At 42.7% G+C, this 57,671-nt stretch carries 54 protein-coding genes and 1 other annotated feature (2 of these 55 cut by a window edge); of the genes, 37 read left to right on the forward strand and 17 right to left on the reverse strand.

Annotated elements, in window-relative coordinates:
* The 3 genes in view from V7D18_RS09665 to V7D18_RS09675 are tightly spaced (at most 23 nt apart) and all read left to right on the forward strand, a layout consistent with a single transcriptional unit that may run on beyond the window.
* Positions 1–637, forward strand: partial view of a carbohydrate ABC transporter permease gene (locus V7D18_RS09665; protein WP_426153793.1) — the 3' portion only. Its footprint begins 260 nt before the window's first position; only the last 637 of its 897 coding nucleotides appear in the window; its start codon lies beyond the left edge, outside the window; its stop codon occupies positions 635–637.
* 9 nt (positions 638–646) lie between these two features.
* The gene (locus tag V7D18_RS09670) at positions 647–1,495 is read left to right on the forward strand and encodes a carbohydrate ABC transporter permease (RefSeq protein WP_426153794.1); all 849 of its coding nucleotides are present in this window, start codon (positions 647–649) and stop codon (positions 1,493–1,495) included.
* Positions 1,496–1,518: 23 nt separating this feature from the next.
* Positions 1,519–3,003 (forward strand): glycoside hydrolase family 32 protein, encoded by a 1,485-nt coding sequence (locus tag V7D18_RS09675; protein ID WP_426153796.1) that lies wholly within the window; start codon positions 1,519–1,521, stop codon positions 3,001–3,003.
* A gap of 223 nt (positions 3,004–3,226) precedes the next feature.
* Here the strand turns inward: V7D18_RS09675 and V7D18_RS09680 are convergent, their stop codons facing one another.
* The gene (locus V7D18_RS09680; protein WP_426153798.1) at positions 3,227–4,567 is read right to left on the reverse strand and encodes an SCP2 sterol-binding domain-containing protein; all 1,341 of its coding nucleotides are present in this window, start codon (positions 4,565–4,567) and stop codon (positions 3,227–3,229) included.
* Positions 4,568–4,653: 86 nt separating this feature from the next.
* Positions 4,654–5,232, reverse strand: coding sequence for a TetR/AcrR family transcriptional regulator (locus V7D18_RS09685; protein ID WP_426153802.1), 579 nt, complete (start codon positions 5,230–5,232; stop codon positions 4,654–4,656).
* 186 nt (positions 5,233–5,418) lie between these two features.
* Between V7D18_RS09685 and V7D18_RS09690 the strand changes: the two genes are divergently transcribed.
* From V7D18_RS09690 to V7D18_RS09710, 5 genes are all read left to right on the forward strand, one after another.
* Positions 5,419–5,619, forward strand: a complete 201-nt coding sequence (locus V7D18_RS09690; RefSeq protein ID WP_426153804.1) for a hypothetical protein — start codon at positions 5,419–5,421, stop codon at positions 5,617–5,619.
* Between the two features lie 140 nt (positions 5,620–5,759).
* Entirely contained in the window at positions 5,760–7,814 is a 2,055-nt protein-coding gene (locus tag V7D18_RS09695) for a glycosyl hydrolase 115 family protein (RefSeq protein WP_426153806.1), read from the forward strand.
* A complete protein-coding gene (locus tag V7D18_RS09700) occupies positions 7,804–8,409 on the forward strand; it encodes a GNAT family N-acetyltransferase (protein WP_426153808.1) in 606 nt (201 codons plus the stop codon). The genes V7D18_RS09695 and V7D18_RS09700 overlap by 11 nt, the downstream gene beginning before the upstream one ends.
* Positions 8,406–9,227: a sugar nucleotide-binding protein gene (locus V7D18_RS09705; RefSeq protein ID WP_426153810.1), complete on the forward strand. Its 822-nt coding sequence runs from the start codon at positions 8,406–8,408 to the stop codon at positions 9,225–9,227. Before V7D18_RS09700 ends, V7D18_RS09705 begins: the two co-directional genes overlap by 4 nt.
* Positions 9,228–9,268: 41 nt before the next feature.
* The gene (locus tag V7D18_RS09710; RefSeq protein WP_426153812.1) at positions 9,269–10,453 is read left to right on the forward strand and encodes a hypothetical protein; all 1,185 of its coding nucleotides are present in this window, start codon (positions 9,269–9,271) and stop codon (positions 10,451–10,453) included.
* 36 nt (positions 10,454–10,489) lie between these two features.
* Here the strand turns inward: V7D18_RS09710 and V7D18_RS09715 are convergent, their stop codons facing one another.
* On the reverse strand, positions 10,490–11,398 hold the full coding sequence (locus tag V7D18_RS09715) for a LysR family transcriptional regulator (protein ID WP_426153814.1): 909 nt from the start codon (positions 11,396–11,398) through the stop codon (positions 10,490–10,492).
* Positions 11,399–11,568: 170 nt separating this feature from the next.
* Here V7D18_RS09715 and V7D18_RS09720 point away from each other — a divergent pair, with 170 nt between their 5' ends.
* The 4 genes from V7D18_RS09720 to V7D18_RS09735 all read left to right on the forward strand — a co-directional run bounded on the left by V7D18_RS09720 (position 11,569) and on the right by V7D18_RS09735 (position 15,897).
* Entirely contained in the window at positions 11,569–12,210 is a 642-nt protein-coding gene (locus tag V7D18_RS09720; protein WP_426153816.1) for a hypothetical protein, read from the forward strand.
* 98 nt (positions 12,211–12,308) lie between these two features.
* Entirely contained in the window at positions 12,309–13,265 is a 957-nt protein-coding gene (locus tag V7D18_RS09725) for a hypothetical protein (RefSeq protein ID WP_426153818.1), read from the forward strand.
* A 254-nt stretch (positions 13,266–13,519) separates the two neighbouring features.
* Positions 13,520–14,143, forward strand: a complete 624-nt coding sequence (locus V7D18_RS09730; RefSeq protein ID WP_426153820.1) for a hypothetical protein — start codon at positions 13,520–13,522, stop codon at positions 14,141–14,143.
* Between the two features lie 26 nt (positions 14,144–14,169).
* Positions 14,170–15,897, forward strand: a complete 1,728-nt coding sequence (locus tag V7D18_RS09735) for a GMC family oxidoreductase N-terminal domain-containing protein (protein ID WP_426153822.1) — start codon at positions 14,170–14,172, stop codon at positions 15,895–15,897.
* Positions 15,898–15,957: 60 nt separating this feature from the next.
* Here V7D18_RS09735 and V7D18_RS09740 read toward each other — a convergent pair whose 3' ends face one another.
* On the reverse strand, positions 15,958–16,851 hold the full coding sequence (locus V7D18_RS09740; RefSeq protein WP_426153824.1) for a DUF2935 domain-containing protein: 894 nt from the start codon (positions 16,849–16,851) through the stop codon (positions 15,958–15,960).
* A gap of 136 nt (positions 16,852–16,987) precedes the next feature.
* Here V7D18_RS09740 and V7D18_RS09745 point away from each other — a divergent pair, with 136 nt between their 5' ends.
* Genes V7D18_RS09745 through V7D18_RS09765 form a run of 5 tightly spaced genes read left to right on the forward strand, consistent with a single transcriptional unit; the run spans position 16,988 to position 21,613 of the window.
* Entirely contained in the window at positions 16,988–17,620 is a 633-nt protein-coding gene (locus V7D18_RS09745) for an NUDIX hydrolase (protein WP_426153826.1), read from the forward strand.
* A 4-nt stretch (positions 17,621–17,624) separates the two neighbouring features.
* Positions 17,625–18,599 (forward strand): peptide-methionine (R)-S-oxide reductase MsrB, encoded by a 975-nt coding sequence (msrB, locus tag V7D18_RS09750; RefSeq protein ID WP_426153828.1) that lies wholly within the window; start codon positions 17,625–17,627, stop codon positions 18,597–18,599.
* 48 nt (positions 18,600–18,647) lie between these two features.
* A complete protein-coding gene (locus tag V7D18_RS09755; RefSeq protein ID WP_426153829.1) occupies positions 18,648–20,018 on the forward strand; it encodes a PQQ-dependent sugar dehydrogenase in 1,371 nt (456 codons plus the stop codon).
* 24 nt (positions 20,019–20,042) lie between these two features.
* The gene (locus V7D18_RS09760; protein WP_426153831.1) at positions 20,043–20,585 is read left to right on the forward strand and encodes a beta-class carbonic anhydrase; all 543 of its coding nucleotides are present in this window, start codon (positions 20,043–20,045) and stop codon (positions 20,583–20,585) included.
* Between the two features lie 32 nt (positions 20,586–20,617).
* Positions 20,618–21,613, forward strand: a complete 996-nt coding sequence (locus V7D18_RS09765; protein ID WP_426153833.1) for a Gfo/Idh/MocA family protein — start codon at positions 20,618–20,620, stop codon at positions 21,611–21,613.
* A gap of 77 nt (positions 21,614–21,690) precedes the next feature.
* Here V7D18_RS09765 and V7D18_RS09770 read toward each other — a convergent pair whose 3' ends face one another.
* On the reverse strand, positions 21,691–23,640 hold the full coding sequence (locus V7D18_RS09770; protein ID WP_426153835.1) for an FAD-dependent oxidoreductase: 1,950 nt from the start codon (positions 23,638–23,640) through the stop codon (positions 21,691–21,693).
* Between the two features lie 21 nt (positions 23,641–23,661).
* Positions 23,662–24,894 carry an L-lactate MFS transporter gene (locus V7D18_RS09775; RefSeq protein WP_426153837.1) on the reverse strand — a complete coding sequence of 411 codons (1,233 nt, stop codon included), beginning with the start codon at positions 24,892–24,894 and terminating at the stop codon, positions 23,662–23,664.
* A 168-nt stretch (positions 24,895–25,062) separates the two neighbouring features.
* Between V7D18_RS09775 and V7D18_RS09780 the strand changes: the two genes are divergently transcribed.
* Complete coding sequence (locus V7D18_RS09780) at positions 25,063–25,620, forward strand: PadR family transcriptional regulator (protein ID WP_426153839.1); 558 nt, start codon at positions 25,063–25,065, stop codon at positions 25,618–25,620.
* A 62-nt stretch (positions 25,621–25,682) separates the two neighbouring features.
* Positions 25,683–25,919, forward strand: a binding site (T-box leader).
* A gap of 54 nt (positions 25,920–25,973) precedes the next feature.
* Positions 25,974–27,191, forward strand: a complete 1,218-nt coding sequence (locus tag V7D18_RS09785) for an aminotransferase class I/II-fold pyridoxal phosphate-dependent enzyme (protein ID WP_426153841.1) — start codon at positions 25,974–25,976, stop codon at positions 27,189–27,191.
* Between the two features lie 48 nt (positions 27,192–27,239).
* On the opposite strand, the gene V7D18_RS09790 is transcribed toward V7D18_RS09785, so the two are convergent.
* From V7D18_RS09790 to V7D18_RS09825, 8 genes are all read right to left on the reverse strand, one after another.
* On the reverse strand, positions 27,240–28,202 hold the full coding sequence (locus V7D18_RS09790) for a hypothetical protein (protein WP_426153843.1): 963 nt from the start codon (positions 28,200–28,202) through the stop codon (positions 27,240–27,242).
* Between the two features lie 11 nt (positions 28,203–28,213).
* Positions 28,214–29,797, reverse strand: a complete 1,584-nt coding sequence (locus V7D18_RS09795) for an MBOAT family O-acyltransferase (RefSeq protein WP_426153845.1) — start codon at positions 29,795–29,797, stop codon at positions 28,214–28,216.
* Positions 29,798–29,800: 3 nt separating this feature from the next.
* Positions 29,801–30,028 (reverse strand): acyl carrier protein, encoded by a 228-nt coding sequence (locus V7D18_RS09800; RefSeq protein ID WP_426153847.1) that lies wholly within the window; start codon positions 30,026–30,028, stop codon positions 29,801–29,803.
* Positions 30,029–31,225 (reverse strand): diaminopimelate decarboxylase family protein, encoded by a 1,197-nt coding sequence (locus V7D18_RS09805; RefSeq protein WP_426153849.1) that lies wholly within the window; start codon positions 31,223–31,225, stop codon positions 30,029–30,031. It abuts the gene before it with no gap.
* Positions 31,222–32,730, reverse strand: coding sequence for an amino acid adenylation domain-containing protein (locus tag V7D18_RS09810; protein ID WP_426153916.1), 1,509 nt, complete (start codon positions 32,728–32,730; stop codon positions 31,222–31,224). Before V7D18_RS09810 ends, V7D18_RS09805 begins: the two co-directional genes overlap by 4 nt.
* Positions 32,730–34,061, reverse strand: coding sequence for a HAMP domain-containing sensor histidine kinase (locus V7D18_RS09815; protein WP_426153851.1), 1,332 nt, complete (start codon positions 34,059–34,061; stop codon positions 32,730–32,732). The genes V7D18_RS09810 and V7D18_RS09815 overlap by 1 nt, the downstream gene beginning before the upstream one ends.
* Positions 34,051–34,764 carry a response regulator transcription factor gene (locus tag V7D18_RS09820; protein WP_426153853.1) on the reverse strand — a complete coding sequence of 238 codons (714 nt, stop codon included), beginning with the start codon at positions 34,762–34,764 and terminating at the stop codon, positions 34,051–34,053. Before V7D18_RS09820 ends, V7D18_RS09815 begins: the two co-directional genes overlap by 11 nt.
* Positions 34,765–34,988: 224 nt before the next feature.
* On the reverse strand, positions 34,989–35,744 hold the full coding sequence (locus V7D18_RS09825) for an AIM24 family protein (RefSeq protein ID WP_426153855.1): 756 nt from the start codon (positions 35,742–35,744) through the stop codon (positions 34,989–34,991).
* A gap of 376 nt (positions 35,745–36,120) precedes the next feature.
* Here V7D18_RS09825 and V7D18_RS09830 point away from each other — a divergent pair, with 376 nt between their 5' ends.
* The 12 genes from V7D18_RS09830 (at position 36,121) to queF (ending at position 47,062) form a co-directional block, all read left to right on the forward strand.
* Positions 36,121–36,975 (forward strand): MBL fold metallo-hydrolase, encoded by an 855-nt coding sequence (locus tag V7D18_RS09830; protein ID WP_426153857.1) that lies wholly within the window; start codon positions 36,121–36,123, stop codon positions 36,973–36,975.
* Between the two features lie 95 nt (positions 36,976–37,070).
* Positions 37,071–37,640 carry an N-acetylmuramoyl-L-alanine amidase family protein gene (locus V7D18_RS09835; RefSeq protein WP_426153859.1) on the forward strand — a complete coding sequence of 190 codons (570 nt, stop codon included), beginning with the start codon at positions 37,071–37,073 and terminating at the stop codon, positions 37,638–37,640.
* 174 nt (positions 37,641–37,814) lie between these two features.
* A complete protein-coding gene (locus V7D18_RS09840; RefSeq protein WP_426153861.1) occupies positions 37,815–39,233 on the forward strand; it encodes an alanine/glycine:cation symporter family protein in 1,419 nt (472 codons plus the stop codon).
* Positions 39,234–40,175 (forward strand): homocysteine S-methyltransferase, encoded by a 942-nt coding sequence (mmuM, locus tag V7D18_RS09845; protein ID WP_426153863.1) that lies wholly within the window; start codon positions 39,234–39,236, stop codon positions 40,173–40,175.
* Positions 40,176–40,196: 21 nt separating this feature from the next.
* On the forward strand, positions 40,197–40,949 hold the full coding sequence (locus V7D18_RS09850; RefSeq protein WP_426153865.1) for a MurR/RpiR family transcriptional regulator: 753 nt from the start codon (positions 40,197–40,199) through the stop codon (positions 40,947–40,949).
* Between the two features lie 126 nt (positions 40,950–41,075).
* Positions 41,076–42,452 (forward strand): 6-phospho-beta-glucosidase, encoded by a 1,377-nt coding sequence (locus V7D18_RS09855; protein WP_426153867.1) that lies wholly within the window; start codon positions 41,076–41,078, stop codon positions 42,450–42,452.
* Positions 42,453–42,536: 84 nt separating this feature from the next.
* Positions 42,537–43,877 carry an FAD-dependent oxidoreductase gene (locus V7D18_RS09860; protein WP_426153868.1) on the forward strand — a complete coding sequence of 447 codons (1,341 nt, stop codon included), beginning with the start codon at positions 42,537–42,539 and terminating at the stop codon, positions 43,875–43,877.
* 283 nt (positions 43,878–44,160) lie between these two features.
* The gene (locus tag V7D18_RS09865; RefSeq protein ID WP_426153918.1) at positions 44,161–44,598 is read left to right on the forward strand and encodes a 6-pyruvoyl trahydropterin synthase family protein; all 438 of its coding nucleotides are present in this window, start codon (positions 44,161–44,163) and stop codon (positions 44,596–44,598) included.
* Positions 44,585–45,253 carry a putative 7-carboxy-7-deazaguanine synthase QueE gene (queE, locus tag V7D18_RS09870; protein ID WP_426153870.1) on the forward strand — a complete coding sequence of 223 codons (669 nt, stop codon included), beginning with the start codon at positions 44,585–44,587 and terminating at the stop codon, positions 45,251–45,253. The genes V7D18_RS09865 and queE overlap by 14 nt, the downstream gene beginning before the upstream one ends.
* 20 nt (positions 45,254–45,273) lie before the next feature.
* A complete protein-coding gene (folE, locus tag V7D18_RS09875) occupies positions 45,274–45,840 on the forward strand; it encodes a GTP cyclohydrolase I (protein ID WP_426153872.1) in 567 nt (188 codons plus the stop codon).
* Positions 45,841–45,872: 32 nt separating this feature from the next.
* Complete coding sequence (queC, locus tag V7D18_RS09880; RefSeq protein WP_426153874.1) at positions 45,873–46,562, forward strand: 7-cyano-7-deazaguanine synthase QueC; 690 nt, start codon at positions 45,873–45,875, stop codon at positions 46,560–46,562.
* 2 nt (positions 46,563–46,564) lie between these two features.
* On the forward strand, positions 46,565–47,062 hold the full coding sequence (gene queF, locus V7D18_RS09885) for a preQ(1) synthase (RefSeq protein WP_426153876.1): 498 nt from the start codon (positions 46,565–46,567) through the stop codon (positions 47,060–47,062).
* A 2-nt stretch (positions 47,063–47,064) separates the two neighbouring features.
* Here queF and V7D18_RS09890 read toward each other — a convergent pair whose 3' ends face one another.
* A complete protein-coding gene (locus V7D18_RS09890) occupies positions 47,065–48,027 on the reverse strand; it encodes an aromatic acid exporter family protein (RefSeq protein ID WP_426153878.1) in 963 nt (320 codons plus the stop codon).
* 25 nt (positions 48,028–48,052) lie between these two features.
* Complete coding sequence (locus V7D18_RS09895; protein ID WP_426153880.1) at positions 48,053–49,444, reverse strand: esterase/lipase family protein; 1,392 nt, start codon at positions 49,442–49,444, stop codon at positions 48,053–48,055.
* Positions 49,445–49,523: 79 nt separating this feature from the next.
* On the opposite strand from V7D18_RS09895, the gene V7D18_RS09900 reads away from it, so the two are divergent.
* The 6 genes from V7D18_RS09900 (at position 49,524) to V7D18_RS09925 (ending at position 57,351) form a co-directional block, all read left to right on the forward strand.
* Positions 49,524–49,661, forward strand: coding sequence for a hypothetical protein (locus V7D18_RS09900; RefSeq protein ID WP_426153882.1), 138 nt, complete (start codon positions 49,524–49,526; stop codon positions 49,659–49,661).
* A 21-nt stretch (positions 49,662–49,682) separates the two neighbouring features.
* Positions 49,683–51,824, forward strand: coding sequence for a glycoside hydrolase family 95 protein (locus V7D18_RS09905; RefSeq protein WP_426153884.1), 2,142 nt, complete (start codon positions 49,683–49,685; stop codon positions 51,822–51,824).
* A 134-nt stretch (positions 51,825–51,958) separates the two neighbouring features.
* On the forward strand, positions 51,959–52,828 hold the full coding sequence (gene aroE / locus V7D18_RS09910) for a shikimate dehydrogenase (protein ID WP_426153886.1): 870 nt from the start codon (positions 51,959–51,961) through the stop codon (positions 52,826–52,828).
* Between the two features lie 272 nt (positions 52,829–53,100).
* Positions 53,101–54,372, forward strand: coding sequence for a prolyl oligopeptidase family serine peptidase (locus tag V7D18_RS09915; RefSeq protein WP_426153888.1), 1,272 nt, complete (start codon positions 53,101–53,103; stop codon positions 54,370–54,372).
* Between the two features lie 42 nt (positions 54,373–54,414).
* Complete coding sequence (locus tag V7D18_RS09920) at positions 54,415–55,845, forward strand: PTS transporter subunit EIIC (protein WP_426153890.1); 1,431 nt, start codon at positions 54,415–54,417, stop codon at positions 55,843–55,845.
* Positions 55,846–55,926: 81 nt separating this feature from the next.
* Positions 55,927–57,351, forward strand: coding sequence for a 6-phospho-beta-glucosidase (locus V7D18_RS09925; RefSeq protein ID WP_426153892.1), 1,425 nt, complete (start codon positions 55,927–55,929; stop codon positions 57,349–57,351).
* Positions 57,352–57,397: 46 nt separating this feature from the next.
* On the opposite strand, the gene V7D18_RS09930 is transcribed toward V7D18_RS09925, so the two are convergent.
* On the reverse strand, positions 57,398–57,671 hold the 3' portion of the coding sequence (locus V7D18_RS09930) for a diguanylate cyclase (protein WP_426153894.1). 1,637 nt of this gene lie beyond the right edge of the window; 274 of the gene's 1,911 nt are visible here — the last part of the coding sequence; the start codon falls outside the window, past its right edge; its stop codon occupies positions 57,398–57,400.

The raw sequence follows: 57,671 nt of genomic DNA on the forward strand, positions 1-57,671 counted from the left end.
CCCGTTACAGGTTTGCTCCGCTTTAGGATTAGCACTTTTAATTAATAGAAAAATGAAAGGTATATCTGTTTTTAGATTAGCATTCTTCGCACCGACCGTATTGTCACTGGTAGTTGTGTCTATCCTTTGGTCGTATATCTATAATCCCAATAATGGTTTGCTGAATGCCATGTTAGGTATGTTAGGAATCAGTGCCCAGCCGTTTTTGACAAGTACGAAGCAGGCCATGGCCTGTATTGTCATAATGTCAGCCTGGCAGGGCTGTGGTTTCCAGATGATGATATTTTTGGCGGGGTTACAGGATATTCCGGATTATTTGTACGAGGCAGCCAAGGTAGATGGAGCCAATAAGTACCAGCAATTTAAAAATATTACGCTGCCGGGTCTTAAGAACATTACTGTATTTATTACATTATCGATTGTTATCAGTGCATTCCAATTAATAGTTCAACCAATGATGCTTACACAAGGCGGACCGCAAAATTCAACATCAACGATTGTTTATCAAATTTATCAAACTGGATATAAATTTAGAAATGTAGGTTATGGTTCCGCAATGGCAGTTGTATTCACTGTGCTGGTATTGCTTATTATTATGATACAACGTAGTTTAACAGCTAAAAGTAATGAAGACTAGGAGGGCATCATGAAGAAAAATAGCATTACTATCAAAAAAGTGATATTTGTTTTATTTATGACAGTACTGGCACTATTCTTTGTGTTCCCTTTAATATGGATGGTTATGTCTTCGTTTAAAAATGATGCACAAATTTTTAAAGATATTAATGGACTAAGTGCATTTACTATTACATCATTTCATGAAAATCCTTTTTTCAATTATCAGGAAGTATTAGGGAAAATACCCCTCATTAGAGCAGCACTTAATTCATTTTTTTATATAACAATTATTATTGTTTTGGGAATGACGATTAATTCTATGGCAGGCTATGCATTTGCAAGAATAAAATTTGCGAAGAGAGATCTTATTTTTAATATTATATTAACACTTATGATTATACCAGTGCAAACGATTATGCTGCCTCAGTTTTCTATTATATACAGATTGGGCTGGACGAATTCCTATATGGGTCTGATTGTACCAGCATTAGCGAATCCATTATATATTTTTTTATTTCGGCAGAATTTTCTTGGGTTACCGGAAACGATTGAAGAGGCGGCCCAAATTGACGGAGCCAGCAGAATACGTATATTCTTCCAATTAGTTGTGCCGCTTGCAAAACCAGTATACGGAACAGTAGCTATTTTAACATTTATACAGTATTGGAATGATTTTATTTGGCCGGTTATGGTTATTACGGACACCAGGAAATATACAGTCCAAATGTCACTTAACAGCTTATTTGCCATTAAGCCTGTTAATTATGGAAATGTTATGGCAGGACTTACATTTATAACTATTCCGGTTTTGATAATATTTCTATGTATGCAGAAATATTATGTACAGGGAATTGCATCTACAGGAGCGAAAAACTAATTTGACAGAAAAAAAGGTAATTTATGAACAGTAAAAAATTAATAGAAGCCAGAGCTTATGAGCAAGAAAAAATTAAGGAAGTTGATGAAACTCTGAGACCGGAATTTCATGCAGCGGTCCCGGTAGGCTGGATGAATGACCCTAATGGGTTTTCAGTTTTTAATAAAGAGTGCCATCTTTTTTATCAATATCATCCTTATACCACAGAATGGGGGCCGATGCATTGGGGGCATTTTAAGACTACAGATTTTGTAAAATGGGAAAGAATGCCAATCGCATTAGCACCGGATGAAATCTTTGATTCAGCAGGGTGTTTTTCGGGAAGTGCATTGGAATATAAAGGTGAACATATTTTGGTGTACACTGGAGTTATAGAAGAAAAAGACGAGACAGGCAAGAAAAGAGTGCAGCAGGTACAGTGTATTGCGTCAGGTGATGGAAAAGAATATAAAAAGTGGAATTGTAACCCTATTATTACAGCAAATTCATTACCGGAGGGCGTTTATGGACAAGACTTCAGAGACCCGAAAATCTGGAAGCATGAGGATATATTTTATCTGGTGGTGGCAAGCAGAAGTGAAGATGAAAGCGGACAGATTGTCTTGTATAAATCAAAGGATTTAAGAGAGTGGAAGTTTATAAAGATTCTTGCAAGGAGTAATAATCAATATGGAAAGATGTGGGAATGTCCTGATTTCTTTGTCCTGCAGGACAAGTACATACTGATAACATCACCTCAGGAAATGATGGCCAGGGGAATGGAATTTCACAATGGAAATAATGTAATTTATATGAGTGGTGTATTTGATTATAAGACTTGTGAATTTACACAGGAATATATAAGAAGTATTGATTATGGGCTGGATTTCTATGCGCCGCAGACAATGGAAAGCCAGGATGGAAGACGTATTATGATTGCATGGATGCAGTCATGGGATGTGAACATCAATCCAGGTCATTTGAAGTGGAATGGTATGATGACCTTTCCAAGAGAATTAGAATTACAAGGAACGGAATTGATACAAAAACCGGTAAAGGAGATTGAAAAATATTACAGTGACAGCGTCGAATTTCACAATCATGTGTTATCTGGTACAACACAATTAGAAGGAATTTCTGGAAGAGCATTGGATATTCAGATTGAAATTATAGAGGGTCAATACCAAAAGTTTGAGATGCAGCTCGCACATAATGATATTTACACAACAAAGTGCAGTTACATACCAAAAGATGGAACATTTACTTTTGACAGAACTTATTCAGGGCTTAATAGAGATGTTTCCTGTATCAGAACCATGAGAATTCCGGAGAGGTCTGAAAGTATTACCATCCGAATTTTATTAGACAAATATTCTGCTGAAATATTTATAAATGGAGGAAGACAGGTGATGAGCAATGTGTTTTATACACCGCTTGAGGCACAGGACATTCTTTTTGATGTGAATGGTGAATTGGTAGCGAACATAGTGAAACATAAAATCAGTGTTTCAGAATGTGTACCTGTTTAATTATATAGGGTGGAATATGTAATATTTTATATTATCTTATAAATGCATTTTTATAGAAGTGGTTGATAAAAAAAACATGCCGATATTTTGGGGATATTCCGTATTTGTGCGGATCCTCAGAAAAATATCGGCATAGTTTTATCATTCCATTGATTTTTTCTGCATAATCCTCCATGCTTATTTCAAAAAAGCAAGGAGACAACAGATATCATTTCTATCATACCTAGGCAAAGCAATCGCCAAATGCCGTAAATAACTTCAATGGTCCTTTGACGCGTATCCTTCTGAAGATTATTTCCTTCACTATGGGGGTTTCTTTGTGAAGTACGCGCAACCAGGTTTCTGAATCTGCACTGATTTGCACGTCAGGGACACCCACATGTCCTTGTTCTACTTGAAGCGTTTTGTCTTTTATAATTACGGTTGCCTTGATCTGCTCATTTCCTGTGAATGTAAAATGATAGGTTGCACACAGTCCTTCGGACTTGTGACGCTGGAAGGCAATCGGCATGGATGAAACAAAGGCGGCTATGGACGGCGGTCTGACGCCATTACCCACGAGCTTAATCTTTTTATTCGGAAACTTGCTCAGGACATGGTTTTCTGCGTCCGATCCCGGGAGGACATAGACAGTCTCTGTCTTTTGTTGCAGCGGTTTGACCACAGTCTCAATAAATTTCTTTTTGTCATCAAGATATTCATGAATCACATCGTCGCCCGCCGGACAGACAGCGATACAATAAACCGATTTGTAGCACGGTCCGAACGCCAGGCTCTGCCATCTTGAAACGGTTTCAGTATCGCCTACCCTGGATCGGTATTCAACGGAATTTTTGCTTTGGGCGATATTATCAACCCAGTCCGAGAATCCACCTAGAAGCTCACGATAGGTATGGGTGAGGCAGTTGATAGAATTGAAGACACCATCCGGACCGATAGCACCTGTTGGACAGGCAGCTGCACAGAGTTTACAATTCAGACAGGGGTTATAATCCAGAGGACTACCGTACTCGTCCACCTCGGTATCAATAAGCACGGTATTTAGCAGAATAAAGCTCCCGAATACTGGATGAATAACATTGCGGTGGAGACCCATCTTTCCGAGACCCGCCGCTTCGGCTATGGGTTTGTGCGATACGACCTGCATCTTGCCGGGCCATTCGTCCGTTTCCATGGGAAAACTAGCTGCTGGGTTTGCTGCACGAACTCCTTTACGTTCGAGCGCTGCTACCAATGCGTGGGCAGCATGGTTGAGCCGTTCTTCCACCTGATGCAGTTCATGACTGGCAACAGAACGTGCGGGACTTCTCAGACTTTCCCTGCCTAGCCGTCCGACAAAACTGATTAATACCTTAGTCCATGGAAATACATTCAGAATGTCCGTTTTTTGATCAGCTAATAATGGATGTGAAATTTCGACAAAACCCACATCATCAACGCCTAATTCAAGGCACATTTCGCGCAACTCCATGGCGCTGAGCCTTGAGATACTCGTATGAGGTACAGCTAATGCCTTTCTTTCATTATAGCGTTTTATTGAGGGGTGGATATTTGTATCCTTCATGTGGTTCTCCTTTTTTGTTTGCCAAGTAATGGTTTTAATAATAAGCACATATTTGAGAACGTTCATTCTAATTTAAACAAAAAAATTCATTTGTTTAATATTGCTAAGGAAAAATCCGTTATATGACGTAACTTTTCTTTGTTAGCTGAGGTTCTTGCAAGTACCCGAATCCCAATTAAAGTATTATGTAAGTTTTCAGCCAAAACTTCAGCATCATATTCACATCGGAATTCGCCTGTTTGCTGTCCTTTGCGAATTAGATCTGCAAGAAGACGCTCTGTTTGCTTAAATGCTTCCAGCACCTTTTCTTCTATTTCTTTATCTCTGGGAGCCATCTCAGTTGCTGAGTTTATAAATAGGCAGCCCAATGGTCTATCCCCGTTTTCGTCAATCATAAAGTCAAAGATGCATTGTATAGCTTGTTTTGCCGTTTCTGTGTATAAAATTTCAGATTCTAATCTGGTTTTTATAAGGTCTCCGAAGCAATCTATCGCTTTTAAAAATAATGTATGTTTATCACCGAAGGTATCATATAAACTTCTGCGATGGATTGCCATATGCTTTACTAAGTCATTCAAAGATGTCTTTTCATAGCCTTGTTCCCAAAACAGTTCCATAGCTTTCTGTAGAACTACACGTTCCTCAAATTCTTTACTTCGTCCCATTATTTGACCTCCTTCTAATAGTAATAGTAACATTTTGAGAACGATAAGTAAAGAATTATTTTATTCTTGCTTCAAGAGATAATTCCGATATTGGAGACTATGAAATAATTTATTACCTCAATGCCCGGCAAGTAATATGTAGCACCTGTTTATTACCGTTCATTTCCAACTCAATAACGCGATAAATTGGTTGAAAATGATCTTGCTAATAATTTGCAAGATACCTTTGAGGCTGATGGTGCATTGATGGGTGGTACGAGTGGTATGCGTCTTGGCATGCTAGAAGAAACCTTGAAAAAGGATATATCTCAGTTGGTACTGGTATATCAAGCAATGGTACACGTGATTACGAAAGACCATATAGTTCTGCCTTTGAAACTGATTTAAAAATGGTGGTGGAAGACATCATAATATCCAAAAAGTCGTTTTTTTTCATCACAAATATAGGATAATTACATTTCCTTATTTTATAATTGCGTATATAATTAAGGTATAACAGGCAAATGCCGGAAAGGAACTGTATTGTGATGGCTGGATTTATATTGAATCAGGGAACAACGATACACTCAAACTATGATAGTGAACCTGTGAAGCGTGGGATAGAACGTTTTTACCGGGATTTGAATATGATTTTTACGCCCCTTCAGAAAGGTGCGGAAATTTTATCAGGAAAAATAGTTTTGGAAAAGAATCCGCTTGAGGCTGAAAAATATTTCATACGGGTGAAAAGCTGCCATGAAATTGTAATTGAGGCTGCCGATGATTTGGGTTTTGTTTATGCTCTATTCTACATCAGCGAGTGTTATCTGGGAATACAGCCGTTCTGGTTTTGGAATGACCAGAAATTTGTAAAAAGACAGGAAGTTGTCATTCCGGTTTCCGAGTATTGTTCTACCTCCAAATGCGTGGATTTCCGAGGCTGGTTTATCAATGATGAAGTTCTGATCAGCCACTGGGCTGGAGGCAAGAATAAAGAATATCCCTGGGAAATGGCATTTGAAGCACTCCTTCGCTGTGGAGGCAATGTTGTAATCCCCGGTACGGATTCGAATTCGAAACGATATGCGTCTTTAGCATCAGATATGGGGCTTTGGATCACCCACCATCATGCAGAACCTCTGGGTGCAGAAATGTTCCTGCGAGCCTATCCAGATAAAAATCCCTCTTTTAAAGAGCATCCGGATCTGTTCCGTCATCTCTGGAAAGAGGGGATTGAAAGGCAGAAAAAGGAACGGATTATCTGGAATCTGGGATTTCGGGGACAGGGAGATACTCCATTCTGGGAACAGGATCCTTTCTACGATACTCCCCAAAAAAGAGGGGATTTAATTAGCAGCATTATACAGGAACAGATCCGGCTTGTGAAGGAATGTGTGGAAGAACCGGTTTTCTGCACCAACCTGTATGGAGAAACCATGGAATTATATCAGCAGGGATTTTTAACCCTGCCGGCTGATGTGATCATGATCTGGGCAGATAATGGATATGGGAAGATGGTATCCAGAAGACAGGGAAATCACAATCCAAGAGTGCCGGCACTTCCCGGTGAGAAGTTAAAGGATCAGAGTCACGGTCTTTATTATCACGTTTCTTTTTATGATCTGCAGGCTGCCAATGTACTTACCATGATTCCAAATTCCATGGAATTTGTCGAAAGGGAATTAAAAGAGGCTTACTGCTGCGGAGTAAAAAACATGTGGCTGATTAACTGCTCCAATATTAAGCCTCATGTATATCCTCTGGACTTTATTTCCTCTCTCTGGAATGGAAACATGGACTCTTCGGACAAACATCTGGACAAATATCTGACCGCTTATTATCTGACTGAAAATAGCTTGAATGACACCGGAAAACCGTTGTTAAAAGAAATGAAGGATTGCTTTCAGGAGTATTTTCATTCCATGCTCCCTTATGGAATATTGGAAGATGAACATGCCGGTGAACAGTTTTACAACTATGTTACCAGAGTCCTGATGCATGGTTTCATGAAAGACGGAGGTACAAAGCCCTGTAAGGAGTTAGACTGGTGTATACCAGCAAAACATTTTTCTGCTCAGATGAAATGGTATCAGGAGAAATGCAAAAAAGCATACCCGGGTTTTAAAGAACTTCTGGAGTCTTGTATCAGAATAGGCGGAAATGCAGGGCAGTTGTGGGCGGATTCTATGTTGCTTCAGGTAAAGATCCACACATGGTGCCTGTCCGGTGTCATCCACTTTACTGATGCTTATGATGCTTTTTCAGAAGAAAATTATCTGAAGGCCTTTTATGAGCTGGGACAGGCAGCCGATTGGTTTGCGTCTGCAGATGAAGCAATGAAGAGCTGTTGCCACGATAAATGGGAGGGATTTTATGATAATGACTGCCAGACCGATATTAAAGAGACGGCTTATCTTTTAAGGCAGCTCATGGGATATGTGAGAAATGTGGGAGACGGACCTTATTTTTATCAGTGGCAGCGGCTGGTTATTTATCCGGAGAAGGACAGAAAAATTCTTCTTTTATTAAATGAAGAAAACCATATGACAGATGAAGAATTGTATGCTGCAATGAAAGAAAGGCAGGAATTGAATGGCTATTGAAATACGCAGGCTGACACCAGCCCTTGCAGAAGATTATATACATTTTTTTGATATTACACCTCACGACGATAATGTGGGTGATAATAAGTGCTATTGTTCGTGTTGGTGTAATGATGACTATGCAGGCAAAGATTTTTCAATCGCAGAAAACAGAAGAAAATATGCTTATCAATATGTGAAGGGTAATAACATTCAGGGTTATCTCGCTTATAGTGATGATAAAATCGTTGGCTGGTGTAACGCCAATACGAAATCAGACTGTCTGAAATGCGTCAGCTGGCAGAGATTCATGTCTTACGTACCACTGGAGGAATCCAATTCCGCCATAAAGGTAAAATCCATATTTTGTTTCGTAATTGCCCCGGAGATGAAAAGACAGGGCATTGCCACCCGCCTGCTGGAACGTGTGTGTAAGGATGCAGCTTACGATGGATTTGACTTTGTGGAGGCATATCCGTACAAAGAATCAAGTTATCAGTCATCAGATTATGGCGGCCATTTTGAAATGTATAAAAAAGCCGGATTCCATGTGCTGCTTGAGGCGGAACAGGGGATTATTATGAGGAAGCAGTTAACCAAAGGAGCTACTCAATGAGAATACTTATTTTAGGAGCAAGCGGTTATGCCGGTCAGACAATTGCCAAAAGGCTTATGGAGGACCATGATGTATATGGAACCTATCACACACAGAAAAGCAGCTGTCTGGCTGCAAATAAAATGTTTCAGATACAGCTTGACAATTTTGATTCCATAAAAAGAGTATTGGATCAGATACAGCCGCAAATTATCATTTCCAGTATAAGAGGAGATTTCCGATTACAGATGGAGGTACATTGCATTATTGCTGATTATTTATTAATAAATAAAACAGGTAAAATAATTTTCATGTCGTCATCCAATGCATTTGATGCAGCAATGGAAGAACCACATTATGAGTCAGATAAAACGAATTCGCAATCGGATTATGGAAAATTTAAAATTGTATGTGAACATATTCTTCAGGATAAATTAAAAGAAAGATGTGTTATTATCCGCATACCCCAGATTTTCGGGAAAAATTGTCCCAGGATATTAAAGTTGGCTGAGGATACAGAAAATAATACGCCAATAATCACCTATCCCAATTTGCATATGAATTATACAACAGATGTTCAAATTGCAGAATGGATTGCGTATATTATCAAAGAAAATCTCAGTGGAATATTTCACATTGGAACAAAGGATACCTGTAATTATATGCGTTTTCAATCAGAGCTTTCCAGAATTCTGGAATTAAAAGAACCTGTTTTCCAGAAAGAAGTGAGTTCCAGGAAGTGTTTTCAGGCAGTGCTGCCGGGCAGAAAGGAAATACCGGAGAAATTGCATATGAATATAACTGACGTGCTGGAATATTTGAGATATGTGCAGATTTAGGTGGTTACTAATTAAAGTCCTTGAAAAGAAAAGAGAGAGATATGGAAAAAAAGGTAAGCAATATAGATTTGACTACATTAATTGCGCATGGCAAAGTTGAAACAAAATTTACCGGAGAAACAGTCAATGTATGGACAACAAATTCAATTACTTCTGTAGCATTTAATCTGGTCGGTGACAGTTATAAAAGACATGTTCTAAGATTACCTGATAAATACCATATACCATTTCGCTTAGATATGACCATCAAGCTTGACTTTCCAGCACTTATATTACTTGTCGGAGACGGACATATAGCCTTTGCAGCCTCCGATAACCATAAAATCGAAGATATCGCTAAACCCACCGGTAAGTCAAATCAGGATAATTGTCTATTTGATAACAGGCTGCCGTTTGGTGAGTTCGTCGATATTTCTGTAATATGGAATTTTAATGAAATGCAAATACTTATTGGTGGTAAAGAACGTTTTTATTCATGTAAATTACCATATATGAAAATAAAGAATTTAAAGAAGTTAAATCTGGAAGGCTTTGGGATTGGATTAACTCTGTCCAAACGATCCACGCTCAGCATAAAAACAATAACTGTAACGGAGTTTGACGACAAAGTTCCTGTTATTCGCGATGTTTTAAAAGAAATACCTCTTCAGGAGGTGATAGCCGAAAGCTCAAAACCTGCTTTTGAGACCATTATATCGGATTTACCGCAGGAATATAAAAATGAATTACTGAAAATGGATGATTTTTTAAAAACTTTAAAACCATTGAAATTCAAACGTACGCTTGATAAAAGAGGTGGGAAAATTACATACGTTGCTTCAGATTTCGGTATTTCATATGCATTACACGTATCTGAAGATCAGCTTTCCCACAATTTCAGTTGGTATATTGTAAGCAGTGGAAAACCGGAAACGTGGCACCGCAAAGCTGATTATATGGAGGAAGTGCTTTCAGAAATAGCAAAAACAGATATACAATTTGCAAATCGTATCTTTTATGCTTTAAACGATTGTGTCGGATGTTACGGTTCGCACTGCCTTGCTAAAACGCGCTATGAGTTTAATGACCAAAAACGCTTAACATGTCACGGACGTGTAATGCTTCGTATGTGTCACGATGATTTTCAGGATGCAAGAGAATTTTTTCGTCATCTAAATGCATTAATGGAACGGAAAAGTGCGGATGGAAGTCTGCAAACTGAGAAAATTTTATTGCTTAAGTCATAAAATATCGAACTGTGGGCATTTGACACTTCACCAAATCTATAAAGTGTCCGGGTTCTTTGATGTTCCCTGTTTTTTTAAATCATAAAGAAGCTCATTATATAACCTTTCAGAGGCCTTTTCCAGCTGCTCCTTTCTGCGAATAATACCAATCATTAAGCCAAATTCTATATTTGACAGTTTTCGTCTTATTGTCAGATCGGGGGCAGGATCTATAGCGGCAACAGGTAAGATAGAACAGCCAAGGCCGGCCTGGACGAACTGAATAATGGTTTTTCCATCGTTAATTTGTATCATGGATTTAAGCGGTATTCCAAAAGCACTGAAATGTTTATCAACTTCATTTCGATAAGAACAGTAAGATTCAGTAAGGAGTAAATTTACATCGCTTAAATCCTTAAGGGTGATCTCTTCCTTTTCGGCAAGTGGATGTCCAACGGGCAGTAACAAATCCATCGGCTCCAGACAGATGGGTTCAAACAAAAGGTTAAGATTAGCTGGAGGAGCAAATCCTATTGCAATATCCAGCTGGTTATCGACTATTTTTTGTGTAATGATTTCCGAACTGTTAAGTTCAAATGTGAGCTTAATGCCGGAATATTTTCTACAAAAAGCTATTACTTTAGGAATTAACAACGATCTTCCAATCGTACTAATTGTTCCTAATCGGATATGCCCCATTTGACCGGTAACAAAGTTATTCATGATCTGTCTAAATGAATCTGCATGTTCAAGAAGTGATTTGGCGTTGGTCCAGAAAAAATCGCCTTCTTTTGATAGAACCATTCTTCGGCCTTCTTTTTCAAATAATTTAATTCCCAGCTCTTCTTCCAGCTGCTGTATATGAAGTGTAACAGTAGAGGGCACATATCCCATCTTTTCAGCTGCTTTTAAGTAACTTCCCTCAGTCAGTATATTTTTAATTGTTTGAAGCTGTTTTAATTCCATGTATTCTCCTAATGTTCATTTTTAATGAACTTAAACCATTATAATTTTATATTTTCAATGGAATAGAAATATTTTATCATAAAAGAATAAAAAAACAAGATACATTGCAGTCAGATGGGAATTTACTGGGACAAAACCAGTCGATTGCAGGTGATATCGAAGGAGACGAAATGATAAAATATTTGAAAAAGAGTTTGGCAGCAATGATATTAGCGGTGATGTTTTTTAATACACTCGCATGCAATAATATGCTTAATAATGCGGAGGTGTCAAATACAGATATGAAAGATAATACAGATGATACCCAAATATTAGTAATCAATAATTTGGAAAAAACAACTGAAAATGAAACAACCAATGTCAAAGAGTCATCTTATGCCAAAACAAAAACATTAGAAGAGAATGTTGATATTTTAAATAAAATGTTAGAAACGAAATATGGAAGAAGACTCAAAGTCACTGGGGAAGAAGACTATGAAACAGCTGGAAGAGCTGACTGGACATTGATTTTGAAAGATAATAAAGTTGGAATTGATACCTCCACATGGAAATTTAATTATGATTCAGAAACAGATGAAAGTAAATATATGGACGCTATATTGACAACTTTTACATTCTTTTGTGGAGATGAGATGGGTAATTCATTATGGCAGCTCACCGGTGATTTATTAGATGGAGGTGCAGATGAAACGCTTTATGGATTTGTACACAGCGGAAGTCAGGTGACTTATAAAAATGGTAAAGTGGCGGCATATGAATCTGGTAATAACCAAAGCACCATCTACATTTGGTTAACCCCCAGTGAATACTGAATGGCTAAATACTAATGTATAATCTGCAACAAAAACACTCCGGATGCATAAAGTAAGGTATGATGCCACTGTGTGCATAAATCCTGAGGGGTGATTAAATGGGATTTCTGAATATGCTGCTTGAAAAAGGCAGATTGAAAAAACCGCTTCACTTTGCATTGGAAAAAATTGTGGAGGAATATGTCCCTGCCGGTGAGATGCCTCCATATGCACAAGAGCTTATAAGTCTGGCAGACAAAGACAATCTTAAGTTGAAGGATATTGCAGAGCTGGCTGTCTCAGTGAGAATAGAAATCGATTATTTAAAGGCTGATGTGGAATCATTTGTCGTTACTTCAGAAAAAGCCAAAAGAGTTCAGTCAAATCTTGCATTATGGAATGAAATTCTAAGTGAGTTGACCAGACAATATCCATATCAGGACGAGGTGACAGACACAGAAACATTTATCCAATCCAAAGCAGTGGAAGAGATCCCCAGAATGCATCATGCCATTTCACAACTACTTGAAGAAAAGAACAGGCTGCAGCTGGAATCGCAGCTTGTCCTTCAGTTAGGGATTCTGCAAAAAAGCATATTTAATTTAGAGCAGACGTTCCTGACCATGATGCCTGAGATAAGGAATATAAAAGATAAGAAACTTAAGCTGGAAGAAGATATTGGACATTTCCAAAGAAATGTGGAAGAGCTGAAAAAAATGGATGAAGCAGCCGATTTTAAGCTTTCTGCTCAACTATCTGAAAAAGGCAAAGCGCTGCTTACAAGAAAAAAAACACTGTCTGCCAGTGAAAAAGAGGTCAATACCTATATGGAGGCTGTTCAAAAAACAGCCATTCAGATCTTCGGTGTATTTAAAGAGGTATCCCTGCTTGCTGCTGACAGGGTAAGATCTGCGATTTACAGGTTAAGTGCAGAAAACAAAAAAACATTAAGGACAGCAGACGATACAAAGGGCTTCTCCGAAGGGAGAAAGAAACTGTCCCAGCTTTATATACTTCTTGAACTGCTCAATGACTGCATTCGGATTCATCAGAAATATGACCGGCAAAATTCATAAGCTGACATTGCCGGTCTTACTGGTTTTCCAGAGAATAAAGAAGTTTTTTCAATAACTGGTCCAACTGGGCCAACAGCGTTCGTCCCGCTTTATGGCTGAAGCTGTAATGCAGAAGAAATAGCTGTAAGCAGACAATGAAAACCGGCATAGGCCGTTTTTTTGTGGTCAAAAGGCTGGAAGTAAATGTGATACTTTTCCATTGATTTTCATAGTATTTTATGAACATGCATTTTTAACAGGAAGCAGGTAGATCATTGGAAGAGAACAAAGATTATCGAAAGGGTGGATTATGGGATGAAAATGCAGTCTACGATTATGTAGTTAATACATTTAAGGCTTATGCCGATGCCATGGTACCCCATTCACCGGATCTGGCAGAGCAGTATGGAAAGATTCAGTTTTATGGAGCATTGGAGTCCTATACGGCAGAGTATTTAATTATGTCTCTTGACAGCTACCCCACACCGTTTGCAATAGCAGCGGCAGAAATATTAAATCTGGCAGCAAAACAGTACCTTATGGAAAAGGGAGGGGATCCGGATTTAGAAAAAGGTTCGGGCGGACTTTATTTTACTAAGTTATCTCAGGAAGACCGGCTGAAAATCATTGACCGGATCACCAGCCCTGAAGGCATCATCTATATTCCTGCAGGCCTCACTATGAAGCAGGGAGATATAGCACCTGTACTGCCGGCACTCAACCGGCTCACTATGATGGGATATTATTCCGAGTGGTCCGGCTACGGTTCCACAAGGTTTATGCCTCCGGATAAGCGTATACTGGAATATGTGCCGATTGGCTGGAAGCAGGTGGGGTATCCGGGACCTTCTATGGGATACCGGGTTGCAGGAGCCTTTGATTTTGCACAGAAACAGTGAGGCTGGGAATTTGATTGGAGGTGCGTATGGATAACGGCTATGATGCAGATGTAATTGTGATTGGTGCAGGCGGAGGAGGCGCGGTTGCAGCGAAAGAGCTGGGAGAAAAGGGATTAAAAGTGCTGGTTTTAGAGGCAGGTCCATGGTACGGGAACCGGAAATGGCCGAATCCGAATACAAATGCAGGTGCAGCGGGAAGCTCAAGCAACGATGATCTGGATATACAGCTGCTTAAAAGTACCTTTACAGATTTAGAGGACGACATGAATGATGCCATAACAGGAAAATTCAGATGGGGTCCGGCAGACAGAAATTTAAGTCCGTGGCAGAGAATCAATGAAAAGGGAGGCTTTGTCTGGCAGAGCGCAGGAGTGGGGGGTACCACGCAATTGTATTTTGCCAACTGTCCCCGTGCTTTTCCCGCAGCATTTGAACGTGACTGGCCCTTTAGATACGAAGAATTAATTCCCTATTATGAAGAAGTGGAGCAGACCCTTCCCGTGCGCGAAGCTACAGCAACATCCAAAGAGAATTTGTTTTTCTACGGAGCCAGAAAGCTGGGGTTTGAGTATACCCGTGAAATAAATATAACCAAACCAGGATACCGTCTTCAGCAAAACGGCATTCTGGGTATCAATCCCATGTTAAATAATCCGGATTTTGATCTGGAAAATAATCAGGCAGTCGGCTGCACTCTTCGGGGGCATTGTGTCAATGGCTGCTGCATCGGTCCAAATGTGGGAAGTGTTTCCAAGCGTTCTACTCTGGTCAGCTATATTCCATATGCCCTGGCAACGGGAAATGTGGATATTATGCCCAACTCATTTGTCACAGCCATACATACCGGCGAAAATCAGGAGGAGGGGCTGTATGCAGCCAGCGTATCCGTCAGGAATACCTGGACCGGCGAAGTCAGTGAATTAAAGGCAAAAGTGATCGTTTTATCTGCAGGCGCCATTGAATCCCCCAGACTTTGGCTGAATTCCCGTCTCCCTGAGAATGAATGGGTGGGAAGAGGGATGACCACTCATATATTTGACTGCGTCTCTGGTATTTTTGAAGAAAAGGATCTGATGAACATCCTCGGAATGTCCGACGTAAAGCCTTACAAAGGACAGAATTCCGCAGCCAGACTGGATTACCCCGGACTGGGAGTGTTTGAACCCTTTGGAACAAGTCCCGGTATCTATGCTTCCTTGATATACGGAACGAGCCAGAAGGGGTACTATTTTCAGAATCAGACAAACGAAGAGGAGCCATGGGACAGAGAGGGCATTATTGCAGGAGATCTTTTAAAAGAGTTTATGCGCGATTATAACAGAACGCTCAGCATTTTGGTATTTCCAGATGACGATGTGAACCAGAAAAACGGAGTGACGCTGGACCCGGAGCGCATGGACGAAAATGGCTATATTCCCATTATCAGTTATGAAATGAGTGAGGCTGACAGAGAGAGAAGAGACCAGCTGGTAGGACTTGCCGCTGAGCTTTTAAAAAAAGCTGGGGCAAAGACAGTCAGCAGGGCCAATTGGCCGCCGGATGTCGGTATCCACATTATGAGTACCATGAGGATTGGATTTGTAACAGATTCCAATTGTGAAGCATATCAGGTAAAACGCCTGTTTATCGCAGATAACAGTGTCTTATGCAACGGACTGGGCGGCCCCAATCCCACCCTTACCACCCAGGCTCTTGCTGTAAGGACTGCAGAAAAGATTGCAGAAAAATATTTCCCATCGACTAAAATGGATTAAAACTGGCAGTGAATATAAAAATGCGCCTTGAAACCAAGACGCATTTTTATATCATTTAAGTCAGTTTCCTGTATACATCAGATAGATAAAATGATTTGCTTCTCTTAAAAGGTGATCGGTATAAAGAGAAAGCATGATCGCCTGAATTTTACAGGTAATCAGCCCGTTTGTGGTGTCGGACTTAAAATCACTGATTGCAATGGCATCGGATAGAATTTCCCGGTCAGAAGGGAAGGTTTCCGGCCGCATTTCGGCCCGCCCCAGTAAATCAAAAGTATCTGATAACTGGTTGGCTGTGTTGAAATATGCTGTTTCCGTTGGGTCCAGCTGTCCGCGCATAACCTTTGCATGATCGGCCATATTCTGGGTCCAGAACGATTTATAATCACACAGGAGAGTTTCGTCTCTGTTCTGAAGCCGTTTCAGGATTTCAAGATATCGTTTGGCTTCCAGGAGAATATGTAAGATATCGGCTGTGTACATCATGGTGAAGAGGCCGCAGGATACACGTCTGTTTAAGAGATCCGCCTGAAACTGGACAAAGGACGTGGTCAGGTTTAAAAGATTCTGGTTCAGCATGAAAACATCCTGTTCATTTTTGTTGGTGGCCGTATAGTCTCCGGTGAAGGGCTTAATGTCATAGGTCATGCGGGTCAGCTGGGAATTGATTGTGATACCGGTGTTAAGCTGTGCCAGCCGTTCCGCCTCTTCCGTATACTGGGTATAAAACTGCCCGGATTCAAGAACACTTAAAGGGATGACACCGTCCGACAGTTTAATGGCTGCTTCCAACAGCTGGTCGTATTGCTGTTTGTAAGTATCTGCCTGATCTGCATATTCTTTTCCGGGCGGGGGCATAGTAGCCTCAATAAATATGGCATGCTCCTTTAAGATCCGGATCCAGAAGAGATGATACTGGAGTGAGCATTGTATATAAGATTCTTTTGAGGTCATAGGGGTTGCTCCATGATTATTGAATTACTGCATTCTATGCCTGCCGGTTAAGAACTATTCGTCCGGATAGCTTCATCATATTGTGAGAAATAGAAAAAGATGCTATAATTCTCATAGCATAAAGGAGGTGGCCGTTTTGGACAGGCAGACATTTTCCCGCAGAAAGCCCGGTATGATTGAGGAAGAAAAATACAGGAAGTATGCGGTTTTCATACCGGTTCTTACGATTAACGGGGCTAAGTATCTGTTGTTTGAAAAACGTTCCAGCAAATTAAAGCATCATTCTGGTGAGATCTGTTTCCCGGGAGGTAAGCTGGAGCCTGGTGAAACACTTAAAAAATGCGCTGTCAGGGAAACCATGGAGGAGTTAAACGTGACTTCCCGGCAGATTGAGGTGCTTGGACCGGGAGATATCTACATTTCTCCCTTTCATCTCATCATCCATTCGTTTATCGGAGAGCTGAAAGACTATAAAGACACATTCAGCACCGACGAAGTAGAGGAAATCATCGAAGTGCCTCTTGATTATTTAAGAAGCATAAAACCGGAAACATTTAAAAGTATGCTGGTTACAGAACCCCCTGAAGATTTTCCCTATGAATGGATTCCGGGAGGCAATCAATATACGTGGACGAAAGGAACCAGGGATATATTGTTTTACCGGTATGAGTCATGGGTCATCTGGGGAATGACGGCACAGATATTAAAGTCCTGTCTGGAACTGATGGAGCAGTATAATCTGTTTGATTCTATGAATAGAGAAAGGTGATAATATGAAAAAAGAGATATATCTGGCAGGCGGCTGCTTTTGGGGAACAGAGAAATATCTGGAAAATATTCCGGGAATTTTAAGTACAGAAGTGGGGTATGCCAATGGAACAACCAAGAATCCTTCCTACGAAGAGGTATGCCATAATAATACCGGACATGCGGAAACCGTCAAAGTGGAATATGAGGATTCCTTGGTGGGACTTCCTTATATTCTGGAGCTTTATTATGATGTCATCAACCCGGTCAGCGTAAACCGACAGGGCGGTGATACCGGTACACAGTACAGAACCGGTATTTATTATACCGATGATGGGGATAAGCCGGTCATTGAAAAGTCAGTGGAAGAGCTTCAAAAGAAATACAAAGAAAAGATTGCAATTGAACGTGTGCCTCTTCTTAATTATTACAAAGCGGAAGAATACCATCAGAAGCATCTGGATAAGAATCCGGAGGGCTACTGCCACATATCCGGGGACAAATTCGAAAAGGCAAAGCTTGCAGTGGATAAAAGTAAAAAATTTCCGCCTAAATCTAAAGATGAGCTGCGCAGAAATCTGACGGAAACCCAGTTTGAGGTAACCCAGAACAGCGCAACAGAGCCTCCTTTTCAGAATGCGTACTATGACGAATTCAGGGAGGGAATCTATGTTGATGTGACAACCGGAGAGCCGCTTTTCTTATCCTGCGATAAATTTGAGTCCGGATGCGGCTGGCCAAGCTTTTCCAGACCGCTGACTGCCGATTTAATCCGGGAGCTGGAAGATAAGAGTTTTGGCAGACTGCGCACGGAAGTGCGAAGCAGCCTGGGAGATGCTCATCTTGGCCATGTTTTTACAGACGGTCCTGAGGAGATGGGTGGACTGCGTTATTGCATTAACAGTGCAGCTTTGAGATTTATTCCCAAAGAGGAGATGAAAACGGAAGGTTACGAAGCCTATCTGGCATTACTGAATGCAGATGCCTCCAAACAGGATTGATATTTTCTGGTATGATGAATATAATAGTAAAAAAACCAGGTGAAGTGAATGTTTGGTGAGAACAACGGCAGTAAGATTCATTCCTGTAATGACGTAGATCCTGCCCCCCAAAGATATTTAAACCCTGCTGATATTTATATTGTTAAAGGGTATGGGATAGAAGTTTTTTTAGAAAATCTAAATTCACCGGCAGGCATCGTTTTTGATGAGGAAGGAAGTCTTTATATCGCTGATTCCGGTCTGTCAACCGGTAATCCACAGGTGCTGAAACTGGTGAACGGCGAGATGGAATTAATAGCCGAGAATTTTGTGATCCCCATTTCGGGAATCAATTATTTAAATGGCGTTCTTTATGTGTCACACAGAGGTTTTGTCACCTGTATATTTAAGGATGGTACAAGACAGAATATAATTATGGGACTGCCAAGCAACGGCGATCATTACAATGGTCCGGTTGCATTTTCACCTGATTATAAGATCTATTTTGGACAGGGGACTGTTACCAACAGCGGCGTTGTGGGCAATGACAACGAATGGGTGCCGGTATCTCCATTGCTATGCGATTATACGGGAGATTATGTTATGCTGAGCGGTCAGAATTTTGCAACGGATAATATTCTCACAGAAGCATTGACAGATGATCTTGCATTTACTGGTGCCTTTTCTCCTTATGGAATTCCTAATATTGAGTTTGAAATTAGAAAAAGACATGTCAAAGCCTCCGGCAGTATCATAAGGGCAAACCTTGACGGCTCCAATTTAGAGCAGGTTGCCTGGGGATTTCGCAATCCCCTTTTTTTAAAGTTTAATAACAGTGGTCAGCTATATGCTATCAATAACGGGTTTAATCCGGTAGGCAGCAGGCCCATTGAAAATGCGACGGATGATTTCTATTACATAACTCCGGATCTATGGTATGGCTGGCCGGATTATTCAGCAGGGGAACCGGTCAATTCTCCAAGATTTACACCAACCGGGGGTTATCAGCCTACGTTGATTTTTAAAAATCCGCCCAGCATCCCCCCGAGACCCTATGTCAGTTTCCCGCCCAATTCCACTCTGATGAGCTTTGATTTTAATTACAATCAGAGGTTTGGCCCTTACGGAGACGTTTACATGGCGGAATACGGCAGCACGATAACGGCTAAGATGGGAGACGGGCTGTCCTATGCCGGTTCGGGACACCGGATATCAAAGATAGATATGAGGGCAAGAACCATCAGCACTTTTGCCATCAACAAAAGCGGATTCCCTGCCTCCATTTCAAAGGGAGGCGGACTTGAGAGACCAAGCCATCTGGTATTTGGACCCAATGAATCCCTGTATATCGTTGACATGGGTTTAAATGTTGATAGAGATCCTAATATTTTTATTCCAGGAACAGGAGTGGTCTGGAGAGTATTTCGCACCAATGATTAATATACAAATAAGGAGATTGAGAATATGCTGGAAGAGATACTGGAATATAACAAAGAATTTGTTAAGAACAAAGGCTATGAAAAATTTATTACAAATAAATATCCGGAAAAGAAAACTGCAATCGTATCCTGTATGGACACAAGACTGACAGAGCTGCTTCCCGCCGCACTTGGATTTAAAAACGGCGATGCAAAAATTATAAAAAATGCAGGAGGGGTCATTTCCCATCCGTTCGGCAGTGTTATGAGAAGTCTTTTAATCGGGATCTATGAACTGGATGTCAGGGAAATTTTAGTGATTGGCCACACGGACTGCGGGGCCAGATATACGGACAGCGGCAAAATGATTGAGATGATGAAGGAACGGGGAATCAGACAGAAGGACATCGATTTAATCAAGTACTATGGAATCGATTTTGATTCCTGGCTGGGTGGTTTTAAGGATTTAGACCAGTCCATTAAAAAATCAGTTGAACTGATCCGAAACCATCCACTGGTTCCGGAAGAAATCCGGGTCTATGGACTGGTGATTGATTCTGTCACAGGTGAGTTAAGTAAAGTAGTTTAAACCGTTTTTATACAGGAAGAGGAGAAGGTTTTATGAAGCTTGGAATCGTTGGTTCGGGAATTATCGCAAAGGAGTTTCTTTCCATTTCCCACCATCTGAAGCATACCATGATTTTGTCTCTCTGCTGCACAAAAAGGAGTGAGGCCGAAGCCAGGGCGCTTGCGAAGGAATATTTAATCGGGCAGATTTTTACAGATTATGAGGAGTTTCTAAGAAGTGAAGCTGATACGGTATATCTCGGCCTGCCCAATCATCTTCATTTTTCCTATGCATACCGGGCACTGATGGCAGGAAAAAATGTGATTGTGGAAAAACCATTTACTCCGTCCATAGAGCAGGCTTTGGTTTTAAGCCGGACAGCCAGGAAGAATCATTTATTTCTGTTTGAGGCAGTGACCACCCTTTACCAGCCCGATTACAGGAGTGTAAAGGAGATGCTTCCGGCTCTCGGCAGCATCAGGCTTGTCCAGTGCAGCTATTCCCAGTATTCCAGACGGTATGACCGGTTTAAGAACGGGGAGGTACTTCCGGCCTTTGATCCTGCGTGCGCCGGAGGTGCACTCATGGATATTAATATCTATAATGTCCATTATACTGCGGGACTTTTTGGAATGCCTGAATCGGTTCATTATTTTGCAAATATAGAAAAAGGAATTGATACATCCGGAGTGCTGTTGCTGGATTACGGAAGCTTTCTTTGCAGTCTGACCGGAGCAAAGGACTGCAGTGCTCCAAATTCCTGTATTATTCAGGGGGACAAGGGATATCTGATACAGAACAGTCCGGCGAATATCTGTAAGGGAGTCCGTATGATTTTAAATGACGGATCGGAAGAGACCGTAGTGGATCATTCGTACAGTCATCGAATGATCAGTGAGTTTCTGGAGTTTGAAAAAATGATTCTTTCCGGAGATCTGGATACCTGCTATAGCTACCTGGATCACAGTCTGTGTGTATGCAGAATTCAGACAGAAGCAAGGAGAATGGCGGGGATTGTGTTTCCCCCAGAGGTGGAAGAAGTGCAATGATCTGGTTCAATAAAATACGCGTCCTGCCGGGGTTCAATTGCCCGGTCAGGACGCGTTCTTGTATTTAAACGTTAGAATTATATATCAAGAGCAGCATGATGTCCCTGATAAACAGCTGTTGTAATAGTGGAAGCTTTTATACAGTCTCCGATGGTCTTAACAATCGGAGCGCAGTCAACCAGCTCGTCAACAACATCTCTGCGAGGTTTCTGACCAAGAGCACATACGACTGTTCTGCCTTTAATCAACACCTCTTTGCCCTCTTCATTCTGACATATAACACCATCGTTTGTCACTTCCATACCCTTATGGTTTTTATATACCTGAATGCCGCATTTTTCTATTTCCTGCAGCATGAGAGGACGATGACGGATATTGGCATCAGGAGCAAGCTCTCCGTTCATTTCGATTAAGGAAACTTCCTTTCCCTCCCGGGCAAAATGAATCGCGATTTCGCAGCCTGCCAGACCGCCGCCTAATACAGCAACAGATTCCTTTACCTGGTCTTTTTTATGGTGGTAATCATTGACAATGATAACATTGCCGCCGTTTAACCCCTTGATTGGAGGAACAATGGGAGATGAACCGGCTGCAACAATAATCACATCAGCCTGCTCCTTCTCGGCATATGCTTTATCTACCGCTGTATTTAAGCGAATGTCAACGCCTTCTTCAACCGCCAGTTTTCCCAGGGTTACACCCAGCTGATACATCTCGTATTTGAATGGAATTGCCTGTTCCCCAATGAGGATACCGCCAACTTCATCATTCTTTTCACACAGGATTACTTCGTGGCCTCTCTTTGCAGCGGTGATGGCCGCTTGAAGACCTCCGGGACCGGCACCTGCAATCAGTACCTTTTTCTTCTTTAAGGCAGGCTGTATTTCCATACCATCCATCTCGCGTCCAATTACAGGATTGACTGTACACCGTCTTGTGGAGGTAACGGCACGTTCTGCCATGCATACAAAACAGCGTAAACAGTGAATGATCTTGTCATCCTGGTTTGTCATTACTTTTTTCGGAAGCTCCGGATCGGCTAAAAGTGCACGGGCCATTTCCACTACATCAGCTTTTCCAGAAGCAATGATTTCTTCCATCATGGCAGGGTCATTTAAAGCGCCTACCGTAGCAACCGGTATGCTGACATGCTTTTTAATCTCTTCTGCCAGATAAACATTGGGACCGTGGGGCAGGAACATGGAAGGATGGGTGATTCCAAAGCCTCTCTGGTATGTACCTGCTGATACATGAAGCAAGTCGATTTTATCCTCTAAAAGCTGTGCAATCTTAACGCCCTCTGCCAGATCGTATCCGCCTTCAAACAGCTCAGAACCGCTCATGCGGAATTCAATTGGGAATCCTGGTCCGACGGACTTTCTGATGCACTCAAGTACTTCCTTTGCGAAACGGACCCTGTTTTCCAAAGAACCTCCGTATTCATCGGTTCTTTGGTTAAAGTAAGGAGATAAGAACTGATTGATGAGCCAGCCGTGTCCGCCATGGACCATAACCATTTCAAATCCTGCTTTTTTCGCAAGAGCAGCTTTTTCGCCGTAGGACTCTACGATTTCCTGAATCAGATCATGGGTCAGTTCCTTTACCTCCCGTCCGTCCGGTCTGGTGCCGGGGCTTGGGCCCCACTGAGAGATGCTTTCTTTCTTGTCCTTATCTACCAGATACGTTCCTGCATACTGACCGGAATGAGATAACTCCACACTTGGTATGGCACCATGTCTTCTTATGGCGTCTGCAGTATAGGTAAAGCTTGCAAGGGAATCCACTGTCTGTAAATCCAGATGAAACATATGGGATGCCTCTGTTTTGGGATGAACAACCAGCTCGCTGACTGTTACAGTAGCAGCGCCGCCTTTTGCCCTGTTTTCGTAGAATGCCTTCGTTTTCGGACCGATGGTACAGTCTTTTGTTATATCAGTACCGCCCATAGGTGCTCCGAACATACGGTTACGAAAATATACATTGCCGATTTGAATTGGTTTGCTTAAATTAGGAAATTTTCTTTCCATGATGTCTCTGCCTCCGATGAATTATTTTTTTTCTGTTTTATTAATTTGTGTATAGATAAATGACAGCATAAGTCCTGCCAGTGAGATAGCTATGGCTGTTAAGAATGCATTTTTATAGTTACCGGCAGCAGCATAGATGTTGTTTAAAATGGTTGGTCCTACGTAGCCCGCAAGAGCAAATCCGATAAACATGATTCCATAATTGACACTGTTGTTTTTCGGTCCGAACTGGTCGGCAGTAAAGCCTGGGAATACACCCATGAAAGCTCCGAAACATATTCCAATAATGGAGATCGCTACATAGAATAAAACAACATCTCCCTTACCGCAGAAATAAAGCATGAGCAGACCGATAACAGACAGCACACAGGCAAGAGCAAGCGTGTTGATCCGTCCGATTTTGTCAGAGACAGATCCGGCAAGTACTCTTCCCAGAACGTTGAATAGTGCCAGAGTGGAAACAGCAGCAGTAGCTGAAACTGTGGACATTCCTACAATGTTCTGAGCCAGAGGAGAAGCCATGGGAATAAACATCAAAGCTGAAAATGCGCCGCAGGTGAGCAGCAGAATCATAACGTAGAACACAGGTGTTTTTAACATTTCTTTCCAGTTTTTATTGATTGCAGCCTGTTTGCCTGCAGCTGGAGGTGTATATCCTTCCGGTACAAAATCAGCAGGGCACTTCTCCATAATCAGAGAACTGATACAGATAATAACTGCAAAGACAATACCGATGATTTTAAATGCGGAAGTGACTCCTGCAGTTGAAATAATCATGGCAGCAACCGGCGGAATAATGACGGAACTGATTCCAAAGGTTGCAGTGGTAAGCCCTCCTACAAGACCTCTTTTGTCAGGGAAGAACTTGATGGATGTGCTGATGGTTGCACCATATACCATTCCAAGACCTAACCCCAGTAAAAGACTGTAGGTTCCGATTAAAAAGCTGACGCTTTTTGCATAGCCAGACAGAAACATACCGCCGCCGAACATAATTCCCCCGATTAAGATGACCAGCTTCGGCCCCAGAGTGTCATTAATCGTACCTCCGGTAATCATGGTAATCGGACCTACTGAGTTGGCGATTACAAATACAATGGATAAATCTCTGGCTGTCAGTGTAACTCCGGTTAACTGGCTTAAATATTCTGCCATTGGTGTGGAAAGAACGCTCCATGCATAAAGAGAACCGATGCATAAGTTAATGAAGCAGCTGGCGATAAGGATCAGCCATCTTTTTTTGTTGTAATTCATATGAACCCTCCTAATTGTTATTATTATAACAATGTTATATCATGATTGATAATACATGTCAATATAAACATGTTTTATTTTTAACATATTCAGTTAACACAGTTATATTGACATATTTTCCATATTTGCTATAGTTATAACAGAAAGAAAAAAATTGAGGAAAATAATATGAAAAGTTTGAAATATGCAATATTGGGGCTGTTATGCCGACATCCCATGACAGGCTATGAAATTGCCAAGGAATTTAATTATGAACTGGCTGAATTCTGGTATGCCAATCATAGCCAGATCTATCCGGAACTGAAAAAACTAAACGAAGAAGGACTGGTTAATTACGACATTGAAATCAGCGGAGAGATTCTGGAAGCAAAACGTTATACCATTACTGAAGACGGGCAAAAAGATTTCATGAAGTGGCTTCATAAGGATGAGAAGATACAGAAGACGCCCAAAGACGTGTTTCGTCTTAGGATGTATTTTTCGGGCAATCTGGATACTGAAACGAGAATCCATCTTTTGGAAAATCAGCGGATGCAGCATTTTAAGCGTTTAAACTCATTAAAAAAGACATTTGAACAGTATTCAAAAGTCCCGCCCCGTGCTTCAGACCGGTTCGGGGATTTTATTGTGCTTCGCGGTGCGATTATGAGGCAGGAGAATATCATAGCCTGGATCGATGAATGCATTGGTTACAGCAAAGAAGATACCGGGAATGAGAAAGGCTGATGCGCCCATTAAGAAAAACTATTGACAATTCTATGCGGCTGTGGTATCATTTCCGAAATAGTGAAAAGGCAATGAAGAGGAATAGTACGTATACGGAGAATTTCAGAGAGAAGGTGGCTGGTGTGAACCTTTATTGAAGTATATGGAAGCAGTCTCGGAGCTTTGAACCCAACGGGAAGATTCCCAAGTAGGCTTCAACGGATTCCCACGTTACAGGGACGCGGTATGTCAGTACCGTATGGAGTGCAGAGAATTCTCTGAATTTAGGTGGTAACACGGATTGTATATTCGCCCTAAGCGTTTTAACGCTTGGGGCCTTTTTTTATGCAAAATTAAGAAAGAGGGAATGTATTATGAGAAAATTTGAAAAATCAAAAAAACTGGATTATGTATGCTACGACATCAGAGGACCGGTTATGGACGAAGCAAACCGAATGATCGCCCAGGGAGTGGAAATTTTAAAACTGAATATCGGCAATCCGGCTCCGTTTGGCTTTCGCGCACCGGAAGCGCTCTTAAAGAAAATGAATGATAATTTAGTCAATACAGAGGGCTACTCCGATTCCAGGGGCTTATTATCCGCAAGGGAAGCAATTGTGAAGTATTGCCGGAAAAAAGGAATTCATGAGGTGGGAACAGAGGATGTCTATACAGGAAACGGAGTCAGTGAATTAATTACTCTGTCCATGCAGGGCCTTTTGGATTCCGGTGATGAAATTCTGGTTCCCTCTCCGGATTACCCTCTTTGGACTGCGTCTGTGACTCTGGCGGGCGGTACGGCAGTTCACTATATCTGTGATGAAGTTGCAGACTGGTATCCGGATATCAATGATATTAAGAGCAGGATTACAGACAGGACGAAGGGAATTGTTGTTATTAATCCCAATAATCCCACAGGAACTCTCTATTCCAAAGAGCTGTTAGAAGAAATTGTTAAGCTCTGCCGGGAAAACGGTCTCATTATTTTTGCAGATGAGATCTATGACAGGCTGGTGCTTGACGGACTGACCCATACCTCCATTGCGTCTCTTGCACCGGACCTGCTTACGATCACATTTAACGGGCTGTCCAAATCCCATTTAATCGCAGGATACCGCTGCGGCTGGATGAGTCTTTGCGGGGATAAATCCTTTGCAAAGGGGTATGTGGAGGGGATCAATCTGCTGTCTTCCATGAGACTGTGTTCCAACGTTCCTGCCCAGTCTGTGATTGGAACTGCCCTTGAGATGGAAGAGGAGACAAAAAAACTGCTGGTTCCGGGCGGCAGGATCTATGAACAGAGAGAATACATATACCAGGCGTTAAACCAGATCCCGGGAATTTCTGCAACTAAGCCCAAAGCTGCTTTTTATGTATTTCCTAAAATTGATACGAAACGATTCGGAATTTATGACGATGAAAAGTTTGTTCTGGATTTTCTAAGAGATAAAAAGATTCTTCTTACCCATGGCGGAGGTTTCCACTGGGAAAAACCAGATCATTTCCGGGTGGTTTATTTACCGGAAATGGGTATGCTTAAATCTGCCTGCGGCCGGCTGGAAGATTTTCTGTCTTACTACAGACAGGAATAATAAACGGCCCTGCAGCGGGTTCGTCTGCAGGGCCGGGTTTTTATTTAACTATTGATTTGTCTGTGTCTGGTAGCTTTTAAGCTCAGTATTCCAGGAAGTAAACCGGGGATCCTCTCTGTGATCTGTCAGGAGATTTAAACCGGATAAGTAACTGCCCATATATGCAGATACTTTTTTTGCCCCGTAATAGTTGATATGATCTCCTCCGTCTCTGGAATCAGTGGTCCAGTCGATGGATAACTGGTCTAAAGACAGGTTTAAATCGATATAATCAAGGTTATTTTTATCAGCAAACTGCTTCACTGCATTGTGTTTTGCGTAGTTCCAGCATTTGGGGGAGGGAGAGCTGTATAAAATCAGAGTAATTCCCTTTTCCTTACACAGTTCATTGACTTTCGTCAGATACAGTAAGGGCTGTTCCTGTATATCGAAAACCTCATCTGTTTCCATCGTATAAGGTCCTCCGGTATAAGGTTTGTTGATGATATTATACTGATAGCCTTTATATACAGGTGACGGTTTTTCTGCTATACCGGCACGGATATTTTTCAGCATATAGAAATGAAAATATCTCCAGTTGTTGTGGTACTGGTAAACAGGAAATAGTTTCTTTGTTTTTTCATCAATTGTATTTTCCAGGGCATTGATGTATTTGAAATCCCGGAAACAGGCGTTGGTCTCAAGCAGTACTACTTTTGGAGACTGCTTATTTAATACCTTTTCTAAAAGATAATAGGTATCCTGTAGCCTCTGACCGGGTACACCGCAGTTAAAGCCTGTGTACCCGTAGTCATTCCAGATCTCCATGGGAGAGATGCTGGTGCTGCATTCACTGTCACCGATGGATAAGTAACCGATGGTATTTTTAGGTTCCTTATAGATTCCTCCGGCTTTTTTGTAAAGTCCCTCTGCCCCGGTGTTTACCGGCAGGAAAAGAAAGGACATGATATATAAAAGAATGATAAGTCCCGTAATAAAGGATAATGTTCTTAATTTGTTTCCTGCATGCATTCCGTCACCTCTTAAAATCCGGCATAGATAAGCTTTGCCGGTAAATATCCGTCGCCGTATGCACCGAGGACGATTACAAGTAAAATCGCTCCATAATAAAGACTCCATCGAACCGGAAGTTTATAACCGGATAATTTATCTCTTATGGAAATTCCGCGTTCGTGGATCACACCAACTGCCAGTACTGCCAGAAAACCTAAAGATACGGCTGTATAATCAGGTAAAGCAAGCCCCAGCTGTAAAAGAGAACCGTCAGTCAGGGAGGAGAGCTGAAAGCCTGTAAATATGGACCGGAACATAGAAAAACCCGCTGTCAGTGTTTCAGCCCGGAAAAATAATTCACCCGTAAAGACAATGATAAGAAGCTTTACGGACTGAAAGCTGCGGTATATCAGGCTGCTGCGGTTGATCTTCAGTTTTTCGGCTGCCTTTACAACGTAAGGTTCCGTAACATTCTCCAGTAAAATGAGGACAAAGTAATACATGCCGAAAAAAAGATAATGCCAGCCGGTGCCATGCCAGAAGCCGTTGCAGATCCATACTCCAAATAGTGCGGGAGAAGTGGCAACTACCTGTCCAAGGTGCTTTCCTAATTTTGTTCTGGAATTTTTCCCGAATTTCTTTACCGGAGCAGTCAGGGAAATGGGGTAAAAGATATAGTCCTTCAGCCATGTACCAAGAGTAATATGCCACCGTCTCCAGAATTCGGAAGGGCTTTTTGAAAAAAATGGCTGCCGGAAGTTTTCCGGAATGGAGATTCCAAAGATTTCACCGGTTCCGATTGTCATGTCAATGCAGCCGGAGAAATCCGCGTATAGCTGAAAGGTATAGAGGATGGCACCGGCAATTACGATAATGCCTCCGTACTGGTTATAAGATCCAAAGACTGTTTCAACAAGGAGATTCAGTCGGTCTGCAATGACAAGCTTCTTAAACAGTCCCCATAAAATTCTCTGAAACCCGTAGGTCACATTTTTATATTCCAGAGGTTTTCCCTCTGTGAGAGCGCCGGCTGTCTGAGAGTAGCGGCATATGGGGCCTTCCATCAATATGGGAAAGAAGGTCAGATACAGAGCCAGTCTGCCTAGGTGGTCGTCAGCTGGAATTTTTTCAAAATACACGTCAGCCAGATAAGAAACAGCCTGCAGGGTATAAAACGATATCCCGATGGGAAGGGCAAATCTCATTGCAGGCAGCAGGTTTGGATAGGATACTGCCTTTAATATATGATTGATATTATCGCTGAAAAATCCGGAATATTTCAGTATTATCAGCATGCCAAGCTGGATTCCCATACCAAACCACAGGATTCTCCGCCTTTTGCCGGCGCAGGCTGCTTTTAAAGCCTTTTTCTCTTCCGCAGAAGTGCCTGTTAAATCAAGTTCTTTCTTACAGGAAGAAAGCCACAGCCCGATATGATGAACGGAAAGCGTGGAGATCAGCAGGTACACAATAAGCTTTCCGCTGAGGGAAAGAAAAAAAAGCCAGCTGGCCCCCAGTAAAACCTTATACCGGTGGCGCACCGGTGTCAGCTGATAAAGCAGTATGACACCGGGAAGAAAGATGATGAGGTAAAGGATAGACGTATAGGTCATAGCTTATTCCTCTTTCAGCCGGTTGATCATGCTCCATATCGCATCTGCTGAATTAAAGTTAACAGGAACCATATCTGCCGGTGTAATGGTAATATCAAAGGCATCCTCCAGCTCAGGGATCAGTGAGAGAATGGAAAAGGAATCTAAAAGAGCGTCGTCGATCAGCCCTGTCTCTTTTTCATAATCAATCCCCGGGTTAATTTCGTTTAAAATCGCTAATAATTCGTTCATTTATTTATCTCCTTTCTGAGTGAAAAAATTAAACTGGTCTGTTGCAAGAGCTGGTCTTGCAACCCGGTACTGCTCATTTTCTGAATAAAGAAGTACCAAAGGAAGATCGCGGCTTAAAAACATCGCCATCCCCTCAGTGACAGAGTAAGCACCTGTCTTCTGAAAAACAAGCCGGTCGCCCGGTTCCAAAGCATGAAACGGATACTGCCTTACAAGAACATCGCTGGAAGTGCAGAGAGATCCGCATACGGTCCATTCTGCCACTTCCCCTTCCTGTCTGCCGTAATGGGTAATAAAGGGTTTTTTCATAGCCAGCATCTGACCGTAGTAGTTCAGCTGGTGTATGCCTCCGTCAACGATACAGTAAGACTGGTCATTGTTGGTTTTTAAGTCTGCCACGCTGGTTGCATAAAACCCGCAGGATGCAGCGATAAAGCGTCCCATCTCAAGTGTTACCTGTCCTTTAAAGGATAGATTTTCAATGGCACTCGACAGGGCAAGAAGCATAGCTTCTTCCTCATCTTTTTCTCCTTCAAAATAGCACACCGGAAGTCCGGGACCGTATTCCAGCTTTTGTACTGTAAACTGATACTGCTTTTGTAAATCAGCGCAAAGCTGGTCCAGCATCTTAAGTTCGCCCTCCAGTTTCGCTCCAGATTTTTTCTGTGTGCCGGAAAAGTACTGGATGCCTGAGATTTCTACATATTCATAAGGACCTCCGGAAATGATCCTGCGTATGGAAAGCTCATCCATTCCAAACTGGTTTCCGCTGGTAAGGCGCAAAAGAACCCGGATATTTCTTTTCTCTTTAAGAGCGCAGGAGGTCAGGATCTTCCAGTGCTCTAAAGATTCCACGGTAAAAATAATGCTGTCTGAATATCTGGTAATGGCGTACTCCATATCTTCCCGCTTCTTATGTACGCCTGACATCACAATCCGTTTTTCATCAATTCCGGCTCTTTCACAGATGTGAAATTCTCCAGGAGAGCATACCTCAAAATAATCCACATGCTTTTCCATGTCCTTTACTAAAAAGGGATTGGCTTTCATGGCAAAGCATAATTGTGTTTTCGGCGGAAGCGCTGCCCGAATGTCCGCTATCCGGCTGGTAAGAATGTCTGTATCAAAAAGATAAAATGGTGTTTGATATGTTTCAAATGCAGTTTTTATTTTTGAATCGTTCATTTCTTGTTTCATAGACACATCTCCAATAATTTTTTTCTGTCCATCTTACCGTTTGCAGTAACGGGGATGTGAAGTACAGGAATGCAAAGGCTGGGAATCATGTAAGCCGGCAGCGTTTCCCGCATACGCTTAAGCAATTCCTTTTTATCTAAATCCCCGCTGTAAAATGCAGCAAGGCGGTTTTTTACACTGTCAAAGGCACAGCAGGCCCGTTCAATTTCCGGATAACTGTTTAAGATCAGCTCGATCTCTTCCAGCTCAATCCGGTGTCCCATGTGTTTAATCTGAAAATCCCTGCGCCCCGCGAAACACAGTTCTCCCTGGCTGTTATAAAAAGCAAGGTCTCCGGTCCGGTAAATGGTCTCAGGATAGAGATCATTGACAGGATTTTGAACAAACGCCTTTTTTGTCTGCTCCGGATTGTTATAATATCCGAGGGCGAGAGCGGTTCCTGATACGCAGATTTCTCCGGTTTCCCCTTCGTCTGAGATGAGTTTGTCACCGGACCCAAGAAGAAATACGTTTTCATTGGGAAATGGTTTTCCAATGGGAATTTTTTCTTCCGGTTCGAATACTTTTAAAACCGGGTAATACGTACAGTTGCAGGTGATCTCCGTGGGACCGTAAAGATTTACAAACTTCGCACGGGGAAGGTTCTTCTGCCAGAGCGCCAGATGGCTTGCCGGCATGGCTTCACCGCTGAATAAAACCTTATTGACACGCACTGGTACTTTGTAAGTAAAACCCTTCAGCTGAGTGACCATGCACAGCGCCGAAACGGCCCAGATCAGAGTAGTTACCTGATAGTCACACAGGCAGTCCAAAAGCATGGTGGGAATGGAAAAATATTTTTTTGGTATGAGAACAATGGAAGCGCCGGTTTTAAAGGCAGAATAGATGTCTTTTACCGATACATCAAAATCCAGAGGAGCCTGATTGCCCAGGACATCATCCTTCGTTATCTCAAACATGGCCGGGAAATATTCCATAAAGTCGATAACGGACCGATGGCTCACCAGCACCCCTTTGGGAACTCCGGTAGAACCGGAAGTAAAATTACAATATAATGGCTGGATATCCAGGGACTTTTCCCGGACAGCGTTCAGACGGTCTGTGTTTATGGGAGAAGAAAGAAGATTCCTGTAGTCAAAGATGGTTCCTTTAAAAGAAAGCTCCTTCAGCTTTTCGTCTGAATCTCCAAGAGAGACGATACAGTCTGTTTTTAAGACATCAAGTATCTGGCTGATTCTGGCAGCGGGCTGGTCCGGATTTATAAATGTATAAAAACAGCCTGCATAGACAATTCCCATAAATGAGGTCAGTGCTTCCACACACTTATCCATGAATACCACAACGGGCCTTCCTGCTTTTGTATGCTCTGTTAAAAAGCTTCCGATTTGTCTGGAACGGTCATACAGCTCTTTATAGGTGCAGCTTTTATCCGGGTCAATAATCGCCGTTTTATCAGGAAATTCTTTTGCAGAATACTCCAGATATTCTAAGATATTATTCATAATTATGATTCCTTTCCTGCCGATGTTATAGGAAATGTGGCGCGGGCGGTAAAAAGAGTTTCCGTCGTGAGAATTTCAAAACTCCCGTCCATCTGCTCGGCAATCTTCCGGCATGTTTTCAGTCCGATATTGGTGCTTTCCTGAAAGACCAGATCGGTACGGATTTCATTGGTAATGCTGATGATTAAAAAGTCCTCTTCCCTGGAACCCCTGACGATAACGGGGGAGCCGTGACCGGCGTATTTTCTTACATTGGAAAACAGGTTGTCAAAGAGACGTTTCAAATACTGGATATCAATCTTAATGGTGCAGGGTTCATTCATGAATTCCGTCTGCACTTCAAAACCAAGGCTGTTTAAATTAAATACATGTTCACTTAAAAGCTGCTGAAGCAGGATTCTTGCATCATAGGTTTCCATCTCCATTAAGATGGTATCCTTACCGAATACAAGAAAGTACTGAAACAGCTTATCAGATAAATCCTTCAGCTGAATGGACTTTTCCCTGCAGCTTTTAATGTATTTCTCCATCTGTTCCTCTGAACGGTAGTCTTTGGAATCCAGAATTTCCAGATATCCGATTAAGGAAGTTAATGGTGTACGGATATCGTGGGACATGGAGGTGATGAGCTCGCTGTTTGCTTCCCATGCATCTTTTTCGCTTTTATATCTGGTAATTATGGAATGTCTCATATTGTCCGCGTTTTTAGCCAGAAGTGAGATTTCATCGTTTCCTTTATGGTAAATGGGCTGCTCTAAGTCCCCTTTCTCAATGAGTGACACTTCTTTTGAAAGAAGAACAATCCGGTCAATGATCCTTCGGTTATAAAGGATTATAATAATGAAAAATATAATAAAGAATATAATCCAGGAACAGTACAGCACTACGTCAAGCCATTTGATCTGGGAAGAATCAATGATGGATACGGAGAACGTGCCGTCTGAAAAGGTAATATCGCGTTCCTGCTGGGTACAGCTGTCCACAATGGTTGCAGCCGTTTCATAGGAAGAGTAGGAATCATTCCAGAACCCCGATTCATAAAGAATTTCGTCTCCGTTATATATGGTGAGATACACATATTTATGGCTCTTGACCCATCTTGATATGGCCCGTACATCCTTCACGGAAATCTTATATTTCCGTACATAATTTTCAAAGGAATTCTGGTAGCTGTTTAACCGGTATCGCACCGAGTCTTCATCCATGTGTTTTTTTGAAACCAGGTATTCTCCCACGGTTCCTACAATCAGATACATGGCGAAGCTTATGAATGCTCCGAACAGAAGTACAAATACCTGCTTATAACGCAGTGATGAAAATATTTTACCCTTCATCAATCTGATATCCCTTTCCCCAGACAGTGCGGATGATTAAAGGATTGTTAAAATCCAGTTCCAGTTTCTTTCTCAGCTTTAAAATATGAACCATAATTGTATTGGTAGAGGAAGGAAGAAATTTTTCATTCCATACTCCCTCGTAAATAGCCTGTGCATCTTTTGCGTTTCCCTTATTTTTAACAAGATACATCAAAACCAGATATTCCGTATCTGTCAGCTCTATTTTCTGATTTTCCCGGTATACCCAGTGGTTTACGGTATCAATAACGATGTCCTGAACATGAACTTCCGAAAGATTGACGGCAGATTCTGCCTTTCCCTTATAGACAACATATCTTCTTAAAAGGGACTGTATTTTCATAAAAAGCTCTGCCTGGGAAAATGGTTTCACCAGATAATCATCACCGCCGTTTTCATAGGCATCTTTTTTGTCTGTTTCTTTTGACTTTGCAGTTAAAAATAAAACCGGAGCGGAATGAAAAGCTCTGATTTGTGCACATGCCTCAATCCCGGATATTCCTGGCATCATGACATCCAGTATAATCAGGTCGATATCGGGATTTTTTCTGACTGTATTCACCGCATCGTTTCCGTTAGCGGCCTCCAAAACGACATACCCTTTGTTCTCCAGCTGTATGCGGATAACTTCCCGGATATCTGCGTCATCATCCACCACTAATATCTGTTGCATGGAACTCATGGACAGATGCCTCCTTGATTGATTTGTTCATGTGAATTATAGCACTTATAGACGCAATAACAAGGCAATGTAGGCTGAATTAAGAATTATTAAGAAATAGTGAGACATTATTTCCGTAATTATGTTTGAATATTTTTAGATTTAAAAAAGATAAAAAAACCGGATATGCCATTCATCACAGGGCATGTCCGGTTTCTGATTAATTATTATAAAAATACGGAATATTACTCCACCGGTGCCATAAGTATTTTGCCGGTACCCCGGTATACATTTACCAGACCTTCCCCTGAAACTGCGGAACCGATCAGGGATTTGGAGGAACGCTCTACAGTAAATTTTAAAGAGTTGGACCAGGCAATCGCCATGTTTCCGTCTATTTTAACTTCATCGTCCTTTAAGTCAAACTCAATCAGTTCTTCTCTTGGTACCGGGCTTTCCAGCACTGCGAGTCCCTGTCCGGTCAGGCATAAATTGAATAAACCTTCTTTTCCGGCGACTGCAGAGGTCAGTGTGGTTCTGGCAACTACATTCTGCTTGATGTTGGAATCACAGGCGAGGAATAATCCGTCTTCCAGCACCATACTTCCCCAGTCGGAAATCTCTTCCAGCAGAATATGCTTGTAGGTTGGCTCCAGCATCAGAAGGCCGCTGCCCTTAAATTCCGGTTTTGCGGAGGATTCTTTTGTCACCTTGGAAGCAAGTGCCTTACCGAGAAAATCGCCCACTCCCTTTATTCCGGAAGTCATGGAAACGGAACCGGAGGTCCACTGCATGGCACCAGCCTGGACAGTGAAGGAATTGCCATTGAGTTCAATCAGAACTTGTCTTTTGCGTATATTCATCTTTGATGCGTAGTAGGAAGTTATGGCAGAAGCAGAATTGACACTTAAATCTTTTTGATGTTCAAACACTTTCACACAGCCGCGTTCGCCAATTTTAAGCATATTCCCGTTGTCGTAAAGATTATTATAGGTTATCATATATCGTCTCCTTTAATTATTTCTGTTTAGATAGTCGTCAGATATGCCATTCTTAATAAGAATAATGAAAAAAGAGTATGAAAAAACTATTTTTTTCATCACGGGGAAAAGCTGTCATACATAGGATAAAATAAGAGAGGTATTTCAGAACTATTAATATAGTAAAGTTTAAGAATATGCTGTCAAAGGCTTTTATAAGGAAGCCGGAATTTTCCTCCAGCATGCACATAGCACTGCCGGGCTGTTTTAAGCAGCCCGGCATTTTCCGGTTAAGAATGAGACAATCCCTATTTTCATTATTCCTGATTGCATCTGGAAAAATCTATGGTATGATACATCCTGTAAGTAAAAATTTAACCGGAAAGGCGGATTTAATATGAAACAGCAGTACATGGAAACCGCGAAAAGCGGGAAGGACTTAATAGCAGAAATTGATGAGACAATACCAGTGGAGGGACAGGCAGCATTCTGGTGGCTTGGGCAGCTGGGATATGCGGTGAAGCTGGGTACTGTCACATTCTATATCGATGCATTTCTCTCAGAACGCCCTGACAGACGAATAGCGCCTCTGCTTGATCCTGGAGAAATAACCAACGCAGATTACATAATCGGAACTCATGATCATTGGGATCACATTGACCGGAGCGTCTGGCATCAGCTTTCCCTCAGCTCGCCGGAAGCCACGTTTCTTGTGCCTGAGAAGTTGATTCCTTCCCTCAGTACGGGACTGCAGATTGATGAGAGCCGCTTTCTGGGGCTGGATGACGGTAAAACCCTGATTCTTAAAAATGGTATGCAGGTAACAGGGGTTGCCTCTGCCCATGAGTTTCTGGATCGGGATCCGGTTACCGGCCAATACCCTTACACAGGAGTGGTTCTGGAAGGAATGGGATGCAGGCTTTACCATTCAGGTGACACCTGCATTTATGAGGGACTTCAAAGCAAATTAAGAAGTTTTGGAGATATGGATATGATGTTTCTTCCAATTAATGGAAGGGATGGGGAACGCTACCGCTCCAATATCATTGGGAACATGACTTATCAGGAGGCGGTGGATCTGGCCGGTGCAATAAAGCCGGGCCTTGCAGTTCCCGGCCATTATGAGATGTTTTCCAGTAATCAGGAAGATCCTGACCATTTTGAGGATTATATAACTGTTAAATATCCCGGTCTGCCATACTGGCTGGGAAGACATGGAGAAAGGGTGCTTTATTCACGCCAAGCTCAGTAAATACGTTCAAAAATATACAAAATAGTCTAAAAAATGTAGCATTTGCCCGAATACGGAATATATTTATTATAGTGAAGTAGGAAAGGAAATGCGAGATGGCAATTAAAATATTTATTGATCAGGGTCATAATCCCAGCGGATATTTTAACAGCGGTGCAGAGGCGAATGGATTAAATGAATCAGAAATTAATTTTCAGGTAGGACTTTATCTTCAGAACCTCTTAAACAGTGATCCGCGGTTTGAAGCGAGGGTTTCAAGACCAGAGCCGGATACGGTGCTGGGTACAAACAATACCACCAGCCTGGCTGCCAGAGTTGCCATGGCGAATCAGTGGCCGGCAGACTATTTTATCAGCATTCACTGTAATTTAAATCCTAATCCCGAAATTAACGGAACGGAAGTGTACATCTATCAGTATTTTACCCAGGCTCAGTGGCTGGCGGAACAGATCATGGGCGGAATTAATGATATGGTTGGAACCAAAAACAATGGAATCCGGGAAAATCCTTCCCTGTATGTGCTCAGGAATGCGGATATGCCTGCCAACCTGGTAGAACTGGGATATTTAAGCAATTATTCCGATGCGGAAAAACTGCGTAATGACCAGTATGGATTCGCTTACGGAATTTATCTGGGACTTCTCCGGTACTTTGGGTTTGCTTAACGTTAAAACTGCCGATGATTAGTGCTTTCTTTGAGGTAAAAACTTCAAAGAAAGCATTTTTTGCGTGCAAATTCCTGAGAAAATACAAAACAGGTTGCTCAATCTGCGGCCTGTGTCTTATAATACCTAGTAGCAACAGATAAATAAACAAAAGAAAAGAGAGGATCCATCAGCATGAAGTCACTGTCAGATATTTTATACTGGCTGGATGATCTGATCTGGGGACTGCCAATGATTATTATCCTGGTAGGCACCGGGATCTATTTAACGGTTCGTTTCCGTTTCATTTACCAGAGAAAAGTGCTTTTCCATTTTAAAAACACTTACGGAAAGATGTTTCACAAATCAGAGGGTGAGGGAACGGTTTCCGGCTTTGCGGCCGCATGTACGGCACTTGCCAATACCATTGGTACAGGCAATATCAGCGGTGTGGCGACTGCCATTGTCAGCGGCGGACCGGGAGCGCTGTTCTGGATGTGGGTTTCTGCCTTTTTTGGAATGTCCATAAAGGCCAGTGAAATCATGATCGGTCAGCGGTACCGCCAGAAATATGAGAAATCCATGGATGAATATGTCTGCGACCGTTCCTTCGTTATGAAGAATGCTTTTGGCTGGAATAAGGGGGCTGTCATATTAGCCGTGTTCTGCCTGGTATTCGGGCCATGGACCTGCTGTGTCCAGACGGAAGCAGTCACAAGCTCCATAAAGGAAGGGCTGGGAATCGCCCCCTGGATCACTGTTTTACTCATTGGCATCACCTGCTTTGTCACGATTGCCGGAGGTTTAAAGAGAATCTCTCTATTTATGGAAAAGGTAATTCCTGTTATGGCTGTTTTCTATGTCATGGCTGGTATTGGTATTATTATTTTAAATTACCAGAGAGTTCCTGAAATCATCCTGCTGATCTTTCGGTCAGCTTTTACTCCCACTGCAGCAGCAGGGGGATTTGCAGGAGCGACTGTCAGGGATGCCATTCAGTTCGGTGTGGCGAGAGGGCTTTATTCCAATGATGCAGGAACCGGTTACGGGATTATCGCTCATGCCTCTGCAAAGACCGACCATCCGGTGAGGCAGTCTTCCTGGGGCTGGGGAGAGATCTTTTTAGATACCATTGTGATCTGTAGCATCACCGCATTTTCCATTCTTTCCACAGATGCCTATATTACGGCAGATGCCACCTCCGGAGCCCTTACCACCATCGCTTTTAAGCAGGCGTACGGCAGCAGCGGAGGGGTGATGATTTCTCTTGCAATCGCTGTTTTTGCCTGGACAACCATAATCGGAATGTATTATGCCTGTGAAAAGTCGGTAAACTACGCACTGGGAGATACAAGGCTTAATAAACTTGCCATGCCGGTTTATATGGTTTACTATCTGATTCCATGTCTGATCTTTTATAATATAAAAGCCGATGTTTTATGGGCATTTACCGATATATTAACGGCATCTTATGTGGTTATTACACTGATCTTTATTTATGCAAAGCAGAAAGAAATTTTCAGGCTGTTTGATGATTTCTGGTATCGGTTTTTACCGGCTAAAAACAGGGGAGAAAATCCGCCGCCGGTGGTTTTAAAGGGAGGAGAAGAATAGATGAGAACAAGTTTTGATGAAATGAGAAAAGAGAAGGATTTAATTATTCTGGACGGAGCCATGGCTACGGAGCTTGAAAAGAAAGGGCTTGATTTAAACGATGAGCTTTGGAGCGCGAAAGTGCTGGAGAGCCAGCCACAGGCAATTAGTGATGTCCATTATGACTATTTTAAAAACGGAGCAGATGCAGGAACCTCTGCCAGCTATCAGGCCAGCATTGCCGGATTTTTAAAGAAAGGTTATTCCAGACAGGAAGCAAGGGATTTCATCGCCCGTTCCATGGAACTTCTTCTTGAAACCAGAAGCAGATGGTGGGAGGAAGAGGGGAAAAGCACCGGCAGATGTCTGCCTCTTGCTGTCGGCTCGATCGGACCTTACGGCGCTTATCTGGCTGATGGCTCTGAATACACCGGCAATTACCAGGTAACAGAGAAGGAGCTGGAAGAATTTCACAGAGACAGGATGGAGATTTTAAAAGAAGCAGGGGCGGAAATGTTTGCGCTGGAGACATTTCCCTGTCTATATGAGGCTGTTGTCTGTGCCAGAGTGATGGAACAGTTAAGCGCTGATTATTATATCAGCTTTTCATTTAAGAACAGCAGCCAGATTAATGGAGGAGATACCATTGAAGCGTGTGTAAAGGCCCTGGCAGGTTTGAAACATTTAAAGGCAATTGGTGTAAACTGCACCCAGCCCCATCTGGTGACGGATATAATAAAAACATACAAAACGCATACAAGCCTTCCCATTGTTGCTTATCCCAACAGCGGGGAAACTTATGATGCCTGCTGTAAGAAATGGCATGGAGTGAAGGAACCGGGGCTGTATGGTCAGTGGGCCGCCAGCTGGTATGAGGCTGGTGCAGGCTTAATCGGCGGGTGCTGCCGCACCACGCCGGAGGATATTCAAGAGATTTTTACCTGGTACCAGAAAAACAGATAAAACAGGATTCGTATGAGGTGAATGGCAATGACATTGTTTTCCCGTCAGGTGATGGAACAATTTGGGGAACTGGACTACGAGGTTTACAACTATATATTAAAAAACAGTGAGAAGATACCATATATGACAATCCGGGAGGTGGCGAAGGAAGCACATGTGTCCACCACTACCATCACCCGGTTCTGCAGAAAGGCCATGTGCAGCGGTTTTTCTGAATTTAAGGTACGGTTTAAGCTGGAGAAGGAAAAGAAAGGATCTGTGAAGAAACGGTTTGATTTATCTTCCATCACGGATTTTTTTGAACGGGTCAATACGGATGCCTTTCAAAAACAGCTGGATACAATCGCCGGAGTGATTGCAGGTAAACGTCAGATTATATTCATTGGTACCGGTAATTCAGGAATAATGGCTGAGTACGCAAGCCGCTATTTCTGCAATATCGGAATCTTTTCCACGGGGATTAACGGTCCCATGTTTCCCATTAATCTGGAATTTCCGGAGGAAAGCATTATTATTGTTTTGTCTGTGGAAGGGGAGACCAATATAATCATAGAGAATTCTTCTATTTTGAAGGAAAGCAGCAGTACTCTGGTATCCATTACCAACAGCAGGAACAGCACTCTGGCAAGAATCTCAGATTACAATATTTCCTATTACATTCAAAAAGAGAGAAAAGAAATGGAAGAGATGAAGGTGGATATCACTTCTCAGATTCCGGCAGTTTATATTGTGGAAGCTTTAGCAAGGCTGACCATGGAGAAAAAGCAGGGATGAAACACCCTGTTTTTTTTGTGGAACAAATGCCAAAACACCCATGCTTGTTCCCAAAGAAGGCAAATCCGTTCCCTTTCAGAGATTTTTGGAGTATGCTTTTTTTATCAAATACCAGGAGGTAAGCAGATGAAAGGGAAAATTAAAATAGTAACCATTGGAGGCGGGTCCAGTTATACCCCCGAACTGATAGAAGGCTTTATCAAACGAAAAGGGGAACTTCCCATCGGAGAAATCTGGCTGGTGGATATTGAAGAAGGAAAAGAAAAGCTGGAAATTGTAGGCAATCTTGCAAAGCGCATGGTGAAGGCGGCAGGCCTTGACTGGGAAGTTCATTTAACTCTGGACCGGAGAGCCGCTTTAAAGGATGCAGATTTTGTTTCCACCCAGTTTCGGGTAGGACTTTTGGATGCACGGATTAAGGATGAACGGATTCCTCTGTCGCACGGAGTAATCGGTCAGGAGACCAACGGCGCAGGCGGTATGTTTAAGGCATTTCGTACAGTTCCAGTCATTCTGGAGATTGTGGAGGATATGAAGGAACTCTGTCCGGATGCATGGCTTGTGAACTTTACAAATCCTTCCGGCATGGTGACCGAAGCAGTGATGCGTTATGGCAAATGGGATAAGGTAGTGGGACTTTGCAACGTTCCCATCATGTGCAGAAAGATTGCAGCAGGGGCTCTGCAGGAAAAGGAAGAGGATTTGTTTTTCCGTTTCGGCGGTTTAAACCATTTCCACTGGCACAGAGTATGGAATCATGAGGGTGTGGAAAAGACAGGAGAGGTTCTTGAAGCGGTCTATACAAAGCCGGATGGTCTTAAAAATGCCATGCAGGGGCTGAAAAGTTCCGGTGTTCAAAACATACCCAATATTGCTTTTTTAGCAGATCAGATCAGGGATCTGGGAATCATTCCATGTATGTATCACCGGTATTACTATATTACGGATGATATGCTGAAGGAAGAGCTGGAGGCGTTTGCAAAAGGGGAAACCAGAGCAGAGCTTGTAAAGAAGACAGAAGCAGAGCTTTTTGAACTTTATAAGGACCCTGATTTAAATAGAAAGCCGGTTCAGCTTGAAAAGCGCGGCGGTGCCTTCTATTCCGATGCGGCCTGTGAGCTGATTGCATCCATTTATAATGACAAGAAGACCACCATGGTTGTGAGCACCAGAAATAACGGTGCAATCTCAGATCTGCCGGATGATGTGGTGGTTGAAGTCAGCAGTATTATTACGGCAGGCGGTCCTGTTCCCATCTCATGGGGCAGCTTTGATTCTTCCACCAGAGGGCTTCTGCAGCTGATGAAGGATATGGAACTGACTACCATTAAAGCTGCAGTTACCGGTGATTACGGAACTGCACAGCAGGCATTTACATTAAATCCGCTGGTGCCAAGCGGAAAGATCGCGCGGACGATCCTTGATGAACTTTTAGTGGCTCATAAGAAGCATCTGCCGCAGTTTCAGGAAAAGATCGCGCAGCTGGAGGCAGAGAGCAGATAACCCCCGGCGGTCATCGTTCCCTGCTGATAGACAAACTCATATCATACAGTATAAATCTAATACAGAGAAATGCTGGTGATTTAGTTGGGGATTAATAAAGAAGGTCTGACGGGGGTAATTATTACTCCCTGCCAGAAGGAATATGAGGAAGCGAGGCAGGAGTGGAACCGGGCTGTTCAGAAATTTCCTGTTATAATCGTTTTTTGCAGCCAGACATCCGATATACAAAATGCAGTGCGTTTTGCAAGGCGGCATGGGCTGGGGATACGAATCCGGTCGGGAGGTCATCATTATCAGGGCTATTCCACAGGAAACGGGGTACTGGTGATTGATGTAAGTCCAATGAAAGATATCCACCTGTCTGACTCAGAAAAGTATGTTGTCATGGAGGGCGGTGTCCGCAACCGGGAGGTGTACAATTATCTGGGGGAAAAAGGATATCCGTTCCCAGGCGGGACCTGTCCTACCGTTGGTGCGGCGGGATATACACTGGGCGGAGGCTGGGGATATTCAAGCCGCTTCCTGGGACTGGGTTGTGACAGCTTAAAGGCTTTGGAGATGGTTAATTATGAAGGTAAGGTTTTAAATGCCGATGAAAACTGTAATCCGGACCTGTTCTGGGCTTTGAGAGGAGCCGGTGGAGGAAATTTTGGTGTTGTTACCTCCCTGACATTTAAACTGCCGCCCCCGATAACTGCGGTGACACTGGTGGTACTTGAGTATACCAAACCCGGACTGGAGGAGATGGCGGGATTTTTAGAGGTATGGCAGAAATGGCTGGTGAATTTAGATCCCAGGATTACCATCAATGCCAGCATGTACAATTCACCGGAGGAGGGGCTTGGAATTTTTGGCAGAGGTTTGTTCTACGGATCAGCACAAGAGGCCGCAGTTATATTAAAGCCATTTGAGAGGGATGGGGCGGTTTTAAATTATAGGGAACTGTCTTTTTTTCAGGCTATGGAAATAATACAGTCTACGTATCCGGAATATGAAAAGTTTCAGTCTGCTGGCCGGTTTGTCCACAGAATGTATGGGGCAGAAGAGAGAAGAAAGATTGTTACGCTGATTAAAAAGAGAGCGGAAGGCTCTGTGTATGCCGCAGTAAGTGTTTATGCACTTGGCGGAAAGGTCCGGGAGATAAGTCCTGTAAGCACCGCTTATTTTTACAGGAACGCATCTTATATTATGGGGATCCAGTCAGTATGGGAAGACGATTGCTATGAGGAGAGCAACAGGCGGTGGCTCTATCCCAGATTTCAGTATTTAAAAGGACTGACAGAAGGTTCCTACATTAATTTTCCTTATAACAGGCTGCCTGTTTATGAGAAGGAGTATTACGGCGGGAATGTATGCAGATTAAAGCAGACAGAGAGTCGGTATGATCCTATCCATGTATTCAGTTTTCCACAGGCAGTCCGGTAAATATAGTAAAGCAGTTAAATCTTCCACCGCCACCCCGTATCTTGACGCACAGCAAAAACGGTGTTATACTTTTAACCGCATAGAAGACAGTTCATTAGTACCATCCTGTCTATAAACAAAACTAGGGCTGATTTTAATATTGTTGGAATGAAAAGTTATCAGAGTTTTATAGCTTTTTTTTCGTGCAGATAGAGAAAGCAGGCATAGTCATATGTCTGCTTTTTTGCGATTATACGGCAAAGTTAAAATCCGGCCTTCGAAATTCGAAAGGACAAAGGGACCCATGTATTACCTGGAAACAGAACAAAGCTTTGATTCAGCACATTTTTTAAAGGGCTATGAAGGAAAATGCAAAAATATCCATGGCCACAGGTGGAGAGTCGTGATCGAAATTCAAAGTCCGTTACTGCAAAAAGCAGGGCAGACACAGGGAATGATCGTTGATTTTTCCAGGCTGAAAGAGGATTTAAAAGAAGAAACAGATTATTTAGATCATTCTCTGATCATGGAAGAAAACTCGCTGAAGCCTGAAACCTTACATGCTTTGAAGGAGGAGGGGTTTTTACTGGTTGAATTAAATTTCCGCCCGACAGCAGAAGAGTTTTCCAGATACTTCTATCAAAAAATGTGTCAAAAGGGATATAACGTGAAATCCGCCAGGGTGTATGAGACTCCTGCAAACGGCGCTTCTTATGGGGAGGATAGCCATGGCAGAATATAATGTAGCGGAAACGTTTGTAAGTATCAACGGGGAGGGGATATGCGCAGGCCAGCTGGCTGTGTTTATCCGTTTTTATGGCTGCAACCTTTCCTGCTCTTATTGCGATACTGCCTGGGCGAAGGATGCCCTGGCACACGGAAGAACGATGAGTGAACTTGATATTTATGAATACATAAAAGAACTGGGTATAAAAAATGTGACTCTCACCGGGGGCGAGCCGCTTATTCAACCAGGCATCGGAGATCTTCTTTCCCTTCTTTTATTAGATGATGAGCTCCGGGTAGAGGTTGAAACAAATGGAAGTGCAGATCTTTCCGTTTACCAGCGTGAAATAGATACGCTGACCTTTACCATGGATTATAAGCTTCCAGGCAGCGGTATGGAGGATGCAATGAGGCTGTCCAATTTTGATTATTTAAAGCAGAAGGATACAGTTAAATTCGTTGCCGGAAGCAGAAAGGATCTGGAGCGGGCGGTGGAAATTATAGACAGTTATAAGCTTTCCGGCCGGTGCCATATCTATTTTAGTACGGTATTTGGCAGACTTTCACTGTCTGATACTGTGGAATTTATGAAACAGAACCGGTTAAATGATGTGACTCTTCAGCTTCAGATGCATAAGATCATCTGGGGATCCGATGCAGTGGGCGTTTAGCCGGAAGGGAGGAACGTGTTATGGCAATTGATACAGATGCAATAAAGACACATGTGAGGGGCATATTAAAGGCGCTGGGAGAAGATCCGCACAGGGAAGGTTTAAAGGATACGCCGGCGCGGGTTGCTAAAATGTTCGGGGAAGTTTTTGAAGGGATTCAATATACCAATCATGAGATCGCGCTGATGTTCGGAAAAACATTTGAAGAGGATATGGATACAACCGGCATGGGAGAGGACATGGTGGTAGTAAGGGATATGGAAGTGTTCAGTTACTGCGAACATCATATGGCACTGATGTACGATATGAAAGTCGCAGTCGCTTATATTCCAAACGGGAAAGTGATCGGGCTGAGCAAAATAGCCAGGATTGCGGATATGGCAGCCAGACGGCTAACGCTTCAGGAGAAAATTGGTTCTGATATTGCAGAAATTATGGCAGAAGTTACCGGTTCAGAGGACATAGAAGTGATTATTGAGGGCAGCCACAGCTGCATGACGGCCAGAGGAATCAAAAGTTCTTCGGCCAGGACCAAGACGGTAACCTTAAGGGGCCGTTTCCGGTCGGAGCCGGAATTGCGTATTTAAACTTTATATAAGAAAAAGAAACGGAGAGAAAAATGAGAGCACTGGTATTATTAAGCGGAGGCGTAGACAGCGCCACATGCCTTGGAATGGCGATAGAAGAATATGGATACAGGAATGTCTGTGCACTGTCCATTTCCTATGGACAAAAGCATGAGAAGGAGCTGGAGGCTGCAAAAAAAATCGCAGATTACTATGAGGTTGAATTTATGAGCCTTGATTTAAGCAGAATATTTGCTTACAGTGACTGTTCCTTATTAACCCAGTCCAATCAGGAGATTCCCAGGGAAAGCTATGCGAAGCAGCTTGAGAGCAGCGAAGGAAAACCCGTATCCACCTATGTTCCGTTCCGTAACGGACTGTTCCTCTCTTCCGCAGCCAGTATTGCGCTGTCAAAAGGCTGCAGTGTGATCTATTACGGTGCTCACAGCGATGATGCGGCGGGAAATGCCTACCCGGACTGCAGTAATTCTTTTCAGGAAGCAATGAGCCGGGCTGTTTATATCGGAAGCGGCAATCAGCTTACCATAAAGGCTCCCTTTGTGTTATGGACCAAAGCAGAGGTTGTGGAACGCGGGCTGATGCTTCATGTACCTTATGAACTGACCTGGAGCTGCTATGAGGGCGGGAAGGAACCCTGCGGCAAATGCGGCACCTGTATTGACCGCGCAGATGCCTTCGCTAAAAACGGGGTTACAGATCCGGCACTAAAGAAAGGGGAATAGACATGGCAGGAAGAACGTTGAAAGAAACAGAGGGGCTGACTCATCTGGGAAGCCAGGGCACCGTTTATGAAACAGACTATAACCCGGGAGTACTGGAGACTTTTTTAAACAAGCATCCGGATCATGATTATTTTGTAAAATTCAACTGCCCGGAATTTACCAGTCTTTGTCCGATTACCGGGCAGCCGGATTTTGCGTTTATTACGATTTCCTACGTTCCAGGTGAACGTATGGTAGAAAGCAAGTCATTAAAGCTTTATTTATACAGCTTCAGAAATCACGGTGATTTCCATGAGGACTGCATGAATGTGATCATGAAAGATTTAATTGCCCTCATGGACCCCAAATATATTGAAGTCTGGGGGAAATTCACTCCAAGAGGCGGCATCTCCATCGATCCCTACTGCAACTATGGGAAGCCGGAAACCAGATGGGAGCATGTGGCATGGGAGCGGCTTTCGGCCCACGATCTTTATCCGGAACGTGTGGATAACCGGTAGCATCAGCTGCTGTGATTTAAAATAAATTCCCGCTTGATTAAAAGGAGTCTGTACAGCTGTTTTAAAATATAAAAAAGTATGGCTCTTGCTTCAAATTCTTCTCTGCTTAATGGAAGCTCATGGTCCTTTAACTCCAGCAACAGGAGATTTAAATCCACTAACAGCTCCTCTACCGTGTTGTTTCTGTGATAACCCTGCTCAATTCTCATTAACAGCGCAGAAACCTCCATAGCCTCTTTAGGCAGACAGGAAATGGATTTTATATTTTCATAAATCTCAAAAAGCAGGAGGCTTTGCTGCCTGCGCATTTCAATGTAGTCAACTTCGTAGGTGTCTTTTTGAAACAGTGCATTGTTGTAATTAGTTAAAGCACAGGCTTTGGCGGCCCTGAGCGCCTTTTGTAAGGACAGAAGATCCGCCGGTCTGCAGCTGCTTTTGTCTTCAGAATGAAGGAAACAGGACATTTGGCTTATGGTATCTTTTATCCGTGTATCCACTTCATCAGAAAGTCTTTTAAATTCATTTTTCCTTCGACGCAAATGCAGATTTACTAAAATTCCAACTGTTGTGCCGATGAAAAAGAGAGCTGCCTCATTGATAATCAGAGCTGCCTCCATGGAATGTTCGGTGAGAAAATGGGTGATGAGAACAGAATCCATGGCAATGGCTTCTCCCCAGTCAGCATAGAAGCACAGGAGTGCAAAGAGAAATAAATATCCCGCAAATGCCGGAAGGGTGAAGCCAAGGATTCCAAAAAACAGTCTTGCGATTAAGAGCGCACAAACAAAAGCCAGCGTCCGGTTCCGTGCGCTTTTTATGGTTTCTTTTTTCGTATTCTGAATGCTGAGTACTGTAATGATTCCGGCAGTAGCGGAATAGCGAAGTCCCAGTTCTCCGGCAATTGCGATGGAGAGCACGGCGGCGACAGCAATTTTTAAACTTTTTATAACTGTATCCTTATTCATGGTTTCTCCTTTCCGGTTATTCCCGTTAATATCCCTGTTCTTTCAGTTTATGTACAAGATCTGTATAAAAACCCATGACATCAAAGCCTTCTATATTTTTCCGGGTCAGATCAATCACATCTCCATGAGAGATTCCCTGCTTTCCTTTTGGCTTTAAGATGCCAAGATCATTTCCCCAGACCATGGAGTCTGTGGATACCAGACCATCGTTACTTCCTTCTCCAAGAATCCTGATTATAATGTAACCAAGATTTAAAGGGAATATGGCACTTCCCGGAGATTTCATTTGTGATCCCGCACTTTGGCAGAGAACACCGGGAGCATCCTTCATGAGTTTATTAAGCCGGGCACATTCCCTGTCTGTTAAATCCTTTAATCCGCTTAAAAAGTCAGGATTGTCATCTCCAAGAAGAGTAAACAGGGATTCATATTTTTTACCGATAAAACCGGCAAATCCCGGAGAAATGCGGTCTAAAATACGGCATACATAATGGCAGCCTGCATGAGGAGTATTAATGGTGGTAATGGAGGCCACATACTGGTCCATGCCAAGGCAGCTGACTGCGTAACGGCTGTCAAGGCCGCCTTTGGAATGAGCAATGATGTTAACTTTCTCACAGCCGGTCTTATTAACGATGTCAAGAATACACGCTTTGATCTCTTCCCCGCATTGTTCCACAGAAGCAGAGGACTGGTGGTTGCTGTAAAAGATGGCGGCTCCGTGCCGGATGAGTTCATCTGGAATCCGCCCCCAGTAGTTAAAGCTTTTCCAGTCCCGGAAAAATATCCCGTGCACCATCAATATGGGATACCTGGTTTTGCATAATTCTTCCTCTTTTCGTTTCTCATAGTACTGCTGTTTCTCCATAGTGAAGTTATACTCTTTATGTGATACTTCAATAAACCTGTGAAGCAGTACGAGATTAACTCCCGGAACCCACCAGAAAAGCAAAAGGGCCATTCGGTTAAACAGCCCGAGCTGACCCGAACAGGTGAAGATCCGGATAATACCGTTTATAAGGAGAAAATAAAGGAATATGGCGCAGGCAATGCCATTAATAACAAGGAGCAGGGGCGGCACCATTTTGTAAAAGATTAAGAGGTATCCGTAAACTGCCAGTTCAAGAAAGAAGCAGACGATGGCAGCATTCATCAGTTCACAGCCCCCCTGCAGAATTTTAAGCCTTCGCCCTTTGCAATTGACTTTTACGGGCACAAAATGATAGCAGAGATAAAAAAGCATCAGGCCGGTACAGGATAAAACACGGACCTGTGTGTTTGACATCATGGGAGAAATCAGAGTAAAATTAAATAAAAGCATGAGAAAAAAATAACGGATCATTCGCTTCATCAGGGTCAAAACACGACCTCCTTTTTTCATCAGTAAATTGCATATCTTCTGTTTCGTTTCGATCATACCATATTTTTCCTGACAAGTTAAGCCTGCACCTTGATCTTTTTACGTTGGATATTGATCAAGTGATTCCAGCACAGGGATGTTTGATGTAACCGTATCTTTGGGGGAAGATTGTACAAACAGCGCCATCGGACTTATGGCAGATATCAGACTTGCCGATAATAAGAGTGAAAATTCTGTCTATATTCCGGCATTGACGGTGAAGCAGCAGGGATAAACTGAAAAGGGGGAATTTAATATGAAGCTATTCTACACCGAATCGGCGTGTAAATGGGAAGAAACCCTCCCAATCGGCAATGGAAGTCTGGGTGCCATGATATGGGGAAATGGGAAAAGAGAGTGTCTGGGTCTCAATGAGGAAAGTCTGTGGTCAGGCTTCCGCCATGACAAAAACAACCATGAAGCATTTCCTTACCTGGAACAGTGCCGCAGGCTTGTGGAACAGGAGAAGTACGAGCAGGCGGAGGAATTAATCCGGAATCATATGCTGGGAGAATATAATGAGTCCTATCTCCCCCTGGGAAATCTATACATAGACTTTGATCATGCTGAGGACATTACGGATTACAACCGTGCTCTGTATTTAGATCAGTCAGTCAGCAATGTGAGCTACCGGGTAAACGGTGTTAATTACAGCAGGGAATATTTTGCAAGCTATCCGGCCAGAGCCGTATTTATAAAGCTGGATTGTGATAAAAATGCGATCAATGCCGTGATTTCCTTTGAATCCCAGGTACCATACAAAGCGGAGTATGAAAAAGATGGAATTAAGATAAGCGGAAAATGCCCGGAACATGTGGATCCTTCCTATGTGGATGGCAGAGTAAATCCCATCATCCAGGGAGAGAAAGGAATGGAGTTCCAAGCCGGCTTGCAGATTCTTTCCTGCGATGGAGAAGTATCCGCTGAGAAAGACGGGCTTCGCATTACGGGTGCGTCCAATGTGATCATGGCATTTCATGCAGTGAGGGAACCGGTTTTTGATCATTCTCAGGCGTATGAAAAGATCAGGGAGCAGCACATCAGTGATTATAAATCCATCTATGATAAGGCGGAACTGTATCTCGGTGAGCAGCCGGATACTCCTACCAATGTCAGACTTCAAAAGCTCCGGGATGGCGAAAAGGACAACGCACTTTATGCACTTTATTTTCAATACGGAAGATATTTACTCATCAGTTCTTCCAGAGAGGGCAGTCTTCCTGCTAACTTACAGGGAATATGGAGCTGGCAGCTGAGAGCACCGTGGAGCTGTAACTGGACCACCAATATCAATGCACAGATGAATTACTGGCTTGCTCAAAGCTGCAATTTAAAAGAGTGTCTGCAGCCTTACTTCGAATTTGTAAAGCGGATTTGTGAGGAAGGTAAGAAAACTGCAGAGGTTCATTATCAGTGCAGAGGCTTTGTCCACCACCATAATGCGGATTACTGGTGCAACACCAATCCGGTTGGAATGATCTACGGGGAAGAAAAAGGGGAACCGGAAAGCGTTACCTGGTCTATGTGGCCCATGGGCGGTGCATGGATGACCAGCGAACTGTTTAGGCATTATGAGTATAATCCGGACCGGAAATTCCTTGAGGAAACCGTGTATCCAATCCTGAAAGAAGCAGCTCTGTTCCTTGTTGACTGGCTTTATCTGTATAAGGACCGGTATGTGACCTGTCCTTCCACATCTCCGGAGAATAAGTATAAAATTCCGGGCAGCAAAGACAGCGCAGCTGCAGTTGCAATGTCAACGGCAATGGATCTGGCAATTATCCGCGAAGTATTTGGAAACTTTCAGAAAACATGTGAAATCTTAGAGATAGATGATGAGGTTTTACAGGAAATATCAGAAAGACTGAGTAAACTCACTCCTTTCAAAATCGGAACTAAGGGTCAGCTTTTGGAATGGCATAAGGAATTTGATGAGGTTGAGCCCGGTCACCGCCATGTTTCCCACTTATATGGATTATTCCCATCAGAGCTGTTTGAAGGGGACGAAGATTTGACGGAGGCATGCAGGACTTCTCTGCTTTTACGTCTGGCAAATGGAGGCGGATATACAGGATGGAGCTGTGCATGGATCATCAATCTCTTTGCTGCACTGGAAGATTCTGATCATGCCTACGAATATTTAAAAACTCTGCTGACCAGATCTACCTATGATAATCTCTGGTGTGCCCATCCGCCATTCCAGATTGACGGCAATTTTGGAGGAACTGCCGGAATTGCCAACATGCTGGTACAGGAGCGAAACGGCAAGGTGAAAATATTGCCTGCGCTTCCGTCCGAGTTTGAAAATGGTTATGTAAGAGGCTTAAGAATCAAGAATGGAAAAACTGTAGATATCAAATGGAGCAGCGGGAAGTTAGAAGATTATAAAATATATTAAGGTTATAAATTTAACGCAGTCACTGTCGGGAAATTCCGGGGGAGACTGCGTTTTTTATGTTGACAATCTGGTAAAAGAAATGTTATGTTATCGGTTAAAGAAGCTTAAACGATCTGATAATGAGGAGAACAAATATGGAAAAGAGGATTTCTGGAAGAACAGGTTTAATGGCACTGATTGGATCACCGGTAGGACATTCCGGTTCCCCCGCCATGTATAATTACAGCTTTGAAAAGCTGGGACTGGATTATGCATATCTCGCTTTTGATGTCACTGTAGATGAGGTGGGAAAGGCAATTGAAGCAGTAAAAACCCTGCGTATGAGAGGATGCAACGTGACCATGCCCTGCAAGACAGAGGCGCTCAAATACATGGATGAACTGTCAGATGCGGCGCGCATTACAGGTGCGGTCAACACCATTGTTAATGAAAACGGAAAGCTCATCGGACATATGACGGATGGGCAGGGATTCGTGGATAACTTAAGGGATCATGGCGTTGAAATTAAGGATAAAAAGATCACCATATGCGGGGGAGGCGGCGCAGCGACAGCAATACAGGTTCAGTGCGCGTTGGAAGGAGCAGGAGAAATTTCCATTTTCAATATCAAGGATGCATTTTTTGAGAGAACACTGGAGACGGCTGAGAAGATCAGACAGGAAAAACCGAGGTGTATCGTGAATGTATTTGATATTACAGATATGGAAACGATGAGAGAAGAAATGAAAACCAGTGACATTTTCGCCAATGCAACCATCGTAGGCATGAAACCAATGGATAACGAGAGTGTGGTAAAAGATGTAACCATGTTCCGCCCAGGTCTGGTTGTGACAGATGCGGTTTATAATCCCAAGGAGACAAAGATGCTGAGAGAAGCCAAAGATGCGGGATGTATCTGTATTAACGGGCAGGGCATGCTTGTCTGGCAGGGAGCTGCAGCCTTTAAGCTCTATACAGGACAGGAGATGCCTGTGGAAGGAGTAAAGAACTTACTATTTAATTAATAAAAATATACAAAAAGTCTTTACACGTTTGGATAAATATGGTAATATTTACTTAATGTTTAAAGGGTGATTGTTTTATTAGATAAAAAATGAATAACTGGGTGTTACTGTATCAGCAGATACAGGCATGACTGGTGATATTTGCATGTTTGCTTAAGCAACGTGTAGGTATGATCAGTCTTTTTGTTTTTATGGGGTTAAAAGGCGAACCATTCAGGAGAAGGCCAATCCTGTAATGAATATATATGCTTTTATACTTAAGGAGGAAAAAGATGAAAAAGGTTAAATGTACCAAAAGATGTCTGCTTCTGTCTATGGCGCTGCTGCTTGGCAATACAGCATTCACCGCTCAGGCAAAGGCAGAAACTGTGACAGAAGCCAGTACAGGCCGCGGTCAGGGGGTTACTGTAGAGAACGTCACTCTTCATACATACGTAGGAGATGATGGTCAGGAGGCAGAGTCCATTACCTATCTGCTGAAGGATATAAAAGAACTTGGAACCATCACACCAGAGGATTTCAAAATAACAATCGGAAATGACAGCTATAAAGTAAATGACATAAAAATCATGGGGAACAATGTAAAGCTGTATGTAGATGCTTTTCGATATCTTGGAAAAACGGTTTACAATGAAAAAATGCAGTCCACACATTATGACTTTGCAGTTGACTGCACGGTAGATGCACTGGATTTAAAAAAAGGGGATTCCTGCCGGGTAATGACAAGAACTGCTGGCGATTTTGTAAGAGGTACATTTACAGGAAGCAACGGTATTGAATTACCGTATTGGCTTTATCTGCCGTCCGGTTCATCAAAAGTACCTCTTATGCTGTGGGAGCACGGGGGCGGAGAAGTTCTTGCAACATCCTTTGAAGGAGCCAATATTTTAAATAACAGGGGAGCAGTTTCATGGATAGAAGACGGATATCAGACCGCAGTTCTTTCTTTTCAGTTCCCGGAAAACTACAGCTTTGGAATATCAGAAAAGCCGGACCAGCTCAAGAAGATGCAGGAGTATAATGAGGTAATTCATGAATTTATTCAGGATCTGATTAATAAAGGAAAGATCGACTCAAAGAGGGTTTATATCAGCGGAGCATCGTCTGGAGGTGGAGCAGTGCTGCGATTTGTCATGCAGTATCCTGATTTCTTCGCAGCCGCCCTTCCCATCTGCGCGAAGGACACATTAATTCCCATTTCCCAGCCCTATGGACTCGCCTATAAATTTAACGGCAGTCTGGCACTGAACGATCAGGATTATCAGAAATGTTACCAGGACATCTCTGATTTAATGAAACATTATAATATAACCGGTGTACCCATGTGGTTTGTCCAGGCGGAGAATGACCCGGTATGTACCAGCTATACTTCCAGGATTTTATATCAGGTTTTAAAGGATCAGGGGGCAAAAAATAATAAAATCACAATGTATAGCGATGAAGAAATGAAACAGGCGGGGCAGATGATATACCATAGTTCCTGGGTTCCTGCATTCCAAAGCAGAGAAATCATGGACTGGGTTTACAGTCAGAAAAAACAGTAAGGATGAAACCTTGCTGAAATATAAAAAAGGAGAAGAAAACATATGGCAAGCAAGTACGATGGATTAGCAAGAATCATTATTCAGAACGTTGGAGGAAAATCTAATGTTATCAGTCTGACCCATTGCATTACCAGACTGCGTTTCAAATTAAGGGATGAGTCAAAGGCAAATACTGAGATCTTAAAAAATACCGATGGGATTGTGACAGTCATGAAAAGCGGGGGGCAGTATCAGGTAGTCATCGGCAACCATGTACCGGATGTTTATGAGGTGGTCTGTAAAATTGGTGGATTTGGGGAAGAACGCCATGAAACAGATGGAGAAAAGCCGGAAAAGCACCAGAAACTCTTCTCAGCCCTGATTGATACCATATCCGGGGTATTCCAGCCCATATTAGGTGTATTTTGTGCAACCGGACTTATTAAAGGTATACTGGCGATTCTTACGTTTACCGGAGTTCTTACTGCGGAAAGCGGAACGTATCAGCTTCTGTATGCGGTGGCGGACGGCTTCTTTTACTACCTTCCGGTAATTCTGGGATATACCGCTTCAAAAAAGTTTGGTCTAAATCCATTTACAGGTATTGCACTTGGCTGCGCTCTGGTTTATCCTAAAGTAGTGGCCCTTACTTCTAAGGATGTTATGGAAGTATTATTTGCAGGAACCATGTTTGAATCCAATATTTATGCTACATTCATGAAGATTCCTGTTATTATGCCAAAAAGCGGCTATCCGTCTTCCGTAGTACCGATCATTCTTGCCGTATATGTGGCATCCAAGATCGAGAAGTTCTGGAAACGGGTGATACCGGATGTAATAAAGAACTTCCTGGTTCCAACTCTGACCCTGATGATTGCCGCGCCTTTAACTTTTGTTGTGGTTGGTCCGCTTGCAAATTCCATTGCTGCAGTCATTGGCTACCTTACCCAGGCTGCCTATAATGCAAGCCCTGTATTAGAAGGTGCAATTGTTGGTGCGTTCTGGCAGGTTCTTGTAATTTTCGGTCTCCATTGGGGATTGGTTCCGGTCTATATCATGAACCTTAATATGCAGGGATACGACAGCTTCATGCAGCCCTATTTTGCAGCTTCCTTTGCACAGACTGCAGTCGTTGCGGCGGTTATGCTTAAAACAAAGGATAAGAACTTAAGGAGTCTTTGTATTCCGGCAACGATCTCTGGTCTCTTTGGTGTGACGGAGCCGGCCATTTATGGTATATCACTGCCAAAGAAAAAGCCTTTTATTATTTCCTGTGTGGCTGCCTCCATTGGCGGTGCTATCATTGGAGCAGGTAATGTTAAGAAGTATATGTCAGGCGCACTGGGAATTTTTGGGTTCCCTACCTTTATTAACCCTGCAAACAACGATGCCTCCAGCATTCCCTGGGTGACAGCAGGTGTGGTCGTTGCCTCCCTGATTGCTTTTGCAGCCTGCTTTATCATTTACCGGGATGAGGAAACAAAGAAGATGTAATCCCCGCTGATGCAGTTCATGTAAATCCTGGAGAAACATTGATTACAGTCATTTGATAATAAGAAAGGAATGGTAAAAACGATGAGAAAAGATTTTTTATGGGGGGGCGCAACAGCAGCCAACCAGTGTGAGGGAGGCTATTTAGAAGGCGGCAAAGGCATGGGAACTGTGGATGTAGTGCCATGGGGTGAAAACCGTTTCCCTGTTATGCTTGGAGAGATGGATTATAAAAATCTGCCTGATGACTCCTATTACCCATCAAGAGAAGCCATTGACATGTATCATCACTATAAGGAGGACATTGCCCTTTTTGCAGAGATGGGCTTTAAATGTTATCGTTTTTCCCTTTCCTGGTCCAGGATTTTTCCCACAGGGGAAGAGGAAGTACCCAATGAGGAAGGTCTAAGATTTTATGAAGAAGTCATTGATGAGCTTTTAAAATATAACATCGAACCGGTCATCACCATCTGCCATTTTGATGTGCCGTTAGCTCTGGCAGAAAAGTATGGTTCCTGGAAGAACCGTAAGCTGATTGACTGTTTTGTCCGTTACTGCGATGCCATTTTCCGCAGATTTAAAGGAAAAGTCAGGTACTGGATTACCTTCAATGAGATCAATATGCTTTTGCATCTGCCATTTATGGGAGCTGGAATACTCTTTGAGGAAGGGGAGAACCCAGTCCAGGTAAAATATCAGGCCGCACATAACGAACTGGTGGCATCAGCCATGGCAACCAGACTTGCCCATGAGACTGATCCGGAATACAGAGTTGGCTGTATGCTTGCAGCCGGGAATTTTTATCCCTACAGCTGCAACCCTGATGATGTGTGGAAGGCGATGGAGAAGGACCGGGATAACTATTTCTTTATCGACGTTCAGGCCAGAGGCCAGTATCCTGCCTATGCAAAGAAATTCTTTGAAAGGGAAGGAATTACCCTGAATGCAGAAGAGGAAGATTACCGCATATTAAGAGAGAATACCGTTGATTATATCTCATTCAGCTACTATTCCTCCCGCTGCGCATCCGCAGATCCGGATGTCTTAAAGAAGTCTACAGCAGGAAATGTGATGAAGAGCATTAAAAATCCATATCTGAAGTCTTCTGACTGGGGATGGCAGATTGATCCTCTGGGACTCCGCATTACGCTTAATACGCTGTACGACCGTTACCAGAAGCCGCTTTTCATTGTGGAGAACGGGCTGGGAGCCGCTGATGTGATGGAGGAGAACGGGACTGTATCCGATGATTACCGCATTGATTATTTAAGAGAACATATAAAAGCCATGATTGATGCGGTGGATATTGATGGTGTGGATTTACTTGGATATACTCCATGGGGCTGCATCGATCTGGTAAGTGCTTCTACGGGAGAGATGAAAAAGCGATATGGTTTTATCTATGTGGATAAGGATAATGAGGGAAATGGAACCTTAAAACGAAGCAGAAAGAAATCATTTTACTGGTATCAGAAGGTGATTGAGACGAACGGAGCTTCTCTGGAATAAAAAAACTGTGCCTGGGCAGTAATTTAACCCAGGCATGATTTTTTATTCAGTAAATCACGGATATTCTGTTTCGTCCTGCATTCTTCGCCTGATAAAGAGCGATGTCGGAACGTTCCATTAAACTCTCCAGCGTATCTGACTCAAGGTGAAAAAAGGTGACGCCAATGCTGATATGAAGGGGAATTCTTTCCTGATTTTCCGTATAAAATTCTAACTCCTCAACTCTTCTGCATAAGATTTCAGCTTTCCGTACAATTCGCGATTCATCAAAATCCAGAACCAGTGCTGCAAATTCCTCCCCGCCGATTCGTCCCAGTAAA

It is taken from the genome of Lacrimispora sp. 38-1 (genome assembly GCF_049890855.1).
Classification (GTDB): domain Bacteria; phylum Bacillota; class Clostridia; order Lachnospirales; family Lachnospiraceae; genus Lacrimispora.

Coding starts and splice junctions, on each gene's coding strand:
- V7D18_RS09670 (WP_426153794.1), top strand. CDS start 647: ATGAAGAAAAATAGCATTACTATCAAAAAAGTGATATTTGTTTTATTT.
- V7D18_RS09675 (WP_426153796.1), top strand. CDS start 1,519: ATGAACAGTAAAAAATTAATAGAAGCCAGAGCTTATGAGCAAGAAAAA.
- V7D18_RS09680 (WP_426153798.1), bottom strand. CDS start 4,567: ATGAAGGATACAAATATCCACCCCTCAATAAAACGCTATAATGAAAGA.
- V7D18_RS09685 (WP_426153802.1), bottom strand. CDS start 5,232: ATGGGACGAAGTAAAGAATTTGAGGAACGTGTAGTTCTACAGAAAGCT.
- V7D18_RS09695 (WP_426153806.1), top strand. CDS start 5,760: ATGGCTGGATTTATATTGAATCAGGGAACAACGATACACTCAAACTAT.
- V7D18_RS09700 (WP_426153808.1), top strand. CDS start 7,804: ATGGCTATTGAAATACGCAGGCTGACACCAGCCCTTGCAGAAGATTAT.
- V7D18_RS09705 (WP_426153810.1), top strand. CDS start 8,406: ATGAGAATACTTATTTTAGGAGCAAGCGGTTATGCCGGTCAGACAATT.
- V7D18_RS09710 (WP_426153812.1), top strand. CDS start 9,269: ATGGAAAAAAAGGTAAGCAATATAGATTTGACTACATTAATTGCGCAT.
- V7D18_RS09715 (WP_426153814.1), bottom strand. CDS start 11,398: ATGGAATTAAAACAGCTTCAAACAATTAAAAATATACTGACTGAGGGA.
- V7D18_RS09720 (WP_426153816.1), top strand. CDS start 11,569: ATGATAAAATATTTGAAAAAGAGTTTGGCAGCAATGATATTAGCGGTG.
- V7D18_RS09725 (WP_426153818.1), top strand. CDS start 12,309: ATGGGATTTCTGAATATGCTGCTTGAAAAAGGCAGATTGAAAAAACCG.
- V7D18_RS09735 (WP_426153822.1), top strand. CDS start 14,170: ATGGATAACGGCTATGATGCAGATGTAATTGTGATTGGTGCAGGCGGA.
- V7D18_RS09740 (WP_426153824.1), bottom strand. CDS start 16,851: ATGACCTCAAAAGAATCTTATATACAATGCTCACTCCAGTATCATCTC.
- msrB (WP_426153828.1), top strand. CDS start 17,625: ATGAAAAAAGAGATATATCTGGCAGGCGGCTGCTTTTGGGGAACAGAG.
- V7D18_RS09755 (WP_426153829.1), top strand. CDS start 18,648: ATGTTTGGTGAGAACAACGGCAGTAAGATTCATTCCTGTAATGACGTA.
- V7D18_RS09760 (WP_426153831.1), top strand. CDS start 20,043: ATGCTGGAAGAGATACTGGAATATAACAAAGAATTTGTTAAGAACAAA.
- V7D18_RS09765 (WP_426153833.1), top strand. CDS start 20,618: ATGAAGCTTGGAATCGTTGGTTCGGGAATTATCGCAAAGGAGTTTCTT.
- V7D18_RS09770 (WP_426153835.1), bottom strand. CDS start 23,640: ATGGAAAGAAAATTTCCTAATTTAAGCAAACCAATTCAAATCGGCAAT.
- V7D18_RS09775 (WP_426153837.1), bottom strand. CDS start 24,894: ATGAATTACAACAAAAAAAGATGGCTGATCCTTATCGCCAGCTGCTTC.
- V7D18_RS09780 (WP_426153839.1), top strand. CDS start 25,063: ATGAAAAGTTTGAAATATGCAATATTGGGGCTGTTATGCCGACATCCC.
- V7D18_RS09785 (WP_426153841.1), top strand. CDS start 25,974: ATGAGAAAATTTGAAAAATCAAAAAAACTGGATTATGTATGCTACGAC.
- V7D18_RS09790 (WP_426153843.1), bottom strand. CDS start 28,202: ATGCATGCAGGAAACAAATTAAGAACATTATCCTTTATTACGGGACTT.
- V7D18_RS09795 (WP_426153845.1), bottom strand. CDS start 29,797: ATGACCTATACGTCTATCCTTTACCTCATCATCTTTCTTCCCGGTGTC.
- V7D18_RS09800 (WP_426153847.1), bottom strand. CDS start 30,028: ATGAACGAATTATTAGCGATTTTAAACGAAATTAACCCGGGGATTGAT.
- V7D18_RS09805 (WP_426153849.1), bottom strand. CDS start 31,225: ATGAAACAAGAAATGAACGATTCAAAAATAAAAACTGCATTTGAAACA.
- V7D18_RS09815 (WP_426153851.1), bottom strand. CDS start 34,061: ATGAAGGGTAAAATATTTTCATCACTGCGTTATAAGCAGGTATTTGTA.
- V7D18_RS09820 (WP_426153853.1), bottom strand. CDS start 34,764: ATGAGTTCCATGCAACAGATATTAGTGGTGGATGATGACGCAGATATC.
- V7D18_RS09825 (WP_426153855.1), bottom strand. CDS start 35,744: ATGATAACCTATAATAATCTTTACGACAACGGGAATATGCTTAAAATT.
- V7D18_RS09830 (WP_426153857.1), top strand. CDS start 36,121: ATGAAACAGCAGTACATGGAAACCGCGAAAAGCGGGAAGGACTTAATA.
- V7D18_RS09835 (WP_426153859.1), top strand. CDS start 37,071: ATGGCAATTAAAATATTTATTGATCAGGGTCATAATCCCAGCGGATAT.
- V7D18_RS09840 (WP_426153861.1), top strand. CDS start 37,815: ATGAAGTCACTGTCAGATATTTTATACTGGCTGGATGATCTGATCTGG.
- mmuM (WP_426153863.1), top strand. CDS start 39,234: ATGAGAACAAGTTTTGATGAAATGAGAAAAGAGAAGGATTTAATTATT.
- V7D18_RS09850 (WP_426153865.1), top strand. CDS start 40,197: ATGGCAATGACATTGTTTTCCCGTCAGGTGATGGAACAATTTGGGGAA.
- V7D18_RS09855 (WP_426153867.1), top strand. CDS start 41,076: ATGAAAGGGAAAATTAAAATAGTAACCATTGGAGGCGGGTCCAGTTAT.
- V7D18_RS09865 (WP_426153918.1), top strand. CDS start 44,161: ATGTATTACCTGGAAACAGAACAAAGCTTTGATTCAGCACATTTTTTA.
- queE (WP_426153870.1), top strand. CDS start 44,585: ATGGCAGAATATAATGTAGCGGAAACGTTTGTAAGTATCAACGGGGAG.
- folE (WP_426153872.1), top strand. CDS start 45,274: ATGGCAATTGATACAGATGCAATAAAGACACATGTGAGGGGCATATTA.
- queC (WP_426153874.1), top strand. CDS start 45,873: ATGAGAGCACTGGTATTATTAAGCGGAGGCGTAGACAGCGCCACATGC.
- queF (WP_426153876.1), top strand. CDS start 46,565: ATGGCAGGAAGAACGTTGAAAGAAACAGAGGGGCTGACTCATCTGGGA.
- V7D18_RS09890 (WP_426153878.1), bottom strand. CDS start 48,027: ATGAATAAGGATACAGTTATAAAAAGTTTAAAAATTGCTGTCGCCGCC.
- V7D18_RS09895 (WP_426153880.1), bottom strand. CDS start 49,444: ATGATCGAAACGAAACAGAAGATATGCAATTTACTGATGAAAAAAGGA.
- V7D18_RS09900 (WP_426153882.1), top strand. CDS start 49,524: ATGTTTGATGTAACCGTATCTTTGGGGGAAGATTGTACAAACAGCGCC.
- V7D18_RS09905 (WP_426153884.1), top strand. CDS start 49,683: ATGAAGCTATTCTACACCGAATCGGCGTGTAAATGGGAAGAAACCCTC.
- aroE (WP_426153886.1), top strand. CDS start 51,959: ATGGAAAAGAGGATTTCTGGAAGAACAGGTTTAATGGCACTGATTGGA.
- V7D18_RS09915 (WP_426153888.1), top strand. CDS start 53,101: ATGAAAAAGGTTAAATGTACCAAAAGATGTCTGCTTCTGTCTATGGCG.
- V7D18_RS09920 (WP_426153890.1), top strand. CDS start 54,415: ATGGCAAGCAAGTACGATGGATTAGCAAGAATCATTATTCAGAACGTT.
- V7D18_RS09925 (WP_426153892.1), top strand. CDS start 55,927: ATGAGAAAAGATTTTTTATGGGGGGGCGCAACAGCAGCCAACCAGTGT.